64 protein-coding genes, 1 tRNA gene and 1 pseudogene are annotated in these 48,743 nt (G+C 62.7%); 14 read left to right on the top strand and 52 right to left on the bottom strand.

Translation table 11 applies throughout. The features are described from left to right. Window positions 1-121, top strand: a 121-nt coding sequence (locus Q1V43_RS13705; protein ID WP_300519040.1) for a transposase domain-containing protein, incomplete at its 5' end; no start/stop codon positions are given. A gap of 463 nt (window positions 122-584) precedes the next feature. Here Q1V43_RS13705 and Q1V43_RS13700 read toward each other — a convergent pair. The 6 genes and pseudogenes from Q1V43_RS13700 to Q1V43_RS13675 all read right to left on the bottom strand — a co-directional run bounded on the left by Q1V43_RS13700 (window position 585) and on the right by Q1V43_RS13675 (window position 5,957). Continuing rightward, window positions 585-1,732 (bottom strand): IS3 family transposase gene (locus Q1V43_RS13700; protein ID WP_300519031.1). Its coding sequence is split into 2 segments (ribosomal slippage): window positions 585-1,489 and window positions 1,489-1,732, totalling 1,149 coding nucleotides; the frame shifts between segments, so codons are not numbered across the junction. A gap of 85 nt (window positions 1,733-1,817) precedes the next feature. After that, a pseudogene (locus tag Q1V43_RS13695) lies at window positions 1,818-2,006 on the bottom strand (IS3 family transposase); the annotation flags it as partial. 265 nt (window positions 2,007-2,271) lie between these two features. Continuing rightward, window positions 2,272-2,348: transfer RNA gene (locus tag Q1V43_RS13690), tRNA-Arg, on the bottom strand. A gap of 108 nt (window positions 2,349-2,456) precedes the next feature. Continuing rightward, complete coding sequence (locus tag Q1V43_RS13685; protein ID WP_300519030.1) at window positions 2,457-3,848, bottom strand: HAMP domain-containing sensor histidine kinase; 1,392 nt, start codon at window positions 3,846-3,848, stop codon at window positions 2,457-2,459. A gap of 14 nt (window positions 3,849-3,862) precedes the next feature. Beyond that, window positions 3,863-5,230: an NAD(P)/FAD-dependent oxidoreductase gene (locus tag Q1V43_RS13680; RefSeq protein ID WP_300519028.1), complete on the bottom strand. Its 1,368-nt coding sequence runs from the start codon at window positions 5,228-5,230 to the stop codon at window positions 3,863-3,865. Window position 5,231: 1 nt separating this feature from the next. Further along, entirely contained in the window at window positions 5,232-5,957 is a 726-nt protein-coding gene (locus tag Q1V43_RS13675; protein ID WP_300519037.1) for a TVP38/TMEM64 family protein, read from the bottom strand. A gap of 249 nt (window positions 5,958-6,206) precedes the next feature. Between Q1V43_RS13675 and rpmH the strand changes: the two genes are divergently transcribed. The 3 genes from rpmH to yidD all read left to right on the top strand — a co-directional run bounded on the left by rpmH (window position 6,207) and on the right by yidD (window position 7,064). Next, window positions 6,207-6,341, top strand: coding sequence for a 50S ribosomal protein L34 (rpmH, locus tag Q1V43_RS13670; RefSeq protein ID WP_048599009.1), 135 nt, complete (start codon window positions 6,207-6,209; stop codon window positions 6,339-6,341). Window positions 6,342-6,459: 118 nt separating this feature from the next. Continuing rightward, window positions 6,460-6,810 (top strand): ribonuclease P protein component, encoded by a 351-nt coding sequence (rnpA, locus tag Q1V43_RS13665; RefSeq protein WP_300519025.1) that lies wholly within the window; start codon window positions 6,460-6,462, stop codon window positions 6,808-6,810. After that, window positions 6,807-7,064 carry a membrane protein insertion efficiency factor YidD gene (gene yidD / locus Q1V43_RS13660; protein WP_300519023.1) on the top strand — a complete coding sequence of 86 codons (258 nt, stop codon included), beginning with the start codon at window positions 6,807-6,809 and terminating at the stop codon, window positions 7,062-7,064. The genes rnpA and yidD overlap by 4 nt, the downstream gene beginning before the upstream one ends. A 78-nt stretch (window positions 7,065-7,142) precedes the next feature. Here the strand turns inward: yidD and Q1V43_RS13655 are convergent, their stop codons facing one another. After that, window positions 7,143-7,640 carry a plastocyanin/azurin family copper-binding protein gene (locus tag Q1V43_RS13655; protein WP_300519021.1) on the bottom strand — a complete coding sequence of 166 codons (498 nt, stop codon included), beginning with the start codon at window positions 7,638-7,640 and terminating at the stop codon, window positions 7,143-7,145. A gap of 153 nt (window positions 7,641-7,793) precedes the next feature. Between Q1V43_RS13655 and ttcA the strand changes: the two genes are divergently transcribed. The 5 genes from ttcA (at window position 7,794) to yihA (ending at window position 13,577) form a co-directional block, all read left to right on the top strand. Continuing rightward, a complete protein-coding gene (ttcA, locus tag Q1V43_RS13650; RefSeq protein WP_300519019.1) occupies window positions 7,794-8,639 on the top strand; it encodes a tRNA 2-thiocytidine(32) synthetase TtcA in 846 nt (281 codons plus the stop codon). Between the two features lie 100 nt (window positions 8,640-8,739). Next, window positions 8,740-10,266 carry a bifunctional diguanylate cyclase/phosphodiesterase gene (locus tag Q1V43_RS13645; RefSeq protein WP_300519018.1) on the top strand — a complete coding sequence of 509 codons (1,527 nt, stop codon included), beginning with the start codon at window positions 8,740-8,742 and terminating at the stop codon, window positions 10,264-10,266. 118 nt (window positions 10,267-10,384) lie between these two features. Then, window positions 10,385-12,178 (top strand): membrane protein insertase YidC, encoded by a 1,794-nt coding sequence (gene yidC / locus Q1V43_RS13640; protein ID WP_300519015.1) that lies wholly within the window; start codon window positions 10,385-10,387, stop codon window positions 12,176-12,178. Beyond that, entirely contained in the window at window positions 12,175-12,930 is a 756-nt protein-coding gene (locus Q1V43_RS13635) for an MOSC N-terminal beta barrel domain-containing protein (RefSeq protein ID WP_300519012.1), read from the top strand. The genes yidC and Q1V43_RS13635 overlap by 4 nt, the downstream gene beginning before the upstream one ends. Continuing rightward, a complete protein-coding gene (gene yihA / locus Q1V43_RS13630; protein ID WP_300519009.1) occupies window positions 12,927-13,577 on the top strand; it encodes a ribosome biogenesis GTP-binding protein YihA/YsxC in 651 nt (216 codons plus the stop codon). Before Q1V43_RS13635 ends, yihA begins: the two co-directional genes overlap by 4 nt. 180 nt (window positions 13,578-13,757) lie before the next feature. Here the strand turns inward: yihA and Q1V43_RS13625 are convergent, their stop codons facing one another. Beyond that, window positions 13,758-14,492, bottom strand: a complete 735-nt coding sequence (locus Q1V43_RS13625; RefSeq protein WP_300519007.1) for an SDR family oxidoreductase — start codon at window positions 14,490-14,492, stop codon at window positions 13,758-13,760. Window positions 14,493-14,600: 108 nt separating this feature from the next. On the opposite strand from Q1V43_RS13625, the gene argB reads away from it, so the two are divergent. The 4 genes from argB to Q1V43_RS13605 are packed head-to-tail and all read left to right on the top strand — an operon-like array spanning window position 14,601 to window position 17,422. Further along, window positions 14,601-15,461: an acetylglutamate kinase gene (gene argB, locus Q1V43_RS13620; RefSeq protein WP_300519005.1), complete on the top strand. Its 861-nt coding sequence runs from the start codon at window positions 14,601-14,603 to the stop codon at window positions 15,459-15,461. A gap of 55 nt (window positions 15,462-15,516) precedes the next feature. Further along, a complete protein-coding gene (locus Q1V43_RS13615; protein ID WP_300519002.1) occupies window positions 15,517-16,311 on the top strand; it encodes a sterol desaturase family protein in 795 nt (264 codons plus the stop codon). After that, a complete protein-coding gene (locus Q1V43_RS13610; RefSeq protein WP_300518999.1) occupies window positions 16,248-16,922 on the top strand; it encodes a ferredoxin in 675 nt (224 codons plus the stop codon). The genes Q1V43_RS13615 and Q1V43_RS13610 overlap by 64 nt, the downstream gene beginning before the upstream one ends. Next, window positions 16,919-17,422: a histidine phosphatase family protein gene (locus Q1V43_RS13605; RefSeq protein WP_300518996.1), complete on the top strand. Its 504-nt coding sequence runs from the start codon at window positions 16,919-16,921 to the stop codon at window positions 17,420-17,422. Before Q1V43_RS13610 ends, Q1V43_RS13605 begins: the two co-directional genes overlap by 4 nt. 72 nt (window positions 17,423-17,494) lie before the next feature. Here Q1V43_RS13605 and rpiB read toward each other — a convergent pair whose 3' ends face one another. The 32 genes from rpiB to rpmC all read right to left on the bottom strand — a co-directional run bounded on the left by rpiB (window position 17,495) and on the right by rpmC (window position 40,212). Continuing rightward, window positions 17,495-17,941, bottom strand: a complete 447-nt coding sequence (gene rpiB / locus Q1V43_RS13600; protein WP_300518994.1) for a ribose 5-phosphate isomerase B — start codon at window positions 17,939-17,941, stop codon at window positions 17,495-17,497. Between the two features lie 324 nt (window positions 17,942-18,265). After that, window positions 18,266-19,051 (bottom strand): amino acid ABC transporter ATP-binding protein, encoded by a 786-nt coding sequence (locus tag Q1V43_RS13595; RefSeq protein ID WP_300518991.1) that lies wholly within the window; start codon window positions 19,049-19,051, stop codon window positions 18,266-18,268. Window positions 19,052-19,066: 15 nt separating this feature from the next. Next, the gene (locus Q1V43_RS13590; RefSeq protein WP_300518988.1) at window positions 19,067-20,536 is read right to left on the bottom strand and encodes an amino acid ABC transporter permease; all 1,470 of its coding nucleotides are present in this window, start codon (window positions 20,534-20,536) and stop codon (window positions 19,067-19,069) included. A gap of 1 nt (window position 20,537) precedes the next feature. Then, entirely contained in the window at window positions 20,538-21,809 is a 1,272-nt protein-coding gene (locus tag Q1V43_RS13585; protein WP_300518985.1) for an ABC transporter permease subunit, read from the bottom strand. A 118-nt stretch (window positions 21,810-21,927) separates the two neighbouring features. Beyond that, window positions 21,928-22,947 carry an amino acid ABC transporter substrate-binding protein gene (locus Q1V43_RS13580; protein ID WP_300518982.1) on the bottom strand — a complete coding sequence of 340 codons (1,020 nt, stop codon included), beginning with the start codon at window positions 22,945-22,947 and terminating at the stop codon, window positions 21,928-21,930. 219 nt (window positions 22,948-23,166) lie between these two features. After that, complete coding sequence (locus Q1V43_RS13575) at window positions 23,167-23,874, bottom strand: ATP12 family protein (protein ID WP_300518979.1); 708 nt, start codon at window positions 23,872-23,874, stop codon at window positions 23,167-23,169. After that, window positions 23,874-24,563, bottom strand: a complete 690-nt coding sequence (locus Q1V43_RS13570; protein ID WP_300518976.1) for an HAD-IA family hydrolase — start codon at window positions 24,561-24,563, stop codon at window positions 23,874-23,876. The genes Q1V43_RS13575 and Q1V43_RS13570 overlap by 1 nt, the downstream gene beginning before the upstream one ends. A gap of 4 nt (window positions 24,564-24,567) precedes the next feature. Next, complete coding sequence (locus Q1V43_RS13565; protein ID WP_300518973.1) at window positions 24,568-25,605, bottom strand: RluA family pseudouridine synthase; 1,038 nt, start codon at window positions 25,603-25,605, stop codon at window positions 24,568-24,570. Next, window positions 25,602-25,976 carry a fluoride efflux transporter CrcB gene (gene crcB / locus Q1V43_RS13560; protein WP_300518970.1) on the bottom strand — a complete coding sequence of 125 codons (375 nt, stop codon included), beginning with the start codon at window positions 25,974-25,976 and terminating at the stop codon, window positions 25,602-25,604. Before crcB ends, Q1V43_RS13565 begins: the two co-directional genes overlap by 4 nt. 174 nt (window positions 25,977-26,150) lie before the next feature. Then, window positions 26,151-27,455: a replication-associated recombination protein A gene (locus tag Q1V43_RS13555; protein ID WP_300518967.1), complete on the bottom strand. Its 1,305-nt coding sequence runs from the start codon at window positions 27,453-27,455 to the stop codon at window positions 26,151-26,153. Between the two features lie 150 nt (window positions 27,456-27,605). Beyond that, window positions 27,606-28,217, bottom strand: a complete 612-nt coding sequence (locus Q1V43_RS13550) for a LuxR family transcriptional regulator (RefSeq protein WP_300518964.1) — start codon at window positions 28,215-28,217, stop codon at window positions 27,606-27,608. A 375-nt stretch (window positions 28,218-28,592) separates the two neighbouring features. Beyond that, window positions 28,593-29,021 carry a 50S ribosomal protein L17 gene (gene rplQ / locus Q1V43_RS13545; RefSeq protein WP_300518961.1) on the bottom strand — a complete coding sequence of 143 codons (429 nt, stop codon included), beginning with the start codon at window positions 29,019-29,021 and terminating at the stop codon, window positions 28,593-28,595. 155 nt (window positions 29,022-29,176) lie between these two features. After that, entirely contained in the window at window positions 29,177-30,193 is a 1,017-nt protein-coding gene (locus Q1V43_RS13540; protein WP_300518958.1) for a DNA-directed RNA polymerase subunit alpha, read from the bottom strand. Window positions 30,194-30,302: 109 nt separating this feature from the next. Further along, window positions 30,303-30,692 carry a 30S ribosomal protein S11 gene (rpsK, locus tag Q1V43_RS13535; RefSeq protein ID WP_300518956.1) on the bottom strand — a complete coding sequence of 130 codons (390 nt, stop codon included), beginning with the start codon at window positions 30,690-30,692 and terminating at the stop codon, window positions 30,303-30,305. Window positions 30,693-30,707: 15 nt separating this feature from the next. Beyond that, window positions 30,708-31,076, bottom strand: coding sequence for a 30S ribosomal protein S13 (rpsM, locus tag Q1V43_RS13530; protein ID WP_300518954.1), 369 nt, complete (start codon window positions 31,074-31,076; stop codon window positions 30,708-30,710). A 344-nt stretch (window positions 31,077-31,420) separates the two neighbouring features. Next, window positions 31,421-32,062 carry an adenylate kinase gene (locus Q1V43_RS13525; RefSeq protein ID WP_300518951.1) on the bottom strand — a complete coding sequence of 214 codons (642 nt, stop codon included), beginning with the start codon at window positions 32,060-32,062 and terminating at the stop codon, window positions 31,421-31,423. Further along, window positions 32,059-33,426, bottom strand: coding sequence for a preprotein translocase subunit SecY (gene secY, locus Q1V43_RS13520; RefSeq protein ID WP_300518948.1), 1,368 nt, complete (start codon window positions 33,424-33,426; stop codon window positions 32,059-32,061). Before secY ends, Q1V43_RS13525 begins: the two co-directional genes overlap by 4 nt. Window positions 33,427-33,531: 105 nt before the next feature. Then, a complete protein-coding gene (rplO, locus tag Q1V43_RS13515; RefSeq protein WP_300518945.1) occupies window positions 33,532-34,005 on the bottom strand; it encodes a 50S ribosomal protein L15 in 474 nt (157 codons plus the stop codon). A 132-nt stretch (window positions 34,006-34,137) separates the two neighbouring features. Next, window positions 34,138-34,515: a hypothetical protein gene (locus tag Q1V43_RS13510; protein ID WP_300518942.1), complete on the bottom strand. Its 378-nt coding sequence runs from the start codon at window positions 34,513-34,515 to the stop codon at window positions 34,138-34,140. Between the two features lie 136 nt (window positions 34,516-34,651). Next, the gene (locus Q1V43_RS13505) at window positions 34,652-34,798 is read right to left on the bottom strand and encodes a hypothetical protein (protein ID WP_300518939.1); all 147 of its coding nucleotides are present in this window, start codon (window positions 34,796-34,798) and stop codon (window positions 34,652-34,654) included. A 189-nt stretch (window positions 34,799-34,987) separates the two neighbouring features. After that, window positions 34,988-35,206, bottom strand: a complete 219-nt coding sequence (locus Q1V43_RS13500) for a DUF1127 domain-containing protein (protein ID WP_300518936.1) — start codon at window positions 35,204-35,206, stop codon at window positions 34,988-34,990. A gap of 698 nt (window positions 35,207-35,904) precedes the next feature. Further along, entirely contained in the window at window positions 35,905-36,093 is a 189-nt protein-coding gene (gene rpmD, locus Q1V43_RS13495; RefSeq protein ID WP_133484938.1) for a 50S ribosomal protein L30, read from the bottom strand. Window positions 36,094-36,106: 13 nt separating this feature from the next. Further along, window positions 36,107-36,673, bottom strand: coding sequence for a 30S ribosomal protein S5 (gene rpsE, locus Q1V43_RS13490; RefSeq protein WP_300518934.1), 567 nt, complete (start codon window positions 36,671-36,673; stop codon window positions 36,107-36,109). Between the two features lie 112 nt (window positions 36,674-36,785). Continuing rightward, on the bottom strand, window positions 36,786-37,145 hold the full coding sequence (gene rplR, locus Q1V43_RS13485) for a 50S ribosomal protein L18 (RefSeq protein ID WP_300518931.1): 360 nt from the start codon (window positions 37,143-37,145) through the stop codon (window positions 36,786-36,788). Window positions 37,146-37,156: 11 nt separating this feature from the next. Further along, on the bottom strand, window positions 37,157-37,690 hold the full coding sequence (gene rplF / locus Q1V43_RS13480; protein ID WP_300518929.1) for a 50S ribosomal protein L6: 534 nt from the start codon (window positions 37,688-37,690) through the stop codon (window positions 37,157-37,159). Window positions 37,691-37,701: 11 nt separating this feature from the next. After that, complete coding sequence (gene rpsH / locus Q1V43_RS13475) at window positions 37,702-38,094, bottom strand: 30S ribosomal protein S8 (RefSeq protein WP_300518926.1); 393 nt, start codon at window positions 38,092-38,094, stop codon at window positions 37,702-37,704. A 12-nt stretch (window positions 38,095-38,106) separates the two neighbouring features. Further along, the gene (gene rpsN, locus Q1V43_RS13470) at window positions 38,107-38,412 is read right to left on the bottom strand and encodes a 30S ribosomal protein S14 (RefSeq protein WP_300518923.1); all 306 of its coding nucleotides are present in this window, start codon (window positions 38,410-38,412) and stop codon (window positions 38,107-38,109) included. A 20-nt stretch (window positions 38,413-38,432) separates the two neighbouring features. After that, on the bottom strand, window positions 38,433-38,993 hold the full coding sequence (rplE, locus tag Q1V43_RS13465) for a 50S ribosomal protein L5 (RefSeq protein ID WP_300518920.1): 561 nt from the start codon (window positions 38,991-38,993) through the stop codon (window positions 38,433-38,435). Continuing rightward, window positions 38,993-39,298, bottom strand: coding sequence for a 50S ribosomal protein L24 (gene rplX, locus Q1V43_RS13460; RefSeq protein WP_300518917.1), 306 nt, complete (start codon window positions 39,296-39,298; stop codon window positions 38,993-38,995). The genes rplE and rplX overlap by 1 nt, the downstream gene beginning before the upstream one ends. A 1-nt stretch (window position 39,299) precedes the next feature. After that, complete coding sequence (gene rplN, locus Q1V43_RS13455; RefSeq protein ID WP_005621870.1) at window positions 39,300-39,668, bottom strand: 50S ribosomal protein L14; 369 nt, start codon at window positions 39,666-39,668, stop codon at window positions 39,300-39,302. A 92-nt stretch (window positions 39,669-39,760) separates the two neighbouring features. Then, complete coding sequence (gene rpsQ, locus Q1V43_RS13450) at window positions 39,761-39,991, bottom strand: 30S ribosomal protein S17 (RefSeq protein ID WP_300518915.1); 231 nt, start codon at window positions 39,989-39,991, stop codon at window positions 39,761-39,763. A 14-nt stretch (window positions 39,992-40,005) separates the two neighbouring features. Beyond that, complete coding sequence (rpmC, locus tag Q1V43_RS13445; protein WP_300518912.1) at window positions 40,006-40,212, bottom strand: 50S ribosomal protein L29; 207 nt, start codon at window positions 40,210-40,212, stop codon at window positions 40,006-40,008. 274 nt (window positions 40,213-40,486) lie between these two features. On the opposite strand from rpmC, the gene Q1V43_RS13440 reads away from it, so the two are divergent. Then, complete coding sequence (locus Q1V43_RS13440; protein ID WP_300518909.1) at window positions 40,487-41,110, top strand: TIGR02466 family protein; 624 nt, start codon at window positions 40,487-40,489, stop codon at window positions 41,108-41,110. Window positions 41,111-41,489: 379 nt separating this feature from the next. On the opposite strand, the gene rplP is transcribed toward Q1V43_RS13440, so the two are convergent. From rplP to Q1V43_RS13380, 12 genes are all read right to left on the bottom strand, one after another. After that, complete coding sequence (gene rplP, locus Q1V43_RS13435; RefSeq protein WP_300518907.1) at window positions 41,490-41,903, bottom strand: 50S ribosomal protein L16; 414 nt, start codon at window positions 41,901-41,903, stop codon at window positions 41,490-41,492. 14 nt (window positions 41,904-41,917) lie between these two features. Further along, window positions 41,918-42,625: a 30S ribosomal protein S3 gene (gene rpsC / locus Q1V43_RS13430; RefSeq protein ID WP_300518905.1), complete on the bottom strand. Its 708-nt coding sequence runs from the start codon at window positions 42,623-42,625 to the stop codon at window positions 41,918-41,920. Further along, entirely contained in the window at window positions 42,625-43,005 is a 381-nt protein-coding gene (gene rplV / locus Q1V43_RS13425) for a 50S ribosomal protein L22 (protein ID WP_300518902.1), read from the bottom strand. The genes rpsC and rplV overlap by 1 nt, the downstream gene beginning before the upstream one ends. Window positions 43,006-43,010: 5 nt before the next feature. Further along, complete coding sequence (rpsS, locus tag Q1V43_RS13420; RefSeq protein ID WP_300518899.1) at window positions 43,011-43,289, bottom strand: 30S ribosomal protein S19; 279 nt, start codon at window positions 43,287-43,289, stop codon at window positions 43,011-43,013. Window positions 43,290-43,292: 3 nt separating this feature from the next. Then, window positions 43,293-44,135 (bottom strand): 50S ribosomal protein L2, encoded by an 843-nt coding sequence (gene rplB, locus Q1V43_RS13415; RefSeq protein ID WP_300518896.1) that lies wholly within the window; start codon window positions 44,133-44,135, stop codon window positions 43,293-43,295. Window positions 44,136-44,580: 445 nt separating this feature from the next. Continuing rightward, entirely contained in the window at window positions 44,581-44,925 is a 345-nt protein-coding gene (locus Q1V43_RS13410; protein ID WP_300518894.1) for a zinc ribbon domain-containing protein YjdM, read from the bottom strand. A 203-nt stretch (window positions 44,926-45,128) separates the two neighbouring features. Then, a complete protein-coding gene (locus Q1V43_RS13405; protein ID WP_300518891.1) occupies window positions 45,129-45,425 on the bottom strand; it encodes a 50S ribosomal protein L23 in 297 nt (98 codons plus the stop codon). After that, the gene (rplD, locus tag Q1V43_RS13400) at window positions 45,422-46,039 is read right to left on the bottom strand and encodes a 50S ribosomal protein L4 (RefSeq protein WP_300518888.1); all 618 of its coding nucleotides are present in this window, start codon (window positions 46,037-46,039) and stop codon (window positions 45,422-45,424) included. The genes Q1V43_RS13405 and rplD overlap by 4 nt, the downstream gene beginning before the upstream one ends. Then, window positions 46,036-46,761 carry a 50S ribosomal protein L3 gene (rplC, locus tag Q1V43_RS13395; protein WP_300518885.1) on the bottom strand — a complete coding sequence of 242 codons (726 nt, stop codon included), beginning with the start codon at window positions 46,759-46,761 and terminating at the stop codon, window positions 46,036-46,038. Before rplC ends, rplD begins: the two co-directional genes overlap by 4 nt. A 13-nt stretch (window positions 46,762-46,774) precedes the next feature. Continuing rightward, window positions 46,775-47,083 carry a 30S ribosomal protein S10 gene (gene rpsJ, locus Q1V43_RS13390; protein ID WP_300518882.1) on the bottom strand — a complete coding sequence of 103 codons (309 nt, stop codon included), beginning with the start codon at window positions 47,081-47,083 and terminating at the stop codon, window positions 46,775-46,777. Window positions 47,084-47,274: 191 nt separating this feature from the next. Further along, a complete protein-coding gene (locus Q1V43_RS13385; protein WP_300518880.1) occupies window positions 47,275-48,132 on the bottom strand; it encodes an NAD(P)-dependent alcohol dehydrogenase in 858 nt (285 codons plus the stop codon). Between the two features lie 531 nt (window positions 48,133-48,663). Next, on the bottom strand, window positions 48,664-48,743 hold an 80-nt coding region (locus tag Q1V43_RS13380), incomplete at its 5' end, for a hypothetical protein (protein WP_300519034.1).

Below are 48,743 nucleotides of genomic sequence, written 5' to 3'. Positions count from 1 at the left end.
CAAACTCAACGGTATCGAACCGCACGCCTATCTGTCAGCCGTTCTCACTGCCATCGCACAGGGACACAAACAAAATAACATCAACGAGCTATTGCCCTGGAACTACGCCAAAACCGTGTGAACGACGCACCGCTTACATTTCAGGGTGCGCCAGCGCCGCTCGACAAATATGTTGATCCATTACCCGGCAGGGCATTGCACAGCAATGTCAGGACCTGTCACGCTTTCGTGCCGCTCCGATTGCTCGCTCAAGCGACCTCTTAATTCGAAAGCCGCGCCATTCGACGCGGCTCGCAACATCTTGATATTTTAAGGTGAAAGTGGCGGACCGAGGAGGATTCGACCCCCCGACCCCCTGATTCGTAGTCAAATTTCAGCCCAAAATATCGCTTCTCATAGATGAACAATTTATCTATATTACTCAGCATATTAGAGCAATGGCATGAACATGCATTCTCATAGAAATCCACCCAAATGCGCGCGAATTATGTGACTAAAAAGAGACTAAGATGAAACTCAAACTGACCGACTTGGCGGTGCGGAAGCTATCACTCTCTGACAAAGGGTGAGGTGCCCCTGGTTTCTTAGACACCTGCCTGGTTCGATTTCCGCTGTCTGATTTCGAAGTCAACGGGCGACAGCATACCGTTGTTCGTGTGCTTTCGTTTCGGGTTGTAGAACATCTCGATGTAGTCGAACACATCCCTTCTGGCTTCGTCGCGGGTCGGATAAGTGTGCCGCCTTATCCGTTCCCGTTTCAGCAGTTGGAAGAAGCTCTCGGCGACGGCATTGTCGTGGCAATTTCCGCGTCTGCTCATGCTGGGTTCCAGATTGTGTTGGCAGAGAAATGTCTGCCATTCCCGGCTGGTGAATTGGGAGCCCTGGTCTGAGTGCACCGTGACCCGGCCGTCGGGCTTTCGCCGCCACACGGCCATCAGCAGGGCCTGCAGCGCGAGGTCGGTCGTCATCCGGGACTGGGCCGACCAACCGACGACGCGGCGTGAGAACAAGTCGATGACGACACAGAGATACAACCAGCCCTCATGGGTCTTGATATAGGTGATGTCGGTCACCCAGACCTGATCGGGAGCTGATGCCTCGAACCTCTGTTCCAGCCTGTTCTCAGCCACGATGGCAGGCTTGCCGCCATAACGGCCGGGTCGGCGCCTGTAGCCAACCTGCGCGGCGATCCCGGCCAGCGACGCCAGCCGGGCAACCCGGTTCTCGGAGATGCGTTCGCCCTGGTCACGCAGATCATCCGTCAGTTTGCGGTAGCCGTAGACCTTGCCGCTGTCAGCCCATGCTTGCCGGATCAGCTCGGTCTGGCGGATGTCTTCCTGCGCACGGTGGCTTAACGGTTCCTTAACCCATGCGTAGAAGCCACTGAAATGCACCCGCAGAACCCGGCACATGGCCCGGATGCTGAACTCACCGCGATGCTCCCGGATAAAGGCGTACTTCATTGGGACCCTCGCGCGAAGTACACCGTTGCCTTTTTTAGGATGTCGCACTCCTCGGTGACCCGCGCCAGCTCCCGCTTCAAACGCCGGTTCTCGGCTTCATGGTCCACGCCGGGCTTCGGTGTTGGCTCGGCGAACAGCTTCTTCCACTTGTACAGAGAATGCGTGCTCACGCCCAAACGCCGGGAAACCTCCCGAACAGGGTACCCCCGCACCGTTATCTGATGCACCGCGTCCCGCTTGAACTCGTCGCTGTAATTGCTTGTCCCCATGTCGGCCTCCTTGCCTCAAAATTAGGGGGCAAAGCGTCTACAAATCTAGGGGCACCTCAATGAAGCGGGCTCCAATATTGCTGGCTTATGGGCTTAGATATTCCAATCCTTCAGCGGCGGTCCTTTCGTAGTTGATGGGGGACTTATATCCCAAAGCCAAATGACGGCGAGAGGGGTTGTACCAACCTTCGATGAACTCGAAGGAAGCGAAGCGGGCCTTGTCCGTGAACTTGCGGCAGTCGAGCAACTCGCATTCGAGGGTGGCGAAGAAGGCTGTCGATCCGGACAAGTAGCCCGAAACGGGGGCGTGCCTGCCAGCACCACTCCGGCCTATCCGAGGCGGACGGCATGAACGCTGACTCGGCGATGGACTTCATGTCGGATCTTCACCCTGCCCCTTGTCACCGTGTCCCCGGCTACAAAGGATTTCCGCGCTTGTCAGCTCTGTATCTCGAACTTTTCTATGTTTTTAAAGTGACTAAAAAGAGACTGAGAAAAGAAAAAGGCTTAGCATCTTACTGCTAAGCCTTTGAAATCTCTGGCGGACCGAGGAGGATTCGAACCCCCGACCCCCTGATTCGTAGTCAGGTACTCTATCCAGCTGAGCTATCGGTCCGTGGAGGCGGGGTATAGACTCACCCTTCTGGGCGCGCAAGAGAGAAAACGGGAAAAATACGTTGGGGCGAGATTTTTCTGGAAGAGTGAATTTCACGGCCCGCACCGCTCATGGCGCAAGGGTTTCCACCCCCTTGGGCAGGTGAATGGCGAAGACCGTTCCGTCGGGGCCGGTCCGCTCCAGATCCAACCGTCCGCCGTGGCCACGCACCAGTTCTGCAGCGATGGCCAGGCCCAGCCCCGTGCCACCACGCCGGTTGGTGCTGGCGAAGGGTTGGAACAGAAGCTCCTTCGCCTTGGCAGGCAGGCCCGGCCCGGTGTCCTGAACGCGAATGGTCCACTCCATCTCGTTTTCCGACCCTTCCAGTACGATCTCGCCCGGTTTGCCCGACGCGATGATCGCCTGGCGGGCATTGCGCACGAGGTTGCCCAGAACGCGGTAGATCTGTTCGGGATCCGCGCGCACCATCATGTCGGCCGGGATGTCTTCGCCGTAGGAGATATCATGCTCCCCCACGGCCAGGCGTTCACTGTCAAAGACCTCGCCCACCAGCTCGGCCAGCACCACGCGCATCAGCATCGGCGCCGGTTCCTCGGCCTTGCCAAAGGCCAGGGTGCTCTCGCAGAGGTTCACCGCGCGGGTGATCGAGTTGACCAGCTTCGGCGCGGCGCGTTTGACGCCCGGATCCTCGCTCATCTCCATCCGGTCGGCAAACAGCTGCGCGGTCGTCAGGATATTGCGCAGGTCATGGCTGATCCGCGCCACGGCGCCGCCCAGCTGGGCCAGGCGCTCCTTCTGTTTCAGCGAGTGGGTCAGATGCGTCTGCATGGTCTTGAGCGCCTCTTCGGCCTCGCGCAGCTCGGTCACGCCGGCCGAGGGTTCGATGATCGTCCGCGCATCCTCGGGCGCGGCCGCATAGGAGGCCATATGCCCCACCACGCCCTTGATCGGCCGCACCATCAGGCGCCGGACCGCAAGGAACAGGAGCACCGCGGTAAAGACCGAGATCACCAGCGACAACAGGAAGATATTGCGCCCATAGTCGATCATCGAGGCCCTCAGCGGCCCCGACGCCATCGTGACCTCGATCACCAGCCCGCCCATGCGCACCGGATCACCGATGACGCGGATCACCTGGTCCTCGGGCTCGGCCAGGCGCGTCATCGCATCGCGGATCAGGCTCCAGGGGCTGCTCATGCGCAGATCGAACGTGGTCGCCACCGGCCCGGGCAGGGTCGAGGCCAGCATCAGCTCGCGCGCCTCGTCACGGCGCAGCACCACGTTGAACACCTCCGCGTTTTCCAGAAGCTCAGCTTCCAGCGAGGGGTCGATCATGTCCTCGGCCAGCAGCGCCAGCGAGGCGATCTGCGCCCGCTCCAGCCGCGCGCGCAGGTAGTCCTCGCGATACCGCGCGACCGAGGGCACAAAGATCAGCACCTCCGCCAGCATCACGAAGGCGGTGGTCAAGATCAGGAAACGTCCCGAAAGGGTATTCAGCATGGCCGGTCGCGCCTTCAGGGGATCAATCGTTGCACAAGTCCCACAATGCGCTTCACCCTGGGATTGTCAAACAGACGCGGCGAGTAATAGGCGCCGGCGACGCGCTTGTTGATCTCGCCCATTGTCGGGTAGGGCGCGACCATGGCGGCGACATTGGACATCTTCAGCCTGTTCGCGATGACCATGGCCCAGAAGTTGATCAGTTCCCCCGCACCGGGTCCGACGATGGAGACTCCGACCGGCCTGCCCCTGACCACCATCGCCTTGACCATGCCCCGGGTCTGGCCGGTGGCAATCGCCCGGTCATTTCCGGCGAAGTCGAAACGCACCTCTTCGACGCCATCCCCATGCGCCTTGCGAGCCTCGGCCTCGGTCAGCCCGACCTGCGCCAGTTCCGGGCTGGTATAGGTGGCCCAGGGAATGTGATGCGTCCTGGCCTTTGACGGCAGACCGAAGAGCATCGACTTGATGATGATCCCGGCATGGTACCCGGCAACATGGGTGAATTGCAGCCCGCCTGCCACGTCACCGATCGCATAGACCCTGCGGTTCGTCGTGCGCAGACCCGCATCCACCTTCAGCCCGCTGCGGGTGGGCTCGATCCCGGCAACTTCGATATTCAAACCGTCGGTATTCGCCTGCCGCCCAACGGCGACCAGCAGGTGCGTGCCCTTGAAGATACGCCCGTCCTGCGCCTCGACCTCGACCGCTCCGGCCTTGCTGCGCACCTCCTTGGCCATGGCTCCTTCCTCGATGGCGATGCCCCGGCCACGCAGGCTGGCCAGCACCACCGCCGCCAGCTCCGGGTCATCCTTGCCCAGCGCCGTCAGCCCTTCGATCACCGTGACCTCGCAACCCAGAGCGTGGTGCGCCTCGGCCAATTCCAGCCCGATCGGCCCGCCACCGATGATCAACAGGTGCCTGGGCGGTTTTTCCAGGTCGAATATTGTCTCGTTGGTCTCGAAGGGCACGCCGTCCAGCCCCGGGATCGGCGGCACGAAGGGCCGCGACCCGGTCGAGATCACGAAACGCCGGGCCTGGATCACATGGCCCCCTGCCTGCACCTCGGTGGGGTTGATGAACTGGCCGAATTCGCGAATGACGCGCACGCCCAGCCCTTCGAAACGGTCCTGACTGTCATGGGGTTCGATGGTGGCAATAGCCTGGCGCACATGGTCATGCGCCGCCTGCCACCCCATCCCCACGCGCCCGGCGTGCAGCAGCGCCTTCGAGGGCACGCAGCCGAAGTTCAGGCAATCCCCGCCCATCCTGTGGCCCTCCAGCAGGACCACCGAGGCCCCCATCTGCACCGCCCCCGCAGCCACCGACAGGCCTCCGGCTCCCGCGCCGATGACGCAGACATCTGCCTTGATGCGCTCCATTCTACGCACCTTTCCTGACAAGTTTCAGAACCATGGGCAGGGCGGCCAGCCCCGCCAGGCCGAGAATCGGCAAAAGCACGTGCGGCTCGAAGATCACGCCCAGGTCCGGGGCTTCGCCGCGGGCAAAGACCTCACCCAACCCGGCACCGACCGAGGTATAGACCAGCCCGCCCGGTATGATGCCCAGGAAGGTCGAGATGGCGAACCGGTGCAGCGGCACGCCGACGAAGGCCGGAATCAGGTTCGCGATGAAGAAAGGCACCGCGGGCACCAGCCGGATCATGAACAGGACCGACCACTGGTTCTCGTCGATCCCCTCCTTGATCCGTTTCACCGCGCCGTCGGAATGCTCCATCCTGTCCGCCAGCCGATCCCCCAGCCCCCAGCGGGCGGCAAGAAAAATGGCAATGGCGCCCAGGGTCGCGCCGGTCATGTTGAACAGCACGCCGGGGAAGGTCGCGAACAGGAAGCCCCCCGTCAGGGTCGCGATGGTCGCCCCGGGCAACGAGAAGGCGACGATCACCACATAGGCCAGCACAAAGACCAGTACCGTCAGAAGGTAGTTCGCATCCCGAAACCCCAGAAGCGCCTCCCGATTCGCTGCCAGCATCTCGAAGCTGAGGTAGTCGCGCAGGGTAAAGGCCCCGATGACGGCCACACTCAGGATGGTGATAAGCGGCAGGCGTTTCAGGATCGGGTACGCCTCGGCGCCTGTCGGAGTGGTCATTTCGGTCATGGACTTTCTCGTCTGTGGGTGCAGCCAACATGACCGCTTCACGGCCGCATTCCCAGCCTCCTCACGCCCGCTTGATCGCGGGTGAGAATTTGCTGCGAAAAGCTCCGGATTCTGTAACAAAGGCCACGATTTTCTTTCACGGGGTGTTTGACTTGGGTGCGATTGCCGCCTATAGACCGGGCTTCGAATGACACATGCTCCGAATCCACCGGGATTCTGGGCCTTGGACGGAGACGGGCGATGAAACGCACCTACCAACCCTCGAACCTGGTTCGCAAACGCCGTCACGGCTTCCGCTCGCGCATGGCCACCAAAGCCGGCCGCAAGATCCTGAACGCGCGTCGCGCCCGGGGCCGCAAGTCGCTGAGCGCGTAAGCGCCACGATGGTTTGTTACGCGAAACCGCCGGAGGTCGCCTTGGCCTCCGGCGGTTTCCGTGTGTCTGGACGTCGAGAGGGGTGGGCCTTGTGCCGAGCCGCCGCGAAGGGACCAGGATGACCACCACCCGTATCGAGACCCTGACCAAACGCCCGGACTTCCTGGCCTGCGCCCGCGCGGCCAAGGCCCCGGCGCCCGCCTTTCTGCTGCAGGCCCGCAACCGGCGCGACAAGGACGACCTGACCCGCGTCGGCTTTACCTGTTCGAAGAAGGTCGGAAACGCGGTCGCGCGCAACCGTGCCAAGCGCCGCCTGCGCGCCATTGCCCGCGCCATCCTGCCCGCCCATGGCCAGCCCGGCTGGGACTATGTGCTGATCGGCCGCGCTGGCGCGACGGCATCGCGTGACTATATGGAGCTGGAGGCGGACCTGATCCGCACCCTTCGAAAGGTCCACGGCCCGAAATGACTCCGCTTGCCCATATCGCCGCCCTGCCGGTGCGCGCTTACCGGCTGCTGTTCTCGCCCTGGGTCGGCCATGGCTGCCGCTACCAGCCGACCTGCTCGGCCTACGCGCTGGAAGCGTTGGAGAAACACGGCGCGATCAAGGGCGGCTGGCTGACCATTCGCCGCATCGGGCGCTGCCACCCCCTGGGCGGGTCCGGCTATGACCCGGTGCCCGGCAAACCCGGCGAACAGCACGACGCCTGCGATCACGACTGACCCGCCGACCACAGCCACGTGGCCACCCGAACTCGAAGACCGGCCCCGGGGGCCAGCACGCTCCGGGCCAATCCGGTCCTATTGCCCGTTCAGATAGTCCTGAAACAGTTGCCGAAACGCCGCCTTCTCCCTGGGCCCTGCGTGCATCGCCTCGATCTCGTCGGAAATGTCGGTGATCCCGAGACCATCACCGACCACGACCAGCAAGGTCATGCCGTAAAGCCCATGGCGCGCGCAGCGGAACCCGTAGATGCCCGGCGCATCAAACGCGACCTCGACACGTTTGGCATTCGAGATCTTCACCGGGTCGCGATCCGCAGGCCAGAGCTGAGGCACGGAATGGACGGTGTGCGCCCCGGTACTGTTCAGAACCACCATCCTGTCGCCCGGCTGGATACGCAGCACCGAGGGTCTGAAGCTGAACATGCCCGTCGCCGCGGTCGCGCCGGGATCGGTGATCTGATCCACCACCTGTTCGCCGGGGCCCACGTCACGGCTCATATCCAGTACCACGCCCTCTGCCCGGGCGGATAGCGCCACCATCAGGCTGGCAAGCACCGCATATACGAGTTTCATTGAGCCATCTCCCGTTTTGCGAAGCTTGCCGGCTTCCTCCATCCGGGTCAATTCGACAAATTCACTCGGACACCAATTGCCCCGTACCCCATCGCCGCTCCCCAGTCGCGCTGCCCCTTGCCCGCAGGGCACAAATCACCTATTTGCGCGACCATGCTGGACGACCTAGACGATATCCACCCGCTGTTTCACGGCGCGCCCTCGACCACCGGGTTCAAGAAGCTGCGCAAGCGCATCGTGCGCCAGGTGCGCGAGGCCGTGGACCAGTACGGCATGATCGAACGCGGGGCCAGATGGCTCGTCTGCCTGTCCGGCGGCAAGGACAGCTACACGATGCTGGCCGTGTTGCATGAGCTGAAATGGCGCGGTCTTCTGCCGGTCGACCTCCTTGCCTGCAACCTCGATCAGGGCCAGCCGGGCTTCCCGGCCACCGTGCTTCCCGAGTTTCTGGAAAAGATGCAGGTTCCGCACCGGATCGAATATGAAGACACGTTCTCGATCGTCATGGACAAGGTGCCCCAAGGGCGCACCTACTGCTCGCTCTGCTCACGCCTCAGACGCGGCAACCTCTATCGAATCGCGCGCGAGGAGGGCTGCTCCGCCGTGGTCCTGGGCCACCACCGTGACGATATCCTCGAAACCTTCTTCATGAACCTCTTTCACGGCGGCCGCCTCGCCACCATGCCGCCGAAATTGGTCAACGAGGAAGGCGATCTTTTCGTCTATCGCCCGCTTGCACACGTGGCCGAGGCCGACTGCGAGAAGTTTGCCGCCCAGATGAACTATCCGATCATTCCCTGCGATCTCTGCGGCTCGCAGGACGGGCTTCAACGCCAGCAGGTCAAGGCGATTCTCGACGGGTGGGAAGCCAATTCTCCCGGTCGCCGCCAAGTCATGTTCCGGGCTCTGATGAATGCGCGGCCCAGCCATTTGCTGGATGAAAACCTGTTCGATTTCATGGGCTTGACCCGACCTAACGCTGCAGAAACGGACAATTAGACCCGTTTTCTCCGTGTCGATTAACGATCTGTTTCCCTTCCGTTCCTAGGGTGGAGCGTGAATCGGGTCCTTGTACCCGCTGATCGGAAGGAACAGGCGCATGGCTGCCACCAACGCCGGCCCGAAGGGGAAACAGCTGAAAGAACTCCTGCGCACGATGCTGGTCGGGCCCCAGCTAGCGGCCTTCATTCCCGCGCTCACGCTCGGCGCCTTCTGGTACGGGGGCGAAGGGCTGCTTCTGATCCTGGCCCTGCTTCTGCCCGCGCTTTTCGCCCTGTCCAACATCCTGTCGCGCCACAATGACAGGCCGGACCCCGGTGAGGATTCGATAACCGGCCTTCCGGGACCATCGGCGATCACCGGTATTGTCGAGGGGGACGGACACTTCGCCTGCCTGGTGGTCGCGCTCGACGACCTTTGCGCCATTCGCACACAACACGGTGCGCCGGTGGCCGAAACCGTCATGCAACGCAGCGCGGACCGGCTGTGCACGGCGATGCGTGATTCCGATGTGGTTGCGTCCCTGGACATTGGCTGCTTCGGCATCCTGATTGAAAAGAAACGTCGGCTGGACCTTGAGGCAATGATCCAGCTCGCCGTGCGCCTCCAGGCCTGCCTGAGCGACCCGATCGCCGTGGATGGCACCCGCGTGTTGACCACCGCCTCGATCGGATTTTCCCTCCCCACGCGGGTCGAGGATCCGACGCCCGCCGGCATGCTCGCCGCCGCACAGGCTGCCTTGACTGAAGCCCGCAAGGGCGGGCCCGGCGCGATTCGGGCCTATACGTTCGGCATGCGGGGTCAGGCCCCGCTGGAACGAGGGGACCATGACGATCTTGCCGAGGCGCTGGAAACCGGACAGATCACGCCCTGGTTCCAGCCACAGGTCTCCACCGACACGGGTGAATTGACCGGCTTCGAAGCACTCGCCCGCTGGGACCATCCCGAAAAGGGCCATGTGGCACCCGCGACCTTCCTGCCGATGATCGCCCGGGCCGGGCTGATGGACCGGCTGGGGGAGGTCATGCTGTTCCGCACGTTGAGCGCCCTGGTCGAGTGGGACAAGGCCGGGCTGGCCGTGCCCGGGGTCGCGGTGAATTTCTCGCCCGAAGAGCTGCGTAACCCCACGCTTTTCGACAAGGTCCGTTGGGAGCTCGATCGGTTCGACATCGATCCCAAGCGCCTGACCGCTGAGGTATTGGAAAACGTAGTCGCCCAGTCCGAAGACGATATCACAACGCGCAACATTGCCGCGCTTGCCAAGTTGGGCTGCCCCATCGACCTGGACGATTTCGGCACCGGCCACGCCTCAATCGCGAATATCCGGCGGTTCGACGTGAACAGGATCAAGATTGATCGCAGTTTCGTGACCCATGTGGACACCGACCGGGACCAGCAGAACATGGTCGCCGCGATCCTGACCATGGCGGAACGGCTGAACCTGGACACCCTGGCCGAAGGGGTGGAATCGCATGGCGAACACGCAATGCTGGCCCAGCTCGGCTGCGGCCACGTGCAGGGCTATTCCATCGCCCGCCCCATGCCGCTTGACCTGACCTTCGGCTGGATTTCCGAACATCAGCTTAAACTTTCCAGGACCGCAATTCTGCCGCGGCAGGCCGGATAAGCACTTTCTCCGGCCAAACCCCGCGTGAAGCGGGCGTTTACCCCTAAAATCGCTTGACGTTTGCCCGCCTGCCCTGTTGAACCTCCCTGACCTGAACAGACGAGGGCATGGGCGCGACATGGATGACCAGAACAAGAACCTGATCCTGGCAATGGTGCTGAGCCTCCTGGTGATCGGCACCTGGACGTTCCTGTTTCCGCCGGAACCGGCAACACCGCCCGCCGCTCCGGCAATTCCACAATCCGAGGCAGGCATCGTGCCCCCCGCAGAGGGAACCGGCACCGCCGCGCCGGACACCCAGGACATTGCGGAAGCAGCCGAAGTGGGTCGGGTCGAGATCGACACACCCGCCCTGTCTGGCACGATCTCGCTCCTAGGCGGCCGTTTCGACGACCTGTCCCTGAAAGGCTACCGCGAGGATCTGTCCGAGAATTCGCCCATCGTCACCCTGCTGCGCGCGCAAGGCCAGGCCCAGGCCTATTACGCGCTCTATGGCTGGGTGCCCGGCGGGCAGACCGCTGCCGAGGACGTGCCCGGCCAGAACACGATCTGGACCGTCGAACAGGGTGAGACCCTGACCCCCGGCAGCCCCGTGACTCTGAAATGGGACAATGGCAACGGCATGATCTTCCGCCGCACCATCGCGGTGGATGACAAGTTCCTCTTCACCATTACCCAGTCGGTCGAGAACACCGGCGACGCGGCCCAACGCATGGCCCCTTACGGTGTGTTGGCCCGCCACGGCCAACCGGAGGACCTGAAGGGGTTTTTCATCCTGCACGAGGGCATCATCCGCCAGGGCGACACCGAGCTGGAGGAGCTCGACTATGATGACGCCGCCGACCTGGCCTATGACGACCGCGAAGGCGCCCGTGCGGACATCCTTGCGGTTGAGGAAAACGGCTGGATCGGTTTTACCGACCATTATTGGATGACCAGCCTGATCCCGGCCCCGGGCCAGAAGTTCAACGCCGCCGTGCGCTATTCGGAACCGCGCGACCAATACCAGACCCAGATTCGCCTGCCCACGATTGACCTGGCCGCTGGCGCAAGCGCCGAAGTGACCACGCAACTGTTTGCCGGCGCGAAGGAATGGGAAGCCATTCGCACCTACCAGAACGAGGGTGGCATTTACCGCTTCCTCGACTCGATCGACTGGGGCTTGTTCTTCTTCCTGACCAAGCCGATCTTTGCCGTGCTGCACTGGCTGAACGGCATCATCGGCAACATGGGCTGGGCGATCATCGGGCTGACCCTGATCATCAAGGCGCTGCTCCTGCCGCTGGCCTGGAAATCCTATGTCTCGATGGCGAAGATGCGCGAGCTGCAGCCGGAGATGGAGAAGATCAAGGAGAAGGCCGGCGAGGACAAGTCCAAGCTCCAGCAGGAGATGATGGCGCTGTACAAGAAGGAAAAGGTCAATCCCGCCTCGGGCTGTCTGCCCATCCTTCTGCAGATCCCAATTTTCTTCAGCCTTTACAAGGTGATCTTCGTCACGCTCGAACTGCGCCACGCCCCCTGGGTGGGCTGGATCCGCGACCTCAGCGCGCCGGACCCCAGCTCGATTTTGAACCTGTTTGGCGCCCTGCCCTGGGCGGTGCCGGAGCTTGGCGCACTGGGCTTTATCAGCCTGGGCATCCTGCCGATCCTGCTGGGTATCTCGATGTGGCTGCAGCAGAAGCTGAACCCGGCGCCCACCGACGCGACCCAGGCAATGATCTTTGCCTGGATGCCCTGGGTGTTCATGTTTATGCTGGGCACCTTCGCCAGCGGACTGGTGATTTACTGGATTGCGAACAACACGATCACCTTCACCCAGCAATACGCAATCATGCGAAGCCACGGCCACAAGCCTGACGTTTTTGGCAACATTCTCAAGGGCTTCAAGCGAAAACCGAAGGGCACGGAATGACCGCGCGCGTCGCGGAGATCTGGCGACACCCAATAAAGTCGCACGGGCGGGAAAGCCTCGCCCGTGTCACCCTGCGTGAGGGGCGCACGATGCCCTGGGACCGCCGCTGGGCGGTGGCCCATGACGCGGCAAAGGCGGATGGGGCCGAATGGGCGCCCTGTCAGAATTTCTCGCGCGGGGCTAAGGCGCCGAAATTGCAGGCGATCAGCGCCCGCAGCACGCCGGCGGATGGCACCGTGACACTCACCCACCCGGAGCGGGACGAGATTACGATCAACCCCGATGACGCGGCGGACGAGGCGCGGTTCATTGACTGGGTAAAACCGATCAGCCCCACCGACCGTGCCCTGCCCGAGCGTGTTCTGCGGGTTGAAGATCGCGGCATGACGGACACGGATTATCCTTCAATTTCAATACTTAACGCCGCATCACACGCTCAGGTAGCCGAACGTATCGGACGCGAAATCTCGATCCTTCGCTGGCGTGGGAACCTCGTTCTGGAGGGGCTGGAACCCTGGGCGGAACGCAGATGGATCGGCAAGCGGATCAAGCTGGGCGGGGCCGTCTTGCAGCTACGTGAAGAGATCGTACGCTGCCTGGCAACGACCGCCTCGACCCGGAGCGGAGAGCGGGATGCGGATACGCTCGGGGCACTGATGACCGGCTGGGGGCATCAGAAGTTTGGCGTCTATGCCGAGGTGGTGCGTAGTGGCGAGGTCCAGAAAAACGACCCGGTGGAGATTTTGTCATGATGTTGCCGTTTCCCGAAGCAGAGACACCAGATGATGTGTCCCGCGAAGCGGGGCGCAAGCTGTTTGCAGCACAAACGGAGTTCCTGAAAGGCGTCGTCGCGATGGATGGGCTGCCTGTGCCGGACCGGATTGAGGTCTGTTTCGCCGGGCGTTCAAATGTCGGAAAATCTAGCCTTATCAATGCTTTGACAAACCGAAACCGGTTGGCTCGCGCCTCTAATACGCCGGGCCGCACACAGGAGATCAACTTTTTCACCACCACCGGCGGCCCCTATCTGGTCGACCTGCCGGGCTATGGTTTTGCCAATGCCCCGGTGGCGGTGGTCGAAAAATGGCAGCGCCTTCTGAAAGCCTACCTGTCCGGTCGTCAGAACCTGCGCCGGGCCTTCGTGCTGGTCGATTCCCGACATGGAATCAAGGCGGTAGACGAAGAAATCATGACCCTGCTGGACAAGGCCGCGGTGACATTCCAGGTGGTGATGACCAAGACCGACAAGGTCAAGGAGAACGACCGGGCCAAGGTGCTGACCCAGGTGCGCGAGAAGCTGTCGAAACACCCGGCGGCCTATCCGGAGCTGGTGCTGACAAGCTCGGAAAAGGGCCAGGGGATCGAAACCCTGCGCGCGATCATCGCCGGGCTGGATTGAGCGAAACGTTAAGGAGTTTAAGGGCCGGGGAGAGCCGGTTTTAAACTCTTTAAAGGCGCCCAAAGCGGAAGTTTAACGTTTGACGCCCGTTTTCCGCGAAGAGTGAAGCGGGACAGACTTCGTTCCAGTGGAACGGAGTCCCGCTGAACGGGCCGGAGTTCCGGACAAGTCCGGGCACCCTCACACGTGCTGCGCGCCGTTCACCTCGATCTCGGCGCCGGAGATATACGAGGACTGATCCGAGCAGAGGTAGTAGATCGCATCGGCGACCTCCGCGGGCTGACCGAGACGCTGCATCGGCAGTTTGGCGACGATCTTCTCGGTCCCCGGCGACAGGATCGAGGTCTCGACCTCGCCCGGCGCGATGGCGTTCACGCGCACCCCGAGCGGACCGAAATCATGGGCCATCTCGCGGGTCAGGGCAGCCAGCGCGGCCTTGGAGGTGGCATAGGCCGCCCCCGCGAACGGGTGCACGCGCGACCCCGCGATGGAGGTCACGTTGACGACCGATCCCCTGGCCGCCGCAAGCTCCTCCTGCAGCCCGCGGGCCAGCACGACAGAGGCGAAGAAGTTCACGTGAAAGACCTTGCCCCAATCCATCAGGTCGGTGTTGAGCGTATTCAGCCGCTCGCCGTTGGGCCCTTTCGGCGAAACGCCCGCATTGTTCACCAGCGCATCCAGCCGCCCGTCGAGCTTGTCACGGATCAGCTCGACCGCGTTGATCGTGTCGGCCGGGTCGGACAGGTCCAGCTGCACGTGATCGGCCCGGCCACCGCCCCAGGGGCATTCTTCGGGAAAGGGGTGGCGCGAACAGGTGATCACGCGCCAGCCTTCGCGATTGAACCGACGTACGGTGGCATGGCCGATGCCGCGGCTCGCGCCGGTCAGAAGCAGGGTCTTGCGATCGTCGCTCATGGCGCACCTCCCGTTGCGGCGACCCTAACACTCCGTCAGGCGGGCGCAATGCCCCTTGGCACCCTGCCCCCAACCGCGTAACACGGGTGGAACGAGGACTTACGGACCATGAAGACGCAAAAGATGAACCGCGATTGGATCGCCACCGCCCGCACCCTGAGCCAAGCCCTGCCCTACCTCCAGCGCTATGCCGGCGCGACGGTGGTCATCAAGTTCGGCGGCAACGCCATGGGCAACGATGAAGAGATGGCGAGCTTTGCCCGCGACATCGTGCTGATGCGCCATGTCGGCGTGAACCCGGTGGTGGTGCATGGCGGCGGGCCGATGATCAACGCGATGCTGGGCAGGCTGGGCGTGGAAAGCGACTGGGTGAACGGCAAGCGTGTCACCGACGAGGCAACGGTCGAAGTGGTCGAGATGGTCCTGTCCGGCCGCGTCAACAAGCGTATCGTGCAGGCGATCAACGCCGAGGGCGGCAAGGCGGTGGGCCTGTCGGGGAAGGACGCCAACCTGATCACCTGCGAGCAGACCAACCCGGATCTGGGCTTCGTCGGCACCCCGTCCGAGGTTGATGTGGATGTGCTGAAAGCCCTGGCCGAGGACGAGATCATCCCGGTCATCGCCCCCCTGGGCGCAGGCCGCAATGGCGAGACCTTCAACATCAACGGTGACACGGCGGCGGGGGCGATTGCCGCCGCGCTGAAGGCCGACCGCCTGCTGCTGCTGACCGATGTCGAAGGCGTGAAGAACGAGAAGGGCGAGGTTCTGACCCAGATGACCCCGCAGCAGGTCCGTGACATGACCGCTTCGGGCGTGATTGCCGGCGGCATGATCCCCAAGACCGAAACCGCGCTGGCCGCGCTGGATGGTGGCGTACGCGCGGTGGTCATCCTGGACGGACGGGCGCCCAACGCCTGTCTGCTGGAACTGTACACCGATCACGGTGCGGGCTCGCTGATCCGCGCCTGAGCCTCCTGACCCATTCGTGAGTTGCCCCCGCCCTGTGGGCAGATATATTTGACGAATGGAATATGAAGCCGCCATCCGCCTGAGCGCCTTTCTGGGCCTGTTTGCCCTGTTTGCGGCATTGGAAGCCTATGCCCCGCGTCGCGCCCGGGTCTACGACCGCGCCCGGCGCTGGCCAACCAACCTGGTGATTGTCGTTCTGGGCGTGTTGACCGCGCGGGCCATGGCGATCTTTCTGCCGCTGCTGGCGGTGGGCGCGGCCCTGGATGCCGAGGCACAGGGCTGGGGGCTTTTGAACCAGTTTGCCCTGCCCGGCTGGGCCGCCATCGTGCTGGCGGTTCTGGCGCTGGATCTGGCGATCTGGGCGCAGCATGTCGGGTTCCACAAGCTGCCCTGGCTGTGGCGGCTGCACCGGGTACACCATGCGGACCGGGATTTTGACGTGACCACCGCGCTCAGGTTCCATCCTGTGGAAATCGCCGCCTCGATGCTGATCAAGATCGGCGTGGTCTATGCGATCGGCGCGCCGGCCTGGGGCGTTGTGTTGTTCGAGGTGATCCTGAACGGCTCGGCCATGTTCAACCATGCCAATCTGCGCCTGCCGCCGGGGCTGGATCGCGTGCTCAGGCAGGTGCTGGTCACACCGGACATGCACCGGGTGCACCATTCGGTGCATCGTTACGAGGCCGACAGCAATTATGGCTTTGCGCTTTCGATCTGGGATCGCATATTCGGCACCTACAGGGATCAGCCCGAGGGCGGGCATGACGGTATGGTGATAGGGCTTCAATGGCAGGACGAGAGACCGACGCGGCTGGGCTGGAGCTTGAAGCTCCCCTTCATGAAAGACTGACCCCGGCGCCGGAGACAGCGCAGCTGGAGCTGTTCGGCGCGCTGCATGACGAGGGCGAGACGGTGGTTCTGCTGGGCCCGCACGAGCAGGGGTTCTGGGCCGTGTTCAGCGCCTCGGCCGAGTATCTGGATGGCGCGCCCGACCCGCTGGACCGCTGGTCGAAACGGGTGATCGGCGCGCTGGCCGCGGCCTGGGGGGGCACGGCGGTGTTCCCCTCGGACGGGCCGCCCTATCCACCGTTCTTTCGCTGGGCACGCAAGAGCGGCCGGGCCTGGCCCTCGCCGGTGGCGATGCTGGTGCACGACCGCGCCGGGCTGATGGTCAGCTATCGCGGCGCGGTGCGCCTGCCCGGCCTGGCCGCGCTGCCCGGGACCGGCCCCAACCCCTGCACCCGTTGCGAGGACAAGCCCTGCCGGACCGCCTGCCCGGTCGCGGCCCTGTCGGCCAGGCTCTACGACACGGGAAAATGCCATGCATTTCTGGACACTGCACCGGGGCAGGACTGCATGACGCATGGCTGTGCGGCACGGCGCGCTTGCCCCGTCAGCGAGAGTTATGGCAGGTTGCCGCAACAATCCCACTTTCACATGCGAGCTTTTCACAAGACATGACCCTGCGCCTTATCCTGACCCGCCATGCCAAGTCCTCCTGGTCCGACCCGATGATGGCGGACAGGGAGCGCCCGCTGAACAAGCGTGGACGGGCCAGCGCCAAGGCGATCGGGCGGTGGCTGGCGACACACGGGTATGAGCCGGAGCAGGTGCTGATCTCGACCGCCGAACGCACACGCGAGACCTGGGCAAAGATCGCCGACAAGCTGGTGGCTCCGCCCAGGGCGGAGTATCTGGACGCGCTCTATCTGGCCGAACCCGAACAACTGCTTTCCGCTCTGAAACGGGCCGACCAGGACGTGGTAATGATGATCGCCCACAACCCGGGCAGCGCCTACATGGCGCAGGCGCTGGTGAATCAGGTGCCGAGTGACGGGCGGTTCCAGCATTACCCGACCGGCGCCACCTCGGTCATCGACTTCGCCGTTGCCGACTGGTCGGACGTGACCTGGGGCTCGGGCAAGGTGGTGGATTTCATCGTCCCGCGCGACCTGATCTGAGGGGCTGCCCCCCAAACAAAAGGCGCGCGCCGGAGTTTCGACGCGCGCTTTGCTGATGCCTTCGCGGGAAGCTCAGCCCTCCAGCGCGGTAATCATGTCGACGCGGGTGCCGTGGCGGCCGCCTTCGAATTCGGCACCCAGGTAGGCCTCGACGATGTCGATGGCCAGGCCTTCGCCAATCACGCGGGCGCCCAGCGACAGTATGTTTGCATTGTTGTGGGCGCGGATCATGCGGGCGGAAAACGCATCCGAACAGACACCGCAGCGAATGCCGGGAATCTTGTTGGCGGCCATCATGATGCCCTGACCGGTGCCGCAAAGGATCACGCCGAGGTCGGCCTCGCCACCCGCCACCTTGCGCGCAGCGGCAGCCCCGTGGTCGGGATAGTGGGTGCTCTCGGAGCTGGTCGGGCCGATATCCTCGACCTCGTAACCCAGGGTGGCGATATGGGCGGCCAGCGCCTGGCGCAGCTCGATGGCGGCGTGGTCGCTGGACATGACGATGCGTTTTGCGGACATGGGGTGGCTCCGAGGCTGTGGGTTGTGGGGGTGGTTCTGCGCGGTTTTGGGGACTGCTTCAACTGGAATCTTGGGGGAAGTGGGAGCAGGCCGGGCCACGCCCGACCCTGGGTGGGCGTTTCGGAACGGGTGTGTGGCGAGAGGCGGCGCAAAAGGGGCTGACCTGCATGGGTGTTGAAACGTCGCAATACGCCCTCCCGTGGGGAGGGTCAGGCGTGGCCCGGCCTGCGGCCGTGCCGGAATCGCAACTTCGCTTCGCTCGTAGCAAAGGAAAAGCCCCGCAACTTCGGCGGGGCTTTCCGGTCTTTCGCAATGCGTCACAGATCAGAGGATCTGGGACAAGAACAGTTTGGTGCGCTCCGACTGCGGGTTGTTGAAGAACTCCTCGGGTTCGTTCTGTTCGACGATCTGGCCCGCGTCCATGAAGATCACGCGGTTGGCGACCTCCTTGGCGAAGCCCATTTCGTGGGTGACGCAGAGCATGGTCATGCCCTCTTCCGCCAGCTCCACCATGGTTTCGAGCACTTCCTTGATCATCTCGGGGTCGAGCGCCGAGGTGGGTTCGTCGAACAGCATGATGCGCGGCATCATGCAGAGCGAGCGGGCAATCGCCACGCGCTGCTGCTGACCACCCGAAAGCTGGCCCGGGTACTTCAACGCCTGTTCGGGGATCTTGACCTTTTCGAGGAAATGCATCGCGGTTTCCTCGGCCTCCTTGCGGGGGGTCTTGCGCACCCAGATCGGCGCCAGCGTGCAGTTTTCCAGGATGGTCAGATGCGGAAACAGGTTGAAGTGCTGAAACACCATACCAACCTCGGAGCGCACCTTGTCGACATTCTTGAGGTCCGACGTCAGCTCGGTCCCATCAACGATGATCGAGCCCTCCTGGTGTTCCTCCAGCCGGTTGATGCAGCGAATGAGCGTCGACTTGCCGGACCCGGAGGGCCCCGCGATGACGATGCGTTCGCCCTGATTGACGGTCAGGTTGATGTCCCGCAGAACGTGGAAGTTGCCATACCACTTGTTCATGCCGGAGATTTCAATCGCGACCTCGTCCGAGACGGACATCTTGGAACGGTCTGCGTGGGTTTCGAGTTCGATGGAAGACATATCAGGTCTCTCCTCTTAACGGTGATCGGTGCGCAGACGGCGCTCCAGATACATCGAGTAACGGGACATGGAGAAGCAGAAAACGAAGAACATCAGCGCGATGACCGCGAAGAGTTCCCAGTAGATGCCAACCCAGTCCGTGTGGGCACGGATGGTGTTCGACAGGCCCAGCGGGTCCAGAAGGCCGATGATCGACACCAGCGTGGTGTCCTTGAACAGGCCGATGAAGGTGGACACGATGCCGGGGATCGAGATCTTCAGCGCCTGCGGCATGATGATCAGCCGTTGCGCCTTCCAGTAATCCAGACCCAGGGCATCCGCCGCCTCGTACTGACCGCGCGGCAGCGCCGCGAGCCCGCCCCGGATCACTTCGGCCATATAGGCCGAGGCAAACAGGGTCGCCATGATGATGACGCGCAGGATGATGTCGAAGTTGGTGCCTTTTGGCATGAAGATGTTCAGGAGCGTCGAGGCCACGAACAGCAGCGTGATCAGCGGCACGCCGCGGATGAACTCGATGAACCCCACACACAGCGCCTTGACGATCATCAGGTCGGACTGACGGCCCAGCGCCAGAACGATGCCGATCGGCAGCGAGATCGAGATCGCCACGACCCCGATCGTGAGCGACAGGAGCATGCCTCCGAACAGGCGGCTTTCCACCGCCTCGATCCCCATCGGCAGGATGCCATGGGCCACATCCGCGAAACCGGCGGCGGCAAAGAGCCACCACAGCACCGGCACCACGAAGGCCAGGATGGTGGCCCCCAGCGTACCGATCACACCGGCGGTCAGCCGCATGGCCGCCCAGCCCAGGACAAAGCCCAGGAGCGCGACGATCGGCAGCCAGAACGAGCCGCCCCACAGAAGCCATGGCGCAATGAACGGGTAGAGCACCGAGAAAATCAGCGGGTTCGGCAGGCGTTTCGCCCCGGCCGCGATCTGTTCGGCCCGGTCGGCCTTGTTGGTCGTGACCATCTGGAAGCCGACGAAAGCGGCACCTGCGGCCAGGACCACGGCCAGGGCAACGCCCAGCGTGCCGCCCACCTGAAGGGCGCCGATGGCCAGCACGGCCAGCAGCAGGAACCAGTTCATGCGGCGTGAGATCATGGCAAAGAGCACCGGGATCAGCGCGATGAACAGCAGCACGAAGCTGAGGATCGGGCGCCAGTAGAGCTCTTGCGGGTAGAAGCCGAACAGAAGCTGCTTCCAGCGGTCGCGAATCACGCCCCAGCAGGCGCCTTCATGACCGGCGACGATTTCCTGGCAGTCACGCAGGTTGGCCGCGGCCCAGGTTGGCGAGATTGCCCAGCCCAGGAACCCCATGACCGCCCAGACGATGAACGCCACGGACAAAATGGTCAGGGTCGAGTTCACGATGCCGTTGAACAGGTTTTCGCTCATCCAGCCCACGACCCCGACGGTCGAGGCGGGCGGCGCCCGTTCGGGCAGCATTTCGGAGCGGACGAAGTGCAGGTCGGACATATCAGCGCTCCTTCAGTTTCACGGAATTGTTGTACCAGTTCATCACCGCCGAGATGGTCAGCGAGATGGACAGGTAGACCAGCATCAGAAGCAGGATCGCCTCCAGCTCGCGCCCGGTCTGGTTCATGGTGATGCCGCCGAGCGTGCCGGTGATGTCCATGTACCCTACGGCGATGGCCAGCGAGCTGTTCTTGGTCAGGTTCAGGTAGTTGGAAATCAGCGGCGGGATGATCACCCGCAGGGCCTGCGGCAGGATCACCAGCGACATGGTGCGGCGCGGACGCAGGCCGAGGGCGGAGGCCGCCTCGGTCTGGCCCTTGGAGATCGCGAGGATCCCGGCGCGCACGATTTCCGCGATGAAGGCCGCGGTATAAAGCGACAGGGCCAGCCAGAGCGCGATCAGCGAGTTGCGCATGTGGGTGCCGCCCGCGAAATTGAAGCCTTTCAGCTCGGGGTAGCCCAGGTAGAAACCCAGTGCCCAGAGCACAGTCAGGGTCGGCACCGCGACGACGGCCAGGCGGATGTGCCAGACGGTTGGGCGAACCCCGGTCTTTTCCTGGGTCGCATTGGCGCGCTTGCCGATCATCCGGCTGATCAGGAGCCCGCCGATGAAGACCACCAGAAACACGATCAGGTCGAGGCTCACGTCGAAGCGCAGCGAGCTGGTGCCGAACAGGTGAATGTTGCCCAGGCTATTGGAAAACAGCGGTTCGGGCACGTAAACGCCCCGATTGGTAAAGGCCACCGTGTCGAACAGGCTCATCGTTGCGGCCGGGTCTTCGCCCCGGAAGGCCCGCGGGCTGGGCATGCTTTCGATCATGACCGCCATTGCCAGCACGATCCAGAGCAGGACCGGCACATTTCGGAACATCTCGACATAGAAGGCCATCAGGCGCGAGATGATCCAGTTGTGCGACAGCCGGGCCACCCCGACCATCACGCCGATCACCGTCGCGGTGATACAGCCCATGACGGCCACGAGCAGCGTATTCAGCAGCCCCAGGAAGGAAGCGCGCAGGTGCGTGTCGGTGCTGGTATAGTCCAGCAGGCGTTGGTTGATGTCGTATCCGGCACCTTCGGTCATGAAGCCGAAGCTGGGCTCCTTGCCCAGGTCGGCGAGGTTCTGGCCGGTGTTGTTGATCAGCCAGCCGATCAGGGTCAAGAACCCGATCAAGGCGACGATCTGGATTGTTATCGAGCGGTAGCGGCTGTCATAGATAAGCATCGACAGCTTGAACCCGCCCTGGTGATGAGGGTCGGTCATCGTTGTCATATAGGACATTCCCCGTAAGGCCCCGATCTGTTTTTCTGGCGCCGTTTTCGGCTGCCGTCAGGGCTCATTGGTAAATTGGAAAGGGGCGCGGTTGTTGCCGCGCCCCTTCCTGATGTGCTTAGCGGAAGGGCGGCGAGTAGATCAGGCCGCCGTCACGCCACTGCGCGTTCAGACCACGCGCCAGGCCGATCGGGGTGTTCTCGCCGATGTTCTTTTCGAACACTTCGCCGTAGTTGCCACCCGACATGATCGCGGCCTTGGCCCAACCGGCGTCCAGGCCGAGCATCTCGCCCAGGTTGCCTTCGGTGCCCAGCAGGCGGTTGACCTCCGGGTTGTCGCCGGCCGCGGCGGACAGTTCACCGATGTTGGTCGAGGTGATGCCGAATTCCTCGGCAGCGATCAGCGCATTGAGCGTCCAGCGCACGATGTCGCCCCACTCGTTGTCGCCGTGACGGACCAGCGGGCCCAGCGGCTCTTTCGAGATGATTTCGGGCAGGATGACCGAGGAGGTCGGATCCTCGAAGGTCGAACGGGCAGCGGCCAGACCCGAGGCGTCGGTGGTGTAGACGTCACAGGCGCCGGCATTGTACTGCTGCAGCGCTTCGGCCTGGGTCTCGATCGGGACCGGCTCGTAGCTCATGTTGTTGGCGCGGAAGAACTCGGCCAGGTTCAGTTCGGTGGTGGTGCCGGTCTGGATGCAGACGGTGGCGCCGTCCAGTTCCTTGGCCGACGAGACGCCCAGATCCTTGGGCACCATGAAGCCCTGACCGTCGTAGTAGTTGACACCCACGAAGGTGAACTTCAGGTCCACGTCGCGCGACAGGGTCCAGGTGGTGTTGCGGGCCAGCATGTCGATTTCACCCGAGGACAGCGCGGTGAAGCGCGTCTTGCCGGTGGTCGGCACGAATTCCACGGCGTCCGAATCGCCCAGAACGGCTGCGGCGACGGCGCGGCAGACCGAAACGTCGAACCCTTCCCAACGGCCATTTGCATCCGGGGCGGCGAAGCCGGGCACGCCAGTGGCGACGCCACAGTTCAGCTTGCCACGAGCCTTGACGTCATCAAGCGTGGCTGCAGCCGAAGCGCCCGCAGCCAGACCGGCCACGGTCAGCGCGCCAAGAAAAACGGTTTTTTTCATGATTACCTCTTCCTGATTTTCCGCCCGGTTCCGGGCGTTCTCTTCCGGCTCTTGCGGCCGGGACGATTTGAGCGACGGGGGTTGCCCCTCGTCAGCGTGCATGAGTTTGGGCGCAATCATGAGATTTCGTCAAGGGTTACATCGGATTTCCTGATGCCTTACGCAGGGGAAATCGATGCCTTTTTCGGCAGCGCTAACGCATGAGTTGTGACGTTTGCGTCAACGGCACATCCGAAAAAAGCGAATCGCGTGTTCAAACGCCTGCTTTTTCAGGGCTGCCTGCGCGCTGGCGTCCTCGTCCTCGCCCCATTGTTCTTCTTGCCAGGTCTCGTCCAGACGCGACAAATCCCACAGCTCGGCGGCGGACATGTGGCCTTCGGTCGCGGCAAGCCCCAGCACGAGAGAGCCCGAAATCGACACCAGATCGTGAAATGCCGTGAGTTCGAACGGGGTAAAGGCGGACACACGCGCAGCGAGATTCGCAAGCGCCTGCGCCTCCTGAGGCGCGTGAATGACGCCGGAAACCGGGGCCAGCCGGGCGCCGAACACATCCGCCGCCCAGTCGAGCAGCGGATCCCAGCGCGCGGCCTGCCGCGCGACCAGCGCTTCGGGGCCGGTTGCGCGGTAACACAGCAGGTCGCTGTCGCCATAGGCGGCCAGCATTTCGGCCACTTCGTCGAACTGTTTCGTGACCTTGTCGATCGCCGCGTTGGCCGAACGGGTGATCGGCATGGCGGTCGGATCGACCTTGTCCTCCTGGGCGTCCCATTCGGCCGCGATGCCCTCGGCCATGGCCCGGGTCGGCACCACCAGAGGGGCCTTGGCGGGGGTGCGCACGCCGCGCCCGTCAAGCTCGACGCTCCAGCCGCCCCCCACTTCGACCGCCGTGGCCACTTTCCAAAAACGCTTTGCAGCCCAGGTGCTCATCAAGTCCCCCAAAGTTCGTCCAGCGCGGGCAATACGCCCGCGAACGTGTCCACGATCAGGTCCGCGCCCGCCGCGCGCAGGGCGGCAACCGGGTGGTAGCCCCAGCTCACGCCCAGGGTGCGAAACCCCGCCGCGCGGCCCATTTCGATGTCATAGGTGGTGTCGCCGATCATCACCGCGTCGCCGGCTTCGGCCCCCGTGTCGGCAAGGCATTTTCGCAGCATCGACGGGTGCGGTTTCGACGGGTGGTCGTCGGCGGTCTGCCGGGTCAGGAAAAGCCCCTCCCAGCCATGCGCGGCGATGGCATGGTCCAGCCCGCGTTTCGCCTTGCCGGTGGCAACGCCCAGCAGCACCTCGTCGCGGGCGGCCAGCGCGTCCAGCGCATCGCGCGCACCCGGGTAGAGCGGCGCGGCGGCCTCACCGCCCTTTTCCGCGCGCAGGGCGATGAAGTTCTGCTTGTAGCGGTCCGCAGCGCGGGCGACATCGCCGGGCGGCAGGTCGGGCCGCATCCGTGCAATGGCCCGGTCAAGCGAGAGGCCGACGATCGACAGCACCTCGGCGCGGGTCGGCAGAGCGGCACCCAGGTCGGCAAAAGCGCGGGTCATCGCCTCGACGATCAGGTCCTGGCTGTCCATCAGCGTACCATCGACGTCGAAAACGGCGAGTTTCAGGCGGGTCGGATCAGACAACTGCTTACAGCCCCTCGAAGGGATCGTCCGCCGCCAGATCCTCGGTCCAGCCGAACGTCTCGAAGGTGCGGGCGATGTGGTCGGGCAGATCGGCGGTCACAGTCACGGGCTTCTTCGTCACCGGGTGTTCGAATGTCATCGAGCGCGCGTGCAGATGCAGTTTCTTCGAGATCTCGCCACCGATGCCCGCGCCCCAGCCGTCGCCCAGGTTCTCCTGCCCGGAGCCGCCATATTTGCCGTCGCCGATGATCGGGTGGCCGATCTCGGCCATATGGGCGCGCAGCTGGTGGGTCCGGCCGGTGATCGGCTCCATTGCCACCCAGGCCGCCCGGCTGGCAACGCGGTAGAGCGTGGAATAAAGCGTGTGCGCGCGTTTGGCGCCGTCGGCCTGCGCCATGTCGCGCGGATGCACGCAGAGCATTTTCTCGCCCTGCCCCTTGCCGCCGCCCGGTGCCTTCACCAGCCCATAGCGGATTTCGCCCAGATAGGGTGTCGGCACGCCGGCCACCACGGCCCAGTAGATCTTGCGCGTCTCCTTGTGGCGGATCGCGCCGGTCAGCGCGGAGGCCACGGCGCGGCTGCGCGCCAGCAGCAGCACGCCGGAAGTGTCCGTGTCGAGCCGGTGCACCAGGCGCGGCTTTTCCTCCAGCCCGAATTTCAGCGCCTCGGCCAGCCCGTCCACGTGGCGGGTCTGTTTCGAGCCGCCCTGCGTCGGCAGGCCGGGCGGCTTGTTCAGCGCGATGATGTGATCATCGCGGTAAATCACGCAGTCCTGGATCAGCTTGGCATCAGTGTCCGAGACCCTGGGCTTGGGCTGGGCCGTGATCTGGCCGGGCTCGGGCAGTGGCGGCAGGCGCACGTCATTGCCCGGCGCCACCCGGGTCGAGGGTTTCACCCGCCCGCCGTCAACGCGGATCTCGCCCTTGCGGCAGGCTTTCTCGATCCGGCCCTGACCGACATGGGGAAACAACCGCTTGATCCAGCGATCCAGCCGCTGCTCGGGTTCGCCCGGGCCGATCGTAATGGTCTGAACGCCGCTCATAGGATGCTCCGTGTCAGTAGGATGCCCGCGACGATGGCAGCGATCGACAGCACGACCGAGGCCAGCACATAGCCCGCCGCCGCCGCGGTCTGGCCGCGTTCGAACAGGGTAAAGGCATCCAGGGAAAAGGCCGAAAAGGTGGTGAAACCGCCCAGCATGCCGGTGATCAGCAGGGGAGCGTAGGCATTGCCGCCCTTCTTCGCCAGAACCACCACCAGCACCCCCATCAGCATCGAGCCCAGCACGTTCACGGTGAGCGTCGCCCAGGGATAGCCATGCCCCATGATCCGCGTCGCGGTCACGTTGGTCAGATAGCGGGCCGAGGCGCCAAGAGCGCCGCCCAGGGCAACTTGCACAAGGGGTATCATCATGGGGCCTGACTGAGGCCCCGGGGCCTTGTTGTCAAGGCTCAGCCGGTTCACGCACCGTTTTCCGGCGGGCGAGTATCGGGCGCGACAGAACTTCGCGCTTTCAATGGCTGCAATCGAAGGTCGCGCCGACGGACAGGACGGTGCCGTGGCTGTGCCCCTGACGCTTCACCTGTGTCAGCGGCGTTTTTTACGCAGGTTCGCGAAATAATCCGTTCGCTTTTTCAACTCGCGTTCGAATCCACGTTCGACCGGCAGGTAATAGACGCCGCGCTTCATGCCGTCAGGGAAATAATTCTGGCCGGAAAACCCGTCCGGCGCGTCGTGGTCATAGGCATATCCGGCGCCGTAGCCCTGGTCCTCCATCAGCCGGGTGGGCGCGTTGAGGATATGTTTGGGCGGCGGTTCGGACCCGGTCTTCTTCGCCGCTTTCATCGCCGCCTTGTAGGCCACGTAATTGGCGTTCGATTTCGGCGCCAGCGCCAGGTAGATCACCGCCTGCGAGAGGGCCAGTTCTCCTTCGGGGCTGCCCAGGCGCTCGTAGGTTTCCCAGGCGTCCAGGCAGACGCGCTGCGCCTGCGGGTCGGCCAGGCCGATGTCCTCGACCGCCATGCGCGTGAGGCGACGGCCCAGGAACCGCGGATCCTCCCCGCCGTTCAGCATGCGGGCAAACCAGTAAAGCGCCGCATCCGGGTCCGAGCCGCGCACCGATTTGTGCAGGGCGGAAATGAGGTTGTAATGCGCGTCGCCGGATTTGTCGTAATTCGCCGCCCGGCGCATCAGGCGGGTGCCCAGATCCTCGGTCCCGATCCGGGCGTCGAGCCCCCAGGCCATGACCTGTTCGATCAGGTTGAGCAGCGCGCGCCCGTCGCCATCGGCCATCTCCAGAAGCGCCTCGCGGGCAGGGCCGGTCAGGGGCAGTTCGCGCCCCAGCTCCCGTTCCGCCCGTTGCGCCAGGCGCTCCAGATCGGCCAGCGACAGACGGGTCAGCACCAGCACCTGCGCCCGCGACAGCAGGGCCGCGTTCAGCTCGAAACTCGGGTTCTCCGTGGTGGCTCCGACCAGAAGGATCGTGCCGTCTTCCATATGCGGCAGGAACCCGTCCTGCTGGGCCTTGTTGAACCGGTGGACTTCATCGACGAACAACAGCGTCCCCTGGCCGTTCTGACGCCTGAGCCTGGCCGCCTCGAAAACCTTTCTGAGCTCCGGCACACCGGTAAAAATCGCGCTGATCTGCACGAAATGAAGGTCGGTCTCGTCGGCCAGAAGCCGCGCGATCGTGGTCTTGCCGACCCCGGGCGGCCCCCAGAAGACAAGCGACCCCAGGCTGCCCGCCTTCAACATCACGCCCAGAGGGGCTTCGGGGCCCAGCACCTGTTCCTGGCCGATCACCTCCCCCAGGGCCTGCGGGCGCAACCGGTCCGCCAAAGGGCGGGGCGCATCGGGACGGTCTTTCGCCGGGGTGTCGAACAGGTCAGCCATGGGCGCAGACTAGGCGCGCGGAAGGCCAAGCACCAGAGCCCCCTGCCCTCTTTATCTTGCCAGAAATATCCCGGGGGGTCGTCATTGTTGCGCCGTTGGCCCGAGCGACAATGGCGACGGGGGCTGCCCCCGGCGCTCGCCAACACGAAACTACAGCAGATTGTATTCCTGCGCCCGCTGCACCGCTTCCGCCGTGGTGCGCACCATCAGACGATCCCGCGCGGAGCGCAGCCGCGCCTTCAGCGCGCTTTCGGAAATCCCCAGGATCGCCGCCGCCTCGGCATGGCGCGAGCCCTTCGCGATCAGCCGCAACGCCATGCGTTGCGCCGGTGTCAGCTGGTCCGGCGGGGTCGAAACATCGTGCAACTCTTTCACCACGGCCTGGATCTCGTCAATCTCGTCATCGCTGAACTCGCGATCCTCGCGGGCGAAGCCGCCGATGGTGCGCGAGGAGATCGGCCCGCAGGAGACCACAACCCCGTAGTTCAGCCCGAATACCCGGGCCTGGTCCAGGATGCCGTGCTGATCGGGCAGCCCGACCTCGCTCCAGCGCCGAGCGCCCTCGTTGCCAAAGCCCCAGAACACGGTGGGATCGGCAAGCATGTAGCCGTTTTCGGTATAAGCCTCGGTCCAGCGCGGGTCATAGGTCTGGAACATCAGGTGGGCGGCGGCATAGCGGATGTGCAGCCCCAGAGCATAGCCCTTGGGTGACAGGTCAGACAACCTGGCCAAGCCCTGGTCCAGCCCCCGACTATCCCTCATCTTGGCATTTCCCACCACGCCCTGCACAACCCGGTCTATCCTTTTAGACAAGTTGATATAATTAGCATCAACTCTAAATTGTAAATACACAATCCTCGAAAAATCGAGAGGCCAAGGTGCAAAACAGGGACGCGGACCTGCTGGAGAAGTTGAACGGTCTTTCCGATCGTGACCGGGAAGCCTTGATTGATTTCATGGGCTTGTCGGACTCCGCACGGAGCGGAGCAGCACATTTTCTGGACCTGTTGCGTGCCTCGATGTTGCTGCACCGTCAGAGGCACAGCGGCAGGATCAACTGACCCCTGCCACCGAAACGAAAAAGCCCCACCGAATCGGCGGGGCTTTTCTCTCCTGCGGGGCCGGGCCCGGCGGAGGTTATTCTTCGGCCAGTTCGGCGGCTTCTTCGGCAGCCAGGCGAGCCCGGTCGGCGGCGCCCTTGGCTTCCGGATCGCGGTCCACCAGCTCGATGATCGCCATCGGGGCCATGTCACCATAACGGAAGCCGGCTTTCAGCACGCGGGTATAACCGCCGCTACGCTCGGCGTAGCGCCGGCCCAGGACTTCGAACAGCTTGGCCACGTCCTTGTCCTGCTTCAGCTGAGCGGCAGCCTGACGGCGGGCGTGCAGATCGCCACGCTTGCCCAGGGTGATCAGCTTTTCGATGACGCGCTTGAGTTCCTTGGCTTTCGGCAGGGTGGTCTTGATCTGCTCGTGCTCGATCAGCGAGCCAGCCATGTTCGAGAACATCGCCTTGCGGTGTTCGTGGGTGCGGTTGAGGCGACGGTAGCCTTTGGCATGACGCATTTCATTCTTCCTTCATTTTGTGCCCGTTCGGGCTTGTGCTTTGTCCGTGAACCGATGCGTGTCGGTCCCTCTCCTTGGGGCAGGATCGCCCGAATCTTCCCCGTCCATGCGGGAATTGAATGCAGGGTGAAGTCGCCCTCACCCTGCAAGATTTCTTAGAACTGGTCTTCGAATTTCTTGGCCAGTTCTTCGATGTTTTCGGGCGGCCATTCCTCGACGTCCATGCCCAGGTGCAGACCCATGCCCGACAGCACTTCCTTGATCTCGTTCAAGGATTTGCGGCCGAAGTTCGGGGTGCGCAGCATCTCGGCTTCGGTCTTCTGGATCAGGTCGCCGATATAGACGATGTTGTCGTTCTTCAGGCAGTTGGCAGACCGCACCGACAGTTCCAGCTCGTCCACTTTCTTCAACAGAAGCGGGTTGAACTCCAGCCCGTCGTCCTCGTCCTGGCGACCGGCGGCTTCGGGCTCTTCGAAGTTCACGAAGATCGACAGCTGGTCCTGGAGGATGCGGGCGGCGAAGGCGATCGCGTCGTCGGGGGTGACAGACCCGTCGGTTTCCAGTTTCATGGTCATCTTGTCATAGTCCAGCACCTGACCCTCACGGGTCGGCTGCACGTCGTAGGACACCTTCTTGATCGGCGAATAGATCGCGTCGACCGGGATCAGGCCGATCGGCGCATCTTCCGGCTTGTTCTTGTCCGAAGCGACATAGCCCTTGCCGGTGTTCACGGTCAGCTCCATGAACAGGTCGGCGCCGTCGTCCAGGTGGCAGATCACGTGGTCCTTGTTCAGCACCTCGATGCCGGCGGTTTCCGAGATGTCACCAGCGGTAACAACCAGCGGACCCTTGGCCGATATCGACAGGCGCTTGGGGCCTTCGACCTCCATCGACAGGGCGACGCCCTTCAGGTTCAGGATCACGTCGGTGACGTCTTCGCGCACACCGGCGATCGAGCTGAACTCGTGCAGCACGTTGTCGATTTGCACCGAAGTGATCGCGGCACCTTGCAGCGAGCTCATCAGCACACGGCGCAGGGCGTTGCCAAGCGTCAGGCCGAAGCCGCGTTCCAGCGGTTCGGCAACGACGGTCGCCTGGCGCGCCGGGTCGTTGCCCGGTTTCACGTCCAGCGACGTCGGCTTGATCAGTTCGGCCCAGTTCTTGTGGATCATGCGTCCCTCCATTCCTGTCCTGCCTCATGTCCGAAGGCAAAACGCCCGAGGTTGTAAAATGACGGACTCGGGCCGTGGTGAAATCCACGGCCCGAGCAATTCGAAATAATCAGACGCGGCGGCGCTTCGGTGGGCGGCAGCCGTTGTGGGCGATCGGGGTCACGTCACGGATCGAGGTGATGTTGAAACCGATCGCAGCCAGGGCGCGCAGAGCCGATTCACGGCCCGAACCCGGACCCTGAACTTCGACTTCCAGCGTCTTGACGCCGTGTTCCTGAGCCTTCTTGCCGGCATCTTCGGCGGCCATCTGGGCGGCGTAGGGGGTCGACTTGCGCGAGCCCTTGAAGCCCATGGTGCCGGCCGACGACCACGCGATGGCGTTGCCTTGCACGTCCGAGATCAGGATCTTGGTGTTGTTGAACGAGCTGTTCACGTGGGCAACGCCCGACGCGATGTTCTTACGCTCTTTACGCTTGGTGCGGGATTTATCACGAGCCATTGGTCGAACCCTCCCTTATTTCTTCTTGCCGGCAATGGCCTTTGCGGGGCCTTTGCGCGTACGAGCGTTGGTGTGGGTGCGCTGACCGCGCACGGGAAGGTTGCGGCGATGACGCAGGCCACGGTAGCAGCCCAGGTCCATCAAACGCTTGATGTTCAACTGGGTTTCACGGCGCAGATCACCTTCCACCAGGTAGTTGGTGTCGATGTGTTCGCGAATGGCCAGAACTTCGGCATCCGACAGTTCGTTAACACGGCGGGTCGCATCGATTTTCACGGCTTCACAGATTTCGGCGGCCGAGGTGTGGCCAATACCGGTGATGTAGGTCAGGGCGATCGGGACCCGTTTGTGGGTCGGGAGGTTCACGCCGGCAATACGTGCCAAGTGTCTTATTCCTTTTCGTTGCGGTTCCGTAACTCCGGAACCTTTTTTCACAACACAAGCCCGCGGGATTCTGGTCTCCTGCGGGCCTCGCTGAGTCTCTGATCCGTGCTTCCGGGGCGCGACCCCGACTCACACGATTCCCCACGGTTGATTCCACCCGGGGATAGCGTGACGTACTCGGGAATGGGCGGGGCGTCAAGGGGGTGTTAACCCGGGGGTCTGGGAAACCCTACTTGAAGCGACGTGCAGGCGGGATGTCCCGCAATTTCGCCTTCGGCCGGTTGCCCCCCGAAATACAAAACGCCCCCCGAAACCGGAGGGCGCTTCCATCTCTTTGTCCGGCCTCAGCCAAGGGCTGCGGAAATCGCACCGGCCACCTCGTCGATTTCGGCCAGGCCGTCGACCGAGCGCAGATCGCCCCTGGCATAGTAGTAACCGATCAGCGGCGAGGTTTTCTTGTAGTACTCCATCAGTCGGGTACGCAGGCTTTCCTCGTTGTCATCGGCGCGGCGCTTGAATTCGCTTGCACCGCAGTTGGCGCATTTGCCGTCGGCCGGAATGGGCTTGGACAGGTCGTTATAGACCTCGCCACAGTTGCCGCAGGTCGAACGCGCGGTGATCCGCGCCACCAGGGCGTCGTCATCCACCTGCATCTCGATCACGGCGTCCAGGGTGGCACCATGTTTCTCCAGCAGAGCGCCCAGGGCATCGGCCTGGGGCAGCGTGCGGGGGAAGCCGTCGAAGATAAAGCCGCCGCCGTGGTCGCCGTTCAGCTTTTCCTCGATCAGGCCGATGACGATCTCGTCCGTGACCAGCTCGCCCGCGTTCATGATCGCGGCGACCTTCAGCCCCAGCTCGGAGCCCGAAGCCATCGCGTCGCGCAGCATGTCGCCGGTGGACAGCTGGATCATGCCCCGTTCATCGACCAGTTTGCGGGCCTGGGTGCCCTTCCCCGCGCCCGGCGGCCCTAGCAGAATGATGTTCATCGGCGTGACGGCCCCTTCTTGCCGCGTTTCTTACCCTTGCCGCGCAGCTGCGACTTTTCGATCAGGCCTTCATACTGGTGGGCCAGCAGGTGGCTCTGCACCTGGTTGATCGTGTCCATCGTCACCGACACGACGATCAGGACCGAGGTGCCGCCGAAGTAGAACGGAATCGCCAGCTGGCTGCGCAGGATTTCCGGCAGCAGGGCAACCGCCGCAAGATAGGACGAGCCCAGCACCAGGATGCGGGTGACGACATAGTCCAGGTATTCGGCGGTCTTCTTGCCGGGGCGAATGCCGGGAACAAACCCGTTCTGGCTCTTCAGGTTGTCCGCCACGTCCTCGACCTTGAAGGCCACTTCCTTGGTGTAGAAGAAGGTGAAGAAAACGATCATGGCGGTAAAGAACAGCAGGTAAAGCGGTTGGCCGGGGCCGAAATAGGCCATCACGGTCGACATGACCGGGCCGGTCGAACCGGAAGAGAAGGTCGAGATCGTCGTCGGCAGCAACAGAAGCGCCGAGGCGAAGATCGCCGGAATCACGCCCGCCGGGTTGACCTTGACCGGCAGGTGCGAGCTGCCGCCGTCATAGACCTTCATGCCGACCTGGCGGCGCGGGTATTGAATATGGATCTTGCGCAGCGCCCGCTCCATGAACACCACGAAAGCGATCACGGCGACGATCATGATGATCACGCCGATAATCACCGCAGGGCTGAGCGCGCCCGAACGGCCAGAGGCCAGGAACTGACCCAGGGCGGCGGGAATCTCGGCCACGATGCCGACAAAGATGATCAGCGAGATGCCGTTGCCGATGCCGCGCGCGGTGATCTGCTCACCCAGCCACATCAGGAACATGGTGCCGCCCACCAGCGTAATGACACAGGCCGCGATGAAGAACATCGAGGGCAGGTCCTGCTGCACCAGGTCGCCGGCCAGCAGCGAATTGGCCAGCGCGAAGGCCTGGCCGGTGGCCAGCAGTACGGTGCCGTAGCGGGTGTACTGGTTGATCTTCTTGCGGCCCTGCTCGCCTTCCTTCTTCAGCTGCTTCAGCGGCTCCCACATGGAGCTGAGAAGCTGTACGATGATCGAGGCCGAGATGTAGGGCATGATGCCCAGGGCAAAGACCCCCATGCGCGACAGCGCCCCGCCGGTGAACATGCCCAGCACGCCGGCGATGCCCGACTGCGCCTGATCCATGAAGGTGCGCAGCGCGGCGGCGTCGATGCCCGGCACCGGGATATAGGTGCCGACCCGGTAGATGATCAGAAGTCCGATGGTGAAGAAGATGCGCGAACGCAGCTCGGTCGCCTTGCCGAAGGCGCCCCAGCTCATGTTCGCGGCCATTTGTTCTGCTGCAGATGCCATAAAGGCCCCCTGTCTGAAAGAAAAACGCCGCCGGACCGTGCCCGGCTCCAGCGGCGTTTGGAACTTGTCGTCTATGTAAGGGGCGCTGCGGCCCCGAACAAGCGCTTATTCAGCAGCTGCCGCAGCCGTGACCGTCAGTTTACCACCGGCTTTTTCGACGGCGGCAATGGCGGCTTTCGACGCACCGGTGACGGTGATGTTCAGCTTCGAGGTCACGTCGCCCTTGGCCAGAACCCGCACACCGTCCAGCTTGCGGCGCAGGACACCGGTTTCGACCAGCAGATCTTCGGTGATCTCGGCTTTCGCGTCCAGGGTGCCGGCTTCGACGAATTTCTCGATCAGGCCCAGGTTGATGACGGCGAATTTCTTGCGGTTCGGCTTGTTGAAGCCGCGCTTGGGCAGGCGCATGTAGAGCGGCATCTGGCCGCCTTCGTAGCCGTTGATCGCCACACCCGAACGGGATTTCTGACCCTTGATACCACGGCCACCGGTCTTGCCGGTGCCGGAGCCGGGACCACGGCCGATGCGTTTCTTCGGTTTGGTCGCGCCCGGGTTGTCGCGCAGTTCATGCAGTTTCATGTCGCTTCTCCTAGCCGGATGTGACCCCTGAAGCGTAAGCGGGCCAACCTCGGCGTTTCTTGATTGTGATTCTGGGCCCACAGGGGGCCACCGGGGGCGTATAGACCCTGCGCGCGCCTGTGACAAGAGGCGTCAGCTGCGCCACGCGGTGGCAAAGATCGCCGCCCAGACCCCGGCGCGCAGGGGCAAGGCCACAAGAGTGCGCAGCTCATGCCCCCCTCCGCGCAATACATGGACCAGGAAGGCCAGCAGGATGCCCAGGGTGGCCAGGCAGATCGCCCCCGACAACCAGGCGGCCCAGGGGCGCAGGATCCACAGGCCCCACCCTGCCAGCACATAGGCAAAGCCAGCCGCGAAGTTGAACCACAGTATGAAGGGTACGGCCTCGCCGACCGCCTCCTGCACCATTTCCCCGCCAAACAGCGCGGTCCCACCGCCAAACAGCGTCATGGCGCCGAAGATCAGGGCGACAAGTGCGGCAATGGTCGTTCCGGTCGGACGTGAGGACATGGCATGGACTTTCCCCGGGTCCATGCAGTCTAGAACGTGCCGCCCCCCGGCTGCCTGTGGCATCTGGGCGCAGTCTGGAAAACAAAAAGCCCCGGCGGTTTCCCCGGGGCTTCTCACGCAAACGGAGGCGGGGGCCTCATTTCTTGTGGCAGTCGGCCAGGTATTCGGTCCAGGTCGGCACCGGCTCGGAGGCCAGGAAGGCGCGGAGGCGGGCGTCGGCTCTTGAGATCAGCTCGGCGATGGCATCGGCGAGCGGCGAAAGCGGGGTCACGTAGGCGTTCATCTGTCTGATCCTGTGCGCGTGTGCAAGTGTTGGCGCGCTTGTAGGAGCAGTCGGGGAGTCGCACCACCGTTCTTTGGTCAATGCCGCATTGCAGAAAGCGCAAGGCTTGGGCGGCCTGCCTCATCGCTGAGCCAAAAGAAAACGCCCCGGCCGCTGGGGTCCGGGGCGTTGCGTCAGCCGGTCGGGTTCTCAGCGACCGTAGACGGAATTCCGGGCGATCTCGTGGATCTGCCAGGGGGCGATGCCGATATCGTCCAGCTCGCGGGGGCCAAGGGCCTCCAGCTCGCGCACCATCTTGTTGTAATCGACGCGGTTCTTGACCGCAGTGGTGACGGTGTCGAAGGCGGAATAGAGCGCGTCGGCGATGACATGGGACAGGCCGTGGGTGGCGGAGATTGCATAAGCCATGATGTGATCCTTTTCAGAAGCGCCGGAACGCATTTTCCGGCTGGGTTTGTTTGACTTCCTCTATGCCCCCTATGTAGGGGTGGATGGGGGCGCTAACAATTTCAATTCCGGAACAGCCGTCATGCATCTTCTGCAATGCAGCAAGGTTAACGTGTTGCGGGAGGCGCCAACGGGAAGTGCCCGACCCTGGGTGGGCGCACTTGCACCGGAATGTTTGGCAGCCGGCCAGCCAAGAGCGAAATGTCGGTGAGATTTGGAACGTCGCAGAAGCGCCCTCCCGTGGGGAGGACCGGGCGCTGCCCGGCAGTGCCGGGCGGGGCGTACTCACTTACGTTTCTGTTCTTACACCAAGCCTCTTGGCGTAATATGAGGAGAAATCACTTAAGACGTTGGACACACCGTATGGACCACAGTTGGTTTTTCACAGATCGGGTCGAATTCATAAGGACCTTCTTCGCAACCAGTGTGCAAGCCTTCAGAGACCGGAAGACCGCTATTGAAGAAAGGAAGCCTCCATACAATGATCCTCCATATTCAGAGGACCCGGAACCGGCTTACCTACCGCATTGGATGGTTGCAGAAAGCTCGCCCATTGGCTCGGCCCCGTGACTTTGGGACCAACATGGCGAGGCAAGGAATAACAAAACGCCCCGGTCTTTCCAGACCGGGGCGCTTCCATTCTCAGGAAGGGGCTAAGTTCAGCCCTTTTCCTCGATGATTTCGACCATGTGCGGGATCTTGGCGATCATGCCGCGCACCGCGGGGGTGTCTTCCAGCTCACGGGTCTTGTGCATCTTGTTCAGGCCCAGGCCGATCAGCGTGGCACGCTGGTCTTGGGGGCGACGGATCGGCGAGCCGACCTGCTTGACGACGATGGTTTTAGCCATGGGTCAGATCTCCTTACGCGTCTTCGGAAGCGGGAGCTTCCGATTTGTTGCCCAGGATGTCCGCAACTTTCTTGCCGCGACGCTGAGCCACCATGCGCGGGCTCGACTCTTTGGTCAGGCCGTTCAGGGTGGCGCGGATCATGTTGTAGGGGTTCTGCGAGCCGATCGACTTCGACACAACGTCCTTCACGCCCAGCATCTCGAACACGGCACGCATCGGACCACCGGCGATGATCCCGGTCCCTTCCGGAGCGGTGCGCATGATGACCTTGCCGGCACCGTGACGACCTTCGATGTCGTGGTGCAGGGTGCGGCCTTCGCGCAGCGGCACACGGATCATCTGGCGCTTGGCCTGCTCGGTGGCCTTGCGAATGGCCTCGGGGACCTCTTTCGCCTTACCTTTACCAAAGCCGACACGGCCCTTCTGGTCGCCAACCACGACGAGCGCAGCAAAGCCGAAGCGCTTACCACCCTTCACGGTTTTCGACACGCGGTTGATCGCGACAAGACGATCGGCGAATTCCGGGGTTTCTTCTTCGCGGTTGCGGCCGCGACCCCGACGGTTTTCACGTTCTGCCATCTGGACAGTCCTTTTCATGGTGGCGCGCTGTCACGCCGATGTAACTCGATCCCAGTGCCCGAAGGCCCGGATCATCGGGGGGGCCACCACACGCCAGCCCCCCTCAAGGTCTTTAGAACTTCAGCCCGCCTTCACGCGCGGCGTCGGCCAGGGCCTTCACCTTGCCGTGGAACAGGAAGCCGCCACGGTCGAAGTAGCACTCTTCCACACCGGCTTTCTTGGCACGTTCGGCGATCGCGGCGCCCACTTTCGCGGCGGCCTCGACGTTGTTCTTGCCAATCACGCCCAGATCCTTCTCGAGCGAGGAGGCGGCGGCCAGGGTCTTGCCCTGAGCGTCGTCGATCAGCTGAACGCTGATGTTCTTGGACGAGCGGTGAACCGACAGGCGGAGCTTGCCGACATTCACCTTGCGTTGCTTGTTCCGGACGCGCAGGCGGCGCTTGAGGAACAGGGTCCGTTTGCTGTTTGCCATCTGTCTGGTCCTTACTTCTTCTTGCCTTCCTTGCGGAAGATATACTCGTCGGCGTATTTGATGCCCTTGCCCTTGTAGGGCTCGGGTTTACGCCAGGCGCGGATGTTGGCCGCGGTCTGACCGACGAGCTGCTGGTCGATGCCTTCCACGATGATGACGGTCGGCTTCGGAGCGGTCACGGTGACGCCCTCCGGTGCGACGAAGTCAACGTCGTGCGACAGGCCCAGGTTCAGCTTCAGGGTGTTGCCCTGCATCTGTGCCCTGTAACCCACACCGTTGATTTCCAGCTCTTTCTTGAAGCCTTCGGTCACGCCAGTCACCATGTTGGCGACCATGGTGCGCGACATGCCCCACTGCTGACGGGCGCGCTTGGACTTGCCGCGCGGCTCGACGGTAACGGAGCTGTCTTCAATCGAGATGGTGACATCATCGGTCGCGGTGAAGGTAAGGACACCTTTCGGGCCCTTCACTTCGACGGTCTGGCCCGACAGGGTCGCGGAGACACCCGAGGGCAGCTCGACCGGACGTTTGCCAATACGAGACATAGCAGACCTCCTTAGAACACGGTGCAAAGCACTTCGCCGCCAACGTTTTGGCTGCGAGCGTTTGCATCGGACATGACACCTTTCGGCGTGGAGACAATCGACACACCCAGGCCCTGACGGACGACGGGGATGTCCTTGACGCCCATGTAGACGCGGCGGCCGGGGGTCGAAACCCGCTTCAGCTCGCGAATGACAGGGGTGCCTTCGAAGTATTTCAGGCCGATTTCCAGGGTCGGATGACCACGTTCGTCGGTGCCTTTTTCATAGCCACGGATGTAGCCTTCGTCCGCCAGGACGTCCAGCACCCAGGCACGCAGCTTGGAGGCGGGCGTCGAAACGGTGGATTTACCACGCAGCTGCGAGTTGCGGATGCGGGTGAGCATATCGCCGATAGGATCGTTCATAATATCTCTCCCTTACCAGCTCGATTTCACCAGGCCGGGGATCAGCCCCTGCGAGCCAAGCTCGCGCAGCGCGATCCGCGACACTTTCAGCTTGCGGTAGTACGCATGGGGACGACCGGTCAGCTGGCAGCGGTTGTGCAGGCGGGTGGCCGAGCTGTTGCGCGGCAGTTCGGCAAGCTTCAGGCGCGCCTTGAAACGCTCTTCCATCGACTTGCTTTCGTCATTCGCGATTTCTTTCAGCGCGGCACGTTTGGCGGCGTATTTCTCCACCAGCGCCTGACGCTTCTTCTCGCGTTCGATCATTGCTTTCTTAGCCATGTCTTCTTTCCTCCCGGCGCTTAAGCGTTGAAGGGCATGTTGAAGTGCTTCAACAGGCTCTTGGCTTCCGCGTCGGTGTTCGCGGTGGTGGTGATCACGATGTCCATGCCCCAGGTCTCGTCGACTTTGTCGAAGTCGATTTCCGGGAAGACGATGTGTTCCTTGAGGCCGGTGGCGAAGTTGCCACGACCGTCGAAGCTGGGCTTGACACCACGGAAGTCGCGGATGCGCGGCATCGCGATGGTGATCAGGCGGTCCAGGAATTCGTACATGCGGTCGCCACGCAGGGTGACTTTCGCACCGATGATCATGCCTTCACGCAGACGGAACGGAGCGTGCGACTTGCGCGCCTTCGTACCGACGGCCTGCTGGCCGGCGATCTTGGTCAGATCTTCGATGGCCGATTTGGCCTTCTTCGAATCCTTCACGGCTTCGGCACCACAGCCGATGTTCAGAACGATCTTGTCCAGACCCGGGATCTGCATGTCGTTCTTGTAGCCGAACTCTTCCTTCAGGGCGGCGCGGATGTTCTCCTTGTACGCGGCCTTCAGGCGCGGGGTGTAGGTAGCAGCATCCAGCATCAGACAGCCTCCCCAGTGGTCTTGGCGAAGCGGACCTTCTTGCCGTCTTCCTCGCGGAAGCCGACGCGGGTAGCCTTGCCGTTCGAATCCAGAAGAGCCAGGTTCGACAGGTCGATCGGCATCGCTTTCGGGATGCGGCCACCCTGTGCGTTCTGGCTTTGCTTCGTGTGACGGATGGCGATGTTCACGCCTTCAACCACGGCTTTGCCGGCTTTCGGGTCGACCGACGAAATCTCGCCTTCCTTGCCCTTGTCCTTGCCGGCCAGCACGACGACCTTGTCGCCTTTTTTCAGCTTGGCAGCCATCTTACAGCACCTCCGGAGCCAGCGAGATGATCTTCATGAAGTTCTTCGCGCGCAGTTCGCGAACAACCGGGCCGAAGATACGGGTGCCGACGGGCTCGTTGTTGTTGTTGAGAATGACGGCCGCGTTGCGGTCGAAGCGGATGGCGGTGCCGTCTTCACGACGGACCTCTTTGGCGGTGCGCACGACGACGGCCTTGCGGACGTCCCCTTTTTTCACGCGGCCGCGCGGGATGGCTTCCTTCACCGAGACGACAATGATGTCGCCCACGGAGGCGTATTTACGCTTGGAACCACCCAGAACCTTGATGCACTGAACTCGGCGAGCGCCGGAGTTGTCAGCGACATCCAGATTGGTTTGCATCTGGATCATGTGGTGTCTCCCGACCTATGGGGCAGCGATGCCTGCTGTGATCCCCAGGGTTTCGACTTTGTCAAGTCGTCCGGGAAGGTGTCAGCGGTTGCTTAACCTTCCAGAACTTCCCAACGCTTGGTTTTCGACTTCGGCGCGCATTCGATGATGCGGACGGTGTCGCCAGCCTTATAGGCGTTCTGCTCATCGTGAGCCCGGTATTTCTTGGACTTACGAATGGTTTTCTTCAGCACCGGGTGGGTGAAACGACGTTCCACGGACACGGTGACGGTCTGGGCGTTGGCGGCCGAAGTAACGGTGCCGGTCAGAATACGTTTGGGCATCTTGGTGGCTCCTCTTACTCGGTCGCGGCCGCGGCGGCGGCCTTCTGGTTCAACACGGTCTTCACACGGGCCGCGTCACGGCGAACCCTGCGCATCTGCGCGGTGTTCTCCAGAGCGCCGGTGGCCTGCTGGAAACGCAGGTTGAAGCTTTCCTTCTTCAGCTCGGCCAGCTGCGTGCGCAGCTCGTCCGGGCTCTTGTCGTTCAGTTCCTTGGCGTTCATCCGCCTCTTCCTTTCGCTACCCTCACCAGCGAGCCCCCGACGTTTGCTCAGGGTCACTCGAATCCTGGTGGATGAATGACAAAACACACGAATCCCGTTGCCGGGAATCCGTGAGATGCGCCTCTATAGGGTCAGCGTAGGGGGAGGGCAAGGGAAACTTCGGTTTTATTGGGGATTTGCGGCGCGACGCGCGCAACGCCGGTCGGCGCCGTGGGGCCGCTTGCCGCATCACCTTCCCCTCGCCTCCCTGCCCCACTTCCGCTATCACGCGCTTATGGCACAGATCGAATCCCTCTTCGTCACCCGCATCTATCGCGCAAACCTCAACGACTTCGGACCGGGCGTGGACCCGGAGGAGGTCGAGGCCAACTGTTGGGGCATTGCCGAGGATGACGAGGCGGGCCAGCAGTGGTGCGAGGACAATGGCTATCCGGGCTATACTTCCTATGCGTCGCTGACCGACCTCACCTGGCGCTCACCGGTGTTCGCCGACATCAAGACGGCGCTTGACGCCCATGTGGCGGAATTCGCGAAGGATCTGGAGTTCGATCTGGACGGGCGCGAATTGGTTCTGGAGGATCTGTGGATCAACATCCTGCCCGAGGGCGGCTACCATTCCGCCCATATCCACCCGCATTCGGTGATTTCCGGCACCACCTATGTCGCAATGCCCGACGGTGCCAGCGCTCTGCGCTACGAAGACCCGCGCCACGCGCGCATGATGGCCGCGCCCCCGCGCATGAAGGACGCGCGGCGTGAACAGCAGAGCTTCATCTACTTCGCCCCGGCCGTAGGCGAAGTGCTGCTGTGGGAAAGCTGGCTGCGCCACGAGGTCATGCTGAACCAGGCCGAGGACGAGCGGATCTCGGTCAGCTTCAATTACAAGTGGGGCGAGTGATCCCACAACTTGCCACCTAGGGCAGCGCCCGACCCTGGGTGGGCGTTGCGACGTCGATTGGGGCAAGCGCTCTACGCTTCTTCAATTGTCTGCGGCTGCCGCACCCGTGGCGGAAGCGCCCTCCCATGGGGAGGGTCGGGCGCTGCCCGGCCTATCAGCCGGGCGAGGTGGCAACCGAGAGTTTGACTCCCTCCCTCTCTTCAAAAAAATGCCACCTATAAGCTAGGCACACAGATCGTGGCTGTCGAAGAGCTTGAGGAGTTGGTCAAAGAATAGAAAAACCCCCGACGATTTCTCGCCGGGGGTCTTTTGTTTTCACCGGGGTGCGGCCCGGACGGTTTCTGCGAAACCGCCTACACCGCACTCGTGAAGATTGGTTTTACCAATCTTCACGCACCACGATGCGCGATTTGATCGGCAGCTTCATCGCGGCCAGGCGCAGGGCCTCGCGGGCGACGTCGTCATTGACGCCGTCGATTTCGAACATCACGCGGCCGGGCTTGACCTTGCAGGCCCAGAAGTCGACCGAACCCTTACCTTTACCCATACGGACTTCGGTAGGTTTCGAGGTCACGGGGGTGTCCGGGAAGATCCGGATCCAGACGCGACCTTGACGTTTCATGTGACGGGTCATCGCACGACGGGCAGCTTCGATCTGACGCGCGGTGACGCGCTCGGGCTGCAGGGCTTTCAGACCATAGGACCCAAAGTTCAGGTCCGATCCACCCTTGGCCAGACCCTTGATCCGGCCCTTGTGCATCTTGCGGAATTTAGTGCGCTTCGGTTGCAGCATCTGTCATGCCTCCCTTAACGACGGCCGCCGGCGCCACGGGGCGCGGGACCTTCTTGGAGCTCAGCCTGACGACGGTCACGCGCAGCGGGGTCATGTTCCATGATCTCGCCTTTGAAGATCCAGACCTTGATGCCGATGATACCATAGGCGGTCAGGGCTTCTTTATGTGCGTGGTCGATGTCGGCGCGCAGGGTGTGCAGGGGCACACGGCCTTCGCGGGTCCATTCGGTACGGGCGATCTCGGCACCACCCAGACGACCGGCGCAGTTGATCCGGATGCCCAGGGCCCCCATGCGCATGGCGTTCTGAGCCGCACGTTTCATCGCACGACGGAATCCGACGCGACGTTCCAGCTGCTGAGCGATCGATTCCGCGACCAGCGCAGCGTCCAGTTCCGGCTTGCGGACCTCGACGATGTTCAGGTGCAGTTCCGAGTCGGTGATCTTGGCGATCTTCTTGCGCAGGACTTCGATGTCCGCGCCTTTCTTGCCGATGATCACGCCGGGACGGGCGGTGTGGATCGTGACGCGGCACTTCTTGTGCGGACGTTCGATGATCACACGGCTGATGCCGGCCTGCTTGCACTCGTCATGAATGAAATCACGAATTTTCAGATCTTCCAGCAGAAGATCCCCGTAATCCTTGGTGTCGGCGTACCAGCGGCTATCCCAGGTACGGTTGACCTGGAGGCGCATGCCAATCGGATTGACTTTGTTACCCATTAGGCTTGCTCCTCAACTTGACGCACCTTGATCGTCAGTTCCGAAAACGGCTTCATGATCTTGCCGAACCGGCCACGGGCCCGCGGACGACCGCGTTTCATGGTCAGGTTCTTGCCCACATAAGCCTCGGCAACGATCAGTTCGTCGACGTCCAGGTTGTGGTTGTTTTCGGCGTTGGCGATGGCGGACTGAAGGCATTTCTTCACGTCCTGCGCGATCCGCTTGTTCGAGAAGGTCAGATCGTTCAGGGCGGTCTCGACCTTCTTGCCACGGATCATGCCAGCGACCAGGTTCAGTTTCTGCGGGGACGTGCGAAGCATGCGCAGTTTTGCCATTGCTTCGTTGTCGGCCACGCGGCGGGGATTTTTCGTCTTACCCATGGCTCTTACTTCCGCTTCGCTTTCTTGTCGGCAGCGTGCCCGTAATAGGTACGGGTCGGCGAGTACTCACCGAATTTCTGACCGATCATTTCCTCGGTGACGTTCACGGGGATGTGCTTTTTCCCGTTGTAAACGGCAAAGGTCAGACCCACGAACTGGGGCAAAATGGTCGAACGACGCGACCAGATCTTGATGACCTCGTTTTTGCCCGACTCGCGGACTTTCTCTGCCTTCTTGAGGACGTAAGCGTCGACAAAAGGGCCTTTCCAGACAGAACGTGCCATATCTTACCGGCCCTTCTTCTTGGCGTGACGCGAGCGGATGATCAGCTTCGACGACGCCTTGTTCTTGTTGCGGGTGCGCGCACCCTTGGTCGGCTTGCCCCAGGGCGTGACCGGGTGACGACCACCCGAGGTCCGACCTTCACCACCACCATGGGGGTGATCGACCGGGTTCATCACGACGCCGCGGACGCTCGGGCGGATGCCCTTGTGGCGGTTGCGGCCGGCCTTACCGAGGTTCTGGTTCGAGTTGTCGGGGTTCGACACGGCACCAACGGTGGCCATGCATTCCTGACGCACCATGCGCAGTTCACCCGAGCTCAGGCGGATCTGGGCGTAGCCACCGTCACGACCGACGAACTGGGCATAGGTACCGGCGGCACGGGCGATCTGGCCGCCTTTGCCGGGCTTCAGCTCGATGTTGTGAATGATGGTACCGATCGGCATGCCCGAGAAGGGCATCGCGTTACCGGGCTTGATGTCGGCCTTTTGCGAGGCGACGACGGTGTCACCGACGGCCAGGCGCTGCGGGGCCAGGATATAGGCCTGCTCGCCGTCTTCGTACTTGATCAGTGCGATGAAGGCGGTGCGGTTGGGGTCGTATTCGATCCGTTCCACGGTGGCTGCGACGTCAAACTTGTTCCGTTTGAAATCGACGATACGATAGAGACGCTTCGCCCCGCCGCCGCGGCGGCGCATCGTGATCCGTCCGGTGTTGTTCCGGCCGCCCTTCTTGGTCAAACCCTCGGTGAGAGATTTGACCGGACGTCCTTTATACAGCTCCGAACGGTCGATCAGAACCAGCCCACGCTGGCCCGGCGTCGTCGGTTTGTACGACTTGAGTGCCATGCTTTCTGTCTTCCGTTTAGCTTGAGCGGCGCACCGAGTTTGCCCGGCATCCCCGCCCCTATGTTAAGCCCCCCGCACGTTCGCGGATGACCGAGATATAGGCCCCCGAAGGTGCCCGAATTCCAAAACGTCACAGGCCCCGGAACGAATCCGGGGCCAAGCGACCCGCGGGATGTAACAGGGATGGGGGGAGGTGTCTATAGGCGCGGGGTAGAAAAGCCCTTGTAAGATTGGCGGAAAGCGGGGCCGCGCATCGTCATGCCGAAAGCATGCCTCTGGCATGACGCGCACCCACGCGGCGGCGACTTGGTTGGGCTGGCTGCTCTGCTTCGAGGGCGCACGGACTTGCAGGGATAAAGCGGGAACACTTCTTTGAGATCGCCACCGCGTGCGTCGTCGATGCGCGGCGGCCTGCGGCCTTGATTCCGCGCCAGGATGATCCACCCTAAACCTTCTTCACGAACTGCGATTTCAGACCCATCTTGCCGATCCCGGGGATCTTGCAGTCGATGTCGTGATCCCCGTCGACCAGGCGGATGCCACGTACCTTGGTGCCGACCTTGACCGTGGAGGACGAGCCCTTGACCTTGAGGTTCTTGATGACTGTCACCGTGTCACCATCGTTCAGAATGTTGCCCACGCTGTCGCGCACCTCTCGCCCCGTACCTTCGGTGTCCTCGGTGTCCTGGGCGGACCACTCATGGCCGCATTCGGGACAGATCAACAGGGCGTCCATCTCATAGGTAAAGGCGGACGCACAGGCGGGGCACGGGGGCAAGGTATCTGTCATGGGTGAGCTATAGCCCCAGGCTTCGCCTGAGGCCAACGCCAAGTATGAAATGCACCAGGCGGATCTTGCGTTCATCACACATAACGGAAGCAGCGTTGCCGCTGCGCGGTTCCGAGCGGCACCTTCGAATTCACTCGATGGGTGAACAAAAAATCCCCCCGGCTCGCGCCGAGGGGCTTCTCAATTTCACGTGACAGACCGTCTTACAGACCGGTCGAGACGTCGATCGTGTTGCCCTCTTCCAGGGTCACGTAGGCCTTTTTCACGTCTTTCCGCTTGCCCATCTGGCCGCGGAAGCGCTTGACCTTGCCTTTGGTGATGGTCGTGTTCACGGCCTTCACCTTGACACCGAACAGGGTTTCCACAGCTTCCTTGATCTGCGGTTTGTTCGCGTCGATGGCAACTTCGAAGACGACCGCACCGTTTTCCGACGCCATGGTCGATTTTTCGGTGATGATCGGCTTGCGGATCACGTCGTAGAGTTCAGCTTTCGCGCTCATTTCAGTCGAGCCTCCAGAGCTTCGACACCCGCCTTCGTGATCACCAGGGTGTCACGCTTCAGGATGTCATACACGTTGGCGCCCATGGTCGGCAGAATATCGAGACCCTCGATGTTCTTGGCGGCGCGGGCGAAGCTTTCGTTCACCTCGGCACCGTCGATGATCAGCGCGCGCTTCCAGCCCAGGTCCTTGACCTGCTTGGCCAGGGCCGAGGTCTTGCCCTCGGAGGACGCGTCTTCGATCACCACCAGTTCACCAGCTTTCAGCTTGGCGGACAGGGCGTGTTTCAGACCCAGCTTGCGGAATTTCTTCGGCAGGTCGTGGGCGTGGCTGCGCGGGGTCGGACCCTTGTAGATACCACCTTTACGGAAGATCGGCGCGTTGCGGTCGCCGTGGCGGGCGCCACCGGTGCCCTTCTGGCGATAGATCTTCTTGGTCGAGTAGGAGGTTTCCGAACGGGTCTTGACCTTGTGGGTGCCAGCCTGGGCGCGGTTGCGCTGCCAACGGACCACACGGTGCAGGATGTCCGCGCGCGGCTCAAGGCCGAACAGGGCTTCGTCCAGGTCAACCGACCCGGCTTTGGCGCCGTCGAGTTTGATTACGTCGAGTTTCATGCTTCACCACCTTCCGCAGGGGCCTCTTCGGCCGGGGCTTCGGTCGCGGCCGATTTCAGAGCGGCCGGGAACGGGACGTTCTCGGGCAGCTTCTTCTTCACGGCGTCTTTCACAGTGACCCAGCCACCCTTGGAGCCGGGCACAGCGCCCTTGATGAAGACGAGGCCACGGTCGGCATCGGTCTTCACGACTTCCAGGTTCTGGGTGGTGACACGGGCAGCACCCATGTGACCGGCCATCTTCTTGCCTTTGAACACCTTGCCAGGGTCCTGACACTGACCCGTCGAACCGTGCGAACGGTGGCTGATCGACACACCGTGCGTGGCGCGCAGGCCGCCGAAGTTGTGGCGTTTCATGGCACCGGCGAAACCTTTACCGATCGAGGTGCCGGTCACGTCGACTTTCTGGCCGTCAACGAAGTGCTCGGCCGAGAATTCGGCGCCGACTTCGACCAGGTTGTCTTCGGAAACGCGGAACTCGACCAGCTTGCGCTTGGGTTCGACCTTGGCAGCGGCAAAGTGGCCGCGCATGGCTTGCGAGGTGCGTTTGGCCTTGGCGGTGCCGGCGCCCAGCTGAACGGCGGTGTACCCGTCGCGTTCGGCTGTGCGGTTGTCGACAACCTGCAGACCTTCGAGCGAAAGAACGGTGACAGGAATCTGCTTGCCGTCTTCCATGAACAGGCGGGTCATGCCCACCTTCTTTGCGATGATACCGGAGCGCATCTGGATACCCTCCTTACACCGAAATCTGGACGTCGACGCCGGCGGCCAGGTCGAGCTTCATCAGCGCGTCCACGGTCTGCGGGGTCGGATCCACGATGTCGAGCAGACGCTTGTGCGTGCGGATCTCGAACTGATCGCGGGATTTCTTGTCGACGTGAGGGCCACGGAGAACCGTGAACTTCTCGATCTTGTTGGGCAGCGGAATCGGTCCGCGAACCTGGGCACCCGTGCGTTTGGCGGTGTTGACGATCTCTTGCGTGGAAGCATCCAGCACGCGATAGTCAAACGCCTTCAGACGGATACGAATGTTTTGACTGGTCATAGCATTCGCCCTTTCAGGCTTGGTGTTGATAGGACGACGGGTGGCTCATTCCACCCGCCCTCGTCGAACCCAAAAAGCGGGACCGAATCCCGCCTTGGCTTCTATCGCAGAAGCGAACCCGCGCGTAATAGAGGGGATTGGGGGGGGTGGCAAGGAATATTTCCGCCGCAAACAGCAAACATGCTTGCCGATTAGGGCCTTATGACAATCTTGCCCAACACGTCTCCCTGCCCCGTCCTCGTCAGGGCTTCGGGGACTGCCGACAAGGGAAGCACGGCCTCCAGATGTGGCGCGAGATCTCCGTCCGCCACCAATTTCGCGACACGTTCCGTCAAAGCGCGGCCCGATGGGACAAGCAACATGCCGATTCTGCACGACTTGCGCCACAAACAGCCACCAAGGGCCAGGGAAAGAAGGATAGGGACCGGCCCTCCCAGCGCCTGATAGACACCATTTCGGGTCAGGGCACGTGCGATCTTTCCGGGGCGCCGCGTGGCCACCATGTCCAGTATTCGATCCCATTTCCGGCCAATTTCAGCGAAATCATCCTTTCGGTAGTCCAGGACCTCGTCAGCGCCGAGGGATTTGAGCCAGGCCAGCTTTCCTTCATTGTCGACTGCCGTCACGTGAGCGTCGGCCGCCTTGGCCAGTTGCAGGGCCATGGTCCCCGAACCCCCTCCGGCTCCATTTATCAGCAGCCGCTCTCCCGGCTCCAGGTTCGACGTCCCGGCAACCGCGATCCCCCCGGCCTGCGGCAAGCAGGCGGCGACCTCATCCGTCAACTCTTCGGGAACAACCGCGGTCTCGGCGGCCGGGACACAGGCATATTCGGCGAATCCGCCCCGGGTCATGACATAGTCGCCCATCACGCGCTGCCCGGTCCTGAAACCAGTCACCCCCGCGCCAAGCTTGTCGACCAATCCGACAATGTCTGATCCAAGAGTGGGCACCCTGGGCCGCAACAGCCCGCCAACCATTCTTGCATAGAACGGTTTGCCGATCAGGTATTCCCAGTCCGACAGGTTTACCGCGCAGGCCAGAACCTTCACCCGGATCTGGTTCCTCCCCGGCTCCGGGAGAGGGACATCAGCCAGCCGAAGATCTTCGGCCCTTCCGTATTTTTCTTGAATAACAGCTTTCATCGACCGGCCTCAAATAGAGCACATGCACGTGGCGTGTCGGGTTGGACCTTACCAAAACCGGATGGCAAACGCACCATAGTCAGATCCCTCCCGTCGGGCGGTTCCGTTCCGGCTCCGGGGGACGCTGTTGCCATGTCCGGCTGCAATGCCAAAGGGCCGCCGCGCGGGGGGCCTTTCTTTCAACCGATTGGCTCACAGCAGAGTTCCTTTGAACCTCGTCTGTCACCTGGCCAGAACTATCGTTGCGAAAGTTCGATCTTACCCGATGACCTTCGACACGTGCTTGATGCGCGTCTCGGGATCATCGAAGTCGAACAAAAAAGGCCGCCCGAAGGCGGCCTTTCTCGTAATCTTCACCGGGGTGGTTTCCGGGAGCCTTTGCAGGCAAAGGCCCCTGTCACCACTGGCCGGGTTTGGGCTTGCGCCCAAGCCCCGTCCTTACTCGATGATCTTCGACACGACGCCCGAACCGACGGTGCGGCCGCCTTCGCGGATGGCGAAGCGCAGCTTCTCTTCCA

This window comes from Aliiroseovarius sp., from assembly GCF_030148435.1.
Taxonomy (GTDB): domain Bacteria; phylum Pseudomonadota; class Alphaproteobacteria; order Rhodobacterales; family Rhodobacteraceae; genus JASBTN01.
This window is presented reverse-complemented; position numbering and strand designations above follow the sequence as displayed.

Excerpts from the sequence above, each read along its gene's own strand:
- Q1V43_RS13685 (WP_300519030.1), bottom strand. The coding sequence starts at position 3,848 with ATGCTGAATACCCTTTCGGGACGTTTCCTGATCTTGACCACCGCCTTC.
- Q1V43_RS13680 (WP_300519028.1), bottom strand. The coding sequence starts at position 5,230 with ATGGAGCGCATCAAGGCAGATGTCTGCGTCATCGGCGCGGGAGCCGGA.
- Q1V43_RS13675 (WP_300519037.1), bottom strand. The coding sequence starts at position 5,957 with ATGACCACTCCGACAGGCGCCGAGGCGTACCCGATCCTGAAACGCCTG.
- rpmH (WP_048599009.1), top strand. The coding sequence starts at position 6,207 with ATGAAACGCACCTACCAACCCTCGAACCTGGTTCGCAAACGCCGTCAC.
- rnpA (WP_300519025.1), top strand. The coding sequence starts at position 6,460 with ATGACCACCACCCGTATCGAGACCCTGACCAAACGCCCGGACTTCCTG.
- yidD (WP_300519023.1), top strand. The coding sequence starts at position 6,807 with ATGACTCCGCTTGCCCATATCGCCGCCCTGCCGGTGCGCGCTTACCGG.
- Q1V43_RS13655 (WP_300519021.1), bottom strand. The coding sequence starts at position 7,640 with ATGAAACTCGTATATGCGGTGCTTGCCAGCCTGATGGTGGCGCTATCC.
- ttcA (WP_300519019.1), top strand. The coding sequence starts at position 7,794 with ATGCTGGACGACCTAGACGATATCCACCCGCTGTTTCACGGCGCGCCC.
- Q1V43_RS13645 (WP_300519018.1), top strand. The coding sequence starts at position 8,740 with ATGGCTGCCACCAACGCCGGCCCGAAGGGGAAACAGCTGAAAGAACTC.
- yidC (WP_300519015.1), top strand. The coding sequence starts at position 10,385 with ATGGATGACCAGAACAAGAACCTGATCCTGGCAATGGTGCTGAGCCTC.
- Q1V43_RS13635 (WP_300519012.1), top strand. The coding sequence starts at position 12,175 with ATGACCGCGCGCGTCGCGGAGATCTGGCGACACCCAATAAAGTCGCAC.
- yihA (WP_300519009.1), top strand. The coding sequence starts at position 12,927 with ATGATGTTGCCGTTTCCCGAAGCAGAGACACCAGATGATGTGTCCCGC.
- Q1V43_RS13625 (WP_300519007.1), bottom strand. The coding sequence starts at position 14,492 with ATGAGCGACGATCGCAAGACCCTGCTTCTGACCGGCGCGAGCCGCGGC.
- argB (WP_300519005.1), top strand. The coding sequence starts at position 14,601 with ATGAAGACGCAAAAGATGAACCGCGATTGGATCGCCACCGCCCGCACC.
- Q1V43_RS13615 (WP_300519002.1), top strand. The coding sequence starts at position 15,517 with ATGGAATATGAAGCCGCCATCCGCCTGAGCGCCTTTCTGGGCCTGTTT.
- Q1V43_RS13610 (WP_300518999.1), top strand. The coding sequence starts at position 16,248 with ATGGCAGGACGAGAGACCGACGCGGCTGGGCTGGAGCTTGAAGCTCCC.
- Q1V43_RS13605 (WP_300518996.1), top strand. The coding sequence starts at position 16,919 with ATGACCCTGCGCCTTATCCTGACCCGCCATGCCAAGTCCTCCTGGTCC.
- rpiB (WP_300518994.1), bottom strand. The coding sequence starts at position 17,941 with ATGTCCGCAAAACGCATCGTCATGTCCAGCGACCACGCCGCCATCGAG.
- Q1V43_RS13595 (WP_300518991.1), bottom strand. The coding sequence starts at position 19,051 with ATGTCTTCCATCGAACTCGAAACCCACGCAGACCGTTCCAAGATGTCC.
- Q1V43_RS13590 (WP_300518988.1), bottom strand. The coding sequence starts at position 20,536 with ATGTCCGACCTGCACTTCGTCCGCTCCGAAATGCTGCCCGAACGGGCG.
- Q1V43_RS13585 (WP_300518985.1), bottom strand. The coding sequence starts at position 21,809 with ATGACAACGATGACCGACCCTCATCACCAGGGCGGGTTCAAGCTGTCG.
- Q1V43_RS13580 (WP_300518982.1), bottom strand. The coding sequence starts at position 22,947 with ATGAAAAAAACCGTTTTTCTTGGCGCGCTGACCGTGGCCGGTCTGGCT.
- Q1V43_RS13575 (WP_300518979.1), bottom strand. The coding sequence starts at position 23,874 with ATGAGCACCTGGGCTGCAAAGCGTTTTTGGAAAGTGGCCACGGCGGTC.
- Q1V43_RS13565 (WP_300518973.1), bottom strand. The coding sequence starts at position 25,605 with ATGAGCGGCGTTCAGACCATTACGATCGGCCCGGGCGAACCCGAGCAG.
- crcB (WP_300518970.1), bottom strand. The coding sequence starts at position 25,976 with ATGATGATACCCCTTGTGCAAGTTGCCCTGGGCGGCGCTCTTGGCGCC.
- Q1V43_RS13555 (WP_300518967.1), bottom strand. The coding sequence starts at position 27,455 with ATGGCTGACCTGTTCGACACCCCGGCGAAAGACCGTCCCGATGCGCCC.
- Q1V43_RS13550 (WP_300518964.1), bottom strand. The coding sequence starts at position 28,217 with ATGAGGGATAGTCGGGGGCTGGACCAGGGCTTGGCCAGGTTGTCTGAC.
- rplQ (WP_300518961.1), bottom strand. The coding sequence starts at position 29,021 with ATGCGTCATGCCAAAGGCTACCGTCGCCTCAACCGCACCCACGAACAC.
- Q1V43_RS13540 (WP_300518958.1), bottom strand. The coding sequence starts at position 30,193 with ATGATCCACAAGAACTGGGCCGAACTGATCAAGCCGACGTCGCTGGAC.
- rpsK (WP_300518956.1), bottom strand. The coding sequence starts at position 30,692 with ATGGCTCGTGATAAATCCCGCACCAAGCGTAAAGAGCGTAAGAACATC.
- Q1V43_RS13525 (WP_300518951.1), bottom strand. The coding sequence starts at position 32,062 with ATGAACATCATTCTGCTAGGGCCGCCGGGCGCGGGGAAGGGCACCCAG.
- secY (WP_300518948.1), bottom strand. The coding sequence starts at position 33,426 with ATGGCATCTGCAGCAGAACAAATGGCCGCGAACATGAGCTGGGGCGCC.
- rplO (WP_300518945.1), bottom strand. The coding sequence starts at position 34,005 with ATGAAACTGCATGAACTGCGCGACAACCCGGGCGCGACCAAACCGAAG.
- Q1V43_RS13510 (WP_300518942.1), bottom strand. The coding sequence starts at position 34,515 with ATGTCCTCACGTCCGACCGGAACGACCATTGCCGCACTTGTCGCCCTG.
- Q1V43_RS13505 (WP_300518939.1), bottom strand. The coding sequence starts at position 34,798 with ATGAACGCCTACGTGACCCCGCTTTCGCCGCTCGCCGATGCCATCGCC.
- Q1V43_RS13500 (WP_300518936.1), bottom strand. The coding sequence starts at position 35,206 with ATGGCTTATGCAATCTCCGCCACCCACGGCCTGTCCCATGTCATCGCC.
- rpmD (WP_133484938.1), bottom strand. The coding sequence starts at position 36,093 with ATGGCTAAAACCATCGTCGTCAAGCAGGTCGGCTCGCCGATCCGTCGC.
- rpsE (WP_300518934.1), bottom strand. The coding sequence starts at position 36,673 with ATGGCAGAACGTGAAAACCGTCGGGGTCGCGGCCGCAACCGCGAAGAA.
- rplR (WP_300518931.1), bottom strand. The coding sequence starts at position 37,145 with ATGGCAAACAGCAAACGGACCCTGTTCCTCAAGCGCCGCCTGCGCGTC.
- rplF (WP_300518929.1), bottom strand. The coding sequence starts at position 37,690 with ATGTCTCGTATTGGCAAACGTCCGGTCGAGCTGCCCTCGGGTGTCTCC.
- rpsH (WP_300518926.1), bottom strand. The coding sequence starts at position 38,094 with ATGAACGATCCTATCGGCGATATGCTCACCCGCATCCGCAACTCGCAG.
- rpsN (WP_300518923.1), bottom strand. The coding sequence starts at position 38,412 with ATGGCTAAGAAAGCAATGATCGAACGCGAGAAGAAGCGTCAGGCGCTG.
- rplE (WP_300518920.1), bottom strand. The coding sequence starts at position 38,993 with ATGCTGGATGCTGCTACCTACACCCCGCGCCTGAAGGCCGCGTACAAG.
- rplX (WP_300518917.1), bottom strand. The coding sequence starts at position 39,298 with ATGGCTGCCAAGCTGAAAAAAGGCGACAAGGTCGTCGTGCTGGCCGGC.
- rplN (WP_005621870.1), bottom strand. The coding sequence starts at position 39,668 with ATGATCCAGATGCAAACCAATCTGGATGTCGCTGACAACTCCGGCGCT.
- rpsQ (WP_300518915.1), bottom strand. The coding sequence starts at position 39,991 with ATGCCCAAACGTATTCTGACCGGCACCGTTACTTCGGCCGCCAACGCC.
- rpmC (WP_300518912.1), bottom strand. The coding sequence starts at position 40,212 with ATGAACGCCAAGGAACTGAACGACAAGAGCCCGGACGAGCTGCGCACG.
- Q1V43_RS13440 (WP_300518909.1), top strand. The coding sequence starts at position 40,487 with ATGGCACAGATCGAATCCCTCTTCGTCACCCGCATCTATCGCGCAAAC.
- rplP (WP_300518907.1), bottom strand. The coding sequence starts at position 41,903 with ATGCTGCAACCGAAGCGCACTAAATTCCGCAAGATGCACAAGGGCCGG.
- rpsC (WP_300518905.1), bottom strand. The coding sequence starts at position 42,625 with ATGGGTAACAAAGTCAATCCGATTGGCATGCGCCTCCAGGTCAACCGT.
- rplV (WP_300518902.1), bottom strand. The coding sequence starts at position 43,005 with ATGGGTAAGACGAAAAATCCCCGCCGCGTGGCCGACAACGAAGCAATG.
- rpsS (WP_300518899.1), bottom strand. The coding sequence starts at position 43,289 with ATGGCACGTTCTGTCTGGAAAGGCCCTTTTGTCGACGCTTACGTCCTC.
- rplB (WP_300518896.1), bottom strand. The coding sequence starts at position 44,135 with ATGGCACTCAAGTCGTACAAACCGACGACGCCGGGCCAGCGTGGGCTG.
- Q1V43_RS13410 (WP_300518894.1), bottom strand. The coding sequence starts at position 44,925 with ATGACAGATACCTTGCCCCCGTGCCCCGCCTGTGCGTCCGCCTTTACC.
- Q1V43_RS13405 (WP_300518891.1), bottom strand. The coding sequence starts at position 45,425 with ATGAGCGCGAAAGCTGAACTCTACGACGTGATCCGCAAGCCGATCATC.
- rplD (WP_300518888.1), bottom strand. The coding sequence starts at position 46,039 with ATGAAACTCGACGTAATCAAACTCGACGGCGCCAAAGCCGGGTCGGTT.
- rplC (WP_300518885.1), bottom strand. The coding sequence starts at position 46,761 with ATGCGCTCCGGTATCATCGCAAAGAAGGTGGGCATGACCCGCCTGTTC.
- rpsJ (WP_300518882.1), bottom strand. The coding sequence starts at position 47,083 with ATGACCAGTCAAAACATTCGTATCCGTCTGAAGGCGTTTGACTATCGC.